Below are 57,671 nucleotides of genomic sequence, written 5' to 3'. Positions count from 1 at the left end.
CGGGCAAAGAGTCTGTAACCTGACCTTAGTCGCAAAGGATGGTCAGCGGCGACCATGTGGGGCGTTCTGCAAAAGTGCTCAAGCCCTGTCGGATCATAAAAGAAGACACCACACCGGGCCAAAAACCTGTGACATAAACATAACTGGTAAAAATGGCCAGCAGCGGCCATGCGGGAAGGTTTGCAAGAATGTTAAAGCCCTGTCATCTCACAAATTCAGAGAGCATAACAGTCGACAAACCTGCGACGTTCCAGTAGTTGGTAAGGATGGTCTGAAACGATCATGCGGAACGGTCTGTCAGAATACTCAAACCCTTGCGGAGCATAAAAGAGTACATCAAAAACGCAAACCTGTTGATGCAGGCCGGGACAATGACTGCCCCCCTTGATCTGACACCTGTCCTTTCATAAGAAAGACACAAAAACACGCTTATTTTCTTGATCTATCCTTGCTCTCTGTATACCAGAAAGCAAGGATAGAATTATTAAACACTCACTCTTTGCGGCACTGCTGCTGCCGATAATTTCGTTATCCGTCTTCTGTCAGGCCGAAGTGTTGACAAGAAGTTTAATAGTCGAGCTTGAACAGAATGCAGGTTCTCCAAAACATTCCTTCTCAATAGATCGTGACCCGGATACATTTTCAGGCGATACATTGTCAGATACATTGTCAGGCCATCCATCAGACATTACTGACACAAACGGCAACTCAGGACCATGCTCACAGTCTGATAACAAACCACACAGGTCCGGTTATTACGAGGCAAAAACAACCATCATCAAGTCTGTCTCATGGCATTTGCTTTACGCCGCGAACCTGCTGCTTGCTTACGAACTGATCCTGACCAACAGAAAAGCTAACCCAGACTTAAATTCTGATTCATGGCTGCCTGTAGAAGTATTGTTTGCTGCCGACTCGCTTTTAAGAAGCTATTGGAACCAGGATTCACTGCCGTTTAATCCGATTGAACAACAGGCAAAGTCTATGTTGACACATGGAAACCACCCGTTTGTGACCATCACGACAATGCTTGACTCTGGACATAACTCACCAGAATACCCACCGCCAGACTCTTCCGCCCAGCATGCTCCGCAAGCTACCACCCAGACTGTAGTTTATTTCACTTATCTCTTGCATTCTGACTCTGGTGACGGTGACGAAGCGCCTGAACAACACTCACACACTTTAGGTTTAAATTGTTTCGTCGATCCCTGTCAGGGCGTTTGTCGATTCCGTGTATCATCCGATAACAGAGAGCCGACTCAATCGTTACCTGGTCATGTGCGAATGCCAGGGAATGCGTCTGTCACTTCTGATGATTTGGTTATAATCAGCGGGCTACTCAATCTGCGTAATCGTAGTCCTCTCGGAGAAACCGGAATTCCCTTTACACTTAGCCATTTCACCCCCCCAATCAGGACTTCAGAAATACTACCAACAGCAACGGCATCAACCCAATTGGATCAAAGCCCACCTTATCTTTCCAGGACAGGCACAAACCGGGCAACAGTCCACAGCGGGCAACAATCCTGTAAGGTGACCCTGATCGGGGAAGATGGCCAACATCGACAATGTGGGAAGACCTGCAAGAATGCTCACGCCCTGTCGGTTCACAAAAGCAGATACCACACCGGGCAAAAAACCTGTACCGTGATAGTGATCAAAGAGGATGGTCAGGAGCAGCTATGCGGGACAGTCTGTAAGCATGGAAAAGCCTTGTCAGAGCACAAAAAACGAGATCACACCGGCCAACAAATCTGTGATGCAACTGTGATGTGGAAAGATGGCCAGCTGCAGCCATGCGGGGCTGTCTGCAAGAATGCGAAAAGCCTGTCGAATCACATAAGAAGGTACCACACCAGACAACAAACCTGTGACATAACAGTGGTCGGAGTAAATGGCCTGCAGCGGCCATGCGGAAGGTTCTGCAAAAATGCACAAGCTCTGTCGGTTCACAAAAGCAGAGTCCACACCGGGCAACGAACCTGCGCCCAGACAGTCATCGAAAAGGATGGCCAGCAGCGGTTATGCGGGGCTCTCTGCAAGAACGCTCAGGCCCTGTCGGATCACAGAAGCAGATACCATAGCAGACAGCGAGCCTGTGACGTAAACCTGATCGGTGACGACGGTCAACAGCAGCCATGCGGGAAGGTTTGCAAGAATACAAAAGCCCTGTCATCTCACAAAAACAGAGAGCACAGCGGGCAAAAAACCTGCAACGTATCCGTGCTAGCGGAGGATGGCCAGCCAAAGCCATGCGGGAAGGTCTGCAAAAATTCTCCAGACCTGTCGAATCACAAAAGAATACATCGAAAACGCAAACCTGATGATGTGAACCAGAAAGATGACCTCAGCCTTCAGTCAGATAAACTGAAATAAGTAGCTACGCTTATATGAGCTTTCAAGAAGTTTTGCCCAGTGCAGCCTTTGATTTTTAACAGAAAAACACACTTATTTTCCTGTTCTATCCTTCCTCTCTGAATACCAGTATGCAAGGATAGAATTATTAAACACTTAATCTATGCTACATCGCTTTTGCTGCTACCGTCATTGTCTGTCACCTGTCGGGCTGAACCTTTGACCAGTCATTTTGTTGTTGAGCTTGCACAGGATGCTGGTTCTCCAAAACAGAACTTTGCTATAAAGCCCGGGTGGCATACATTTTCGGAAGACCCGTCAAACATTACCGACACAGACGGCTATACAGAGCCTGACCTGCCACCCTATGACAAACGACACAGACTTATTACATACGGAGTAAAGACGACCGATACTGAGTCGATTTCGTGGCAATGGCTTTACGCCACAAACCTGATGATTGCTTACGAACTGATCCTGAATACCAGAGACCCTTCCCTGTACTTCCCCCTTTATTCATGGCTATCTGTGGAAATGACTATCGCTGCTGGTTGGTTTTTAAAAAGCTATTGGAACCTCAAATCGCCTCTGTTTAACCCGAACGGACAGATTACGGCATCTATTTTGACACAGGGCGATCACCCATTTGCGATCACCACTATGACGCCTGGCGCTGGACATTACCAACAGCAAGGCCAACCAACAGAAACATCCGACCAGCAAGCCCCAAAAACCACCGCCTATTTTACAAGCTCTTTCATTCAGTCTCTGTATTTTGGCTCTGCCGATGGTTACCGTGATCCTCGACAACACTCACATACTTTGGGTTTAAATTGTTTCATCCATCCCTGTCATGGCGTTTGTAGATTACGACCATCACCCGATAATACACATTCAATGATTGCAGAGGCAGCAATTACTAATCCTTCTGGGCCAATCAGTGATGATGCACCAACGCTCCAGGGTTCGACTGTCACCGCTGATGATTGGGTTATAATCAAAGGGTTACTCAGTCTGGGTGGTCACAGTCTTCCAGAACAAGCCGGTATTTCCTTTACGCCTTTCCATTCCAACCCCTCAATGGGAACGTCAGAAACACAAGAAACAAAAACAGAACCATCCCGACCGGCCTCAGGCACAACTCATCTTTCCCGGATAACCTCAATAAAAGCGACAGACCAGAGTGTGCAACCAACCTGTGAAATGACCCTTGTCGGGGAAGATGACCTGGAAAGGCGATGCGGAAAGGTTTGCAACAGTGCCAGAACCCTGTCGGATCACAGAAGAAAAAACCACACAGGGCCACAAACCTGTGAGGTAAGCGTAGTCGAGGGTCATGGCCAGCTGCGACCATGCGGGAAAGTTTGCAGGAGTGCCAAAGCCCTGTCGGCTCACAAAAGCAGAAACCATACCGAGCAAAAAGCCTGTGATGTGTTAGTGTTCAGGAAGAATGGTCGGCTACAGCCATGCGGAAGGGTCTGCAGAAATGCTGGTGCCCTGTCGGATCACAAAAGCGGACACCACTCCGGGCAAAGAACCTGTGACGTGCAAGTAGTCGGGGAGGATGGACTGTCGCAGCCGTGCAGTAGGATCTGCAAGAGTACTAAAATCCTGTCGGATCACAAAAGAAGATACCACTCCGGGCAACAAGCCTGTGACCTGAAAGTGGTCGGGGAGAATGGTCAACTAAGGGCATGCGGAAAGGTCTGCAATAGTTCACATGCCTTGACGGAACACAAAAGGAGACATCGAAGGCGAAAGCATGTTGATGCGGATCAGGACAATAACTTCACTCATGATCTGACACCCAGCCTTCCACAAAATTAATCAGGAGCAATCTTTAGCTTTAAATATTGGTTCTTTTTCAAAAGATTTTAGACAGAAAAACACGCTTATTCGTGCGGGACGCTCTGCAAGACTGCTATCTGTCGAATCACACAAGAATACATCAAAAGCGAAAACCTGTTGATGTCGACCTTGACGGCGACCTCATCCACTAATCGGTCGGCCACACCGTTGCATGACCTGATCTATCCTTGTCTTTCTGTAGACCGAATACAAGGATAGAATGATTAAACTCTCACTCTTCGCGGCACTGCTATTAATGCTAGTGTCGTTGTCTGTTATCGGTCAGACCGAATCGACAAGTCGTTTTATTGTTGAGCTTGAACAGAATGCAGACGCTCCAATAAAGAACTTTACTATAAATATCCACCGTCGTGCATCACCGTGCAACCCGTCAAATATTGCCGACACAAAAGGCTATTCAGGATCAGATCTGCCACCTGAAAAAAAATGCCGCAAGCCTGACGCTATTCGAGTAAAAAAAAACATCACTGAGATGATTTCATGGCAACTGATTTACGCCACAAATCTGCTGGTTGCTTACGAACTTATCCTGACCACCAAAGGCCCACCTCTGAATTCCAACCCTTACGCATGGCTACCGTTAGAAGTGGTTGTCAGTTGGCTTTTGAAAAGCTACTGGAATCCCGATTCATGGCTGTTTAACCCGATTGAACAACAGGCGAGTCAGGGACTCCCGTTTGCGTCCATCACTATAATGTCTGGTCCTGGACAAAACCAGGAACAATATTCGCCATCAAAATCCTCTTGCCAGCAAGCTCCGCCGACAACCACTCCCCATACAGCCTCTTTCGCGCCCTCGCTCAATACAGACTATGCCGACGGCAACGGAGATCCTCAGCAACCCTCACACAGTTTGGATTTAAATTGTTACGTTTATCCCTGTAATGGCGTTTGTCGATTCCGATCATCATCCGATAGCACCGAGCCCCCTCTGTGGACAATGGATTGCGAAGAAAACTCATGCCCCCACTTGGCCAATGGGCACTGCCTGAGCTGTATAGGTCATCTGGATCCTCTACACATTACAGACTTCCAGAAAAGCTCACCTTTCAAAACACCGAATGATCTTTCAAAGACTGAACCCTCATACAATTACGACCCACAACCCGTTGGCATTGATAGCAACTCTGACGGGGTCGCCATAGACGGGGGCGCCTGTACATCTAACGCCATCGTGCAAGTCAACTATGACGCACCAATACCGGAAGAACGGACTACAACCGATAATAATTCTGCGCTTCACGGCTCACTCGATATGCAGAGCCATCCCGGAGAAGATAAGATTATATTTACACTTGCCCATTCAGAAACACAAACAACAACCACTGAATCATTCAAATGGGATCAGTACCAACCTCATCACATACAGACAGCGGCAATACAACCTGAATACCGCAACAGGCAAAAAACCTGTGATGCGATTGTGGTCGGGAAGGATCACAAAGAGCGGCCATGCGGAATTATCTGCAAGGATACTCAAGCCCTGCGAAATCACAAAAGAAAAAAACACAGCGGACAACAAACCTGTGACCTGATCGTGGTCGGAGAGGATGGCCAACCGCGGCCATGCGGAAGGCTCTTCCAGAATATTCAATCCCTGGCAACACACAAAAGCGGCCAGCACTCAGGACAAAAAACCTGTAAAGTGATCGTGGTTGGGGAGGATGGCCTGCAGCGACCATGCGGAGCGGTCTGGAAGAATGCTAATTCCCTGACGAATCACAAAACCAGAGTCCACAGCGGGCAACGAGTCTGTACCGTAAACGTAATTGGGGAGGATGGCCAGCTGCGTCCATGTGGAGCAGTCTGCAAGAGCACTAAAGCCCGCTCGGATCACAAAAGAACCGTCCACAGCAGTCAACAAACCTGTAACATGACCGTTTTAGGGCAGGATGGCCAGGAGCGGCCATGTGGGATGGTCACGATGAATCTACAAGCCCTGACGACTCATAGAAGTTACTACCACACCGCGAAAAAAATCTGTGACGTGATCCTGATCGGGAAGGATGACCAGCCGCAGCCATGCGGGATGATCTGCACAAATTCTCGAGCCCTGTGGAGTCACAAAAGAAGATACCACACCAGGCAACAAACCTGCGATGTGAACGTGACCGGGGAAGATGGCCTGGCGCGATCATGCGGGATGATCTGCGAAAACCCTCAAGCCCTGTTGATTCACAAAAAAAAACATCGAAAACGCAAGCCTGTTAATGTGGAACAGGACGATGACTCAGCCCACAAAAAAAGAAAACCGTACAACTAATGATCCGGTCTGATATTCTTCCATTCATAAGGTTTTGCCCGGTGCAAGCTTTGGTTTTTAGCAGAAGATTTTTAACAGCCTGTGACGCAATAATAATCAAAGAAGGTAGCCAAGAGCGGGTATGCGGGAATATCTTCAAAAATGCCAGATCCCTGTCAAATCACAAAAGAAAAATCCATGATGGACAACAAATATGTGGCGTGACTGTGGTCGGGGAGAATGGCCAGCAGAGGCCATGCGGGAGAATTAGCAAAAATTCTAACGCTCTGTCAAATCACAAAAGAAGAGCCCATACCAGACAAGGAACCTGCGACGTCAAAGTGATCGAAAAAAATGGCAAACTGCGGTTATGCGGGAAGATTTGCATAAATGCTCAATATCTCTCGATTCACAAAAGCAAAGCCCACAGCGGCCAAAGAACCTGTGACGCGACTCTGATCGGAGAGGATGGCCAACTGCAACCATGCGGGGTGATATGCAAGAATGCCGGAGCTCTGTCATCTCACAAAAGTGGGCATCACAGCGGAAAAAAAACCTGTGACGCGACAGTGGTCGGGAAAGATGGCCAACAAAGGCCATGCGGGAAGATCTGTAAGAACGCTTATGCCTTCTCCAGGCACAAAGGAAGACATCAAAAGCGCAAGCCCGTCAATGTGGACGAGAGTGATGATCTCAGCCTTCAAAAAATAAAGTGAATAAGTAATGATACTTTCATATATCCGTCCTTTCATGAGGTTTTTGCCAGTGTAACCTTTGGCTTTTAGCACAGAAACACGCTTTCTTTATTGATTTAACCTTCCTCTCTGTAAACCAGAATGCAAGGATAGAATTATTAAACGATCACTCTCTGAGGCACCGCTGTTACTTCTACTATTGATATCTGTCGTCTGTCTGGCAGAACCGTGGACAGAAGGTTTTACTGTGGAGTTTGAAAAGAATGCAGGCTACCCAAGCCATAGCTTTTCTATAAAGCACGAACCGAATACATTACCGGGCACCGCATCAGATATTGTCGACACAGACGGCTACGCAGGATCAGATGAAAAACGACATAGACATTACGGTTACAGAGTCAGAACCACTGCCATTGAGTCGATTTCGTGGCAATGGCTTTATGCGACCAATTTAATGGCTGCTTACGAACTGATCCTTATCACCAAAGGCAATCTTTTGATCTCGAATCCTGATTTATGGCTATCGGTGGAAGTGGTCGCTATCGACTGGCTTCTAAAAAAGTATTGGAACCCCGATTCCTCAGCGTTAAACCCGATTGAACAACAGGTAACACCTATGTTGACACAGGGGGATCTGCCTTTTGCGACCATCACTACGATGTTTGGCTCTGGCGACAATCAAAAACTGCACCCGCCATCAAAATCATCCGGCCGTCGAGCCCATGCAGCAATCACCCAATTTACAAGCTCTTTCTGCAACCCACTGTATTCTCGCTCTGGCGACGGTAACGAAGGCCCTCATCACCACTCACACACTTTGAGTTTAAATTGTTTCGTCCATCCTTGTCGTGGCATTTGTAGATTCCGACCCTCACCCGATAACACAGAGCCACCTGAATGGCTGCTGAATACCTTGGAATGTTCAATGGGTCACAAACAGGCAACACCCACGCAAAGCTCATGCCCTCATTTGGCTGATGGACACTGTTTCAGTTGCATAGATCATCTTGATTCTGGTCAACTATTTGAGCTAAAGGTGCATGACAGTTATCGCCATCCAGCTAATAGCAGCAACCCTGCAGACGGGGTCGCCTCAGGCCAAATGAGTCCATGGGCAACTCATACAGCTGACGCTACCGGACCACCCAATCATGATGGATCAATAACCAGGAATAGCTATCTTCCTTTCGCAAGAACGATACATCGTCAAAAATCCCTCTCAGATCATCAACGAATCTGTGGCGTCAAATTGGTCACAGAGGATGGTCAGGAGCGGCCATGCGGGACAGTCTGCAAGAATGCTCAAGCCCTGACGGATCACAAAAGAAGAGACCATAGCGGGCAACAATCCTGTGGTCTGCCAGTAGTTGGGATGGATGGCCTGCAGCGGACATGCGGGAAAATCTGCAAAAATATTCAGGCTCTGATGTCTCACAAAAGAGCTGCCCACACAGGACCACAAATCTGTAACTTACCCGTGACAGAGAAGGATGGTCAGCCACGGCCATGCGGAAAGCTCTGCAAGAATTCTGAAGCCTTGTCGGATCACAAAAGCAGATACCACTCCAGGCAACAAACCTGTTATGTAACCATGACCGGGGAGGATGGTCAGCAACGATTATGCGGAAAAGTCTGCAAGAATGCTCGGGTCCTGTCTTCTCACAAAAGCAGATACCACTCCGGGCAACAAACCTGCGGATTGACACTGGTCGGGGAAGATGGCCAGCAGCGTTCATGTGGCGCAGTCTGCAAGAATGCTCAAGCCCTGTCGCAACACAAAAGAAGAGAACATATCGGGGAACAAACCTGCACTCTGTCAATAATCGGGAAAGACGGACTGCAGCGACCATGCGGGAAAATCTGCAAGAGTCCTCTGAGCCTGGCGTCTCACAGAAGAATCTTCCACACCGGTCAAAAAACCTGTGACGTAAACGTGATCGGAGGAGATGGCCTGCCAGGACCATGCGGGAAAATCTGCAAGAATGCTCAAGCCCTGTCGGATCACAAAAACAGAGTCCACACTAAACAAAAAATCTGTGAAGTAACAATGATTGGGGAGGATGGCCAGCAACGACCATGCTTAAGGGTCTGCATGAATTCTAAAGCCCTGTCTTACCACAAAAGCAGATGCCACTCCGAGCAAAAAATCTGTTACTTAAAAATGACCGGAGAAGATGGCCAACAACAACCATGCGGAAAGATCTGCAAGAATTCCCGAGTCCTGTCAGATCACAAAAACAGATACCACACCGGGCAGCAAACCTGTAAACAGATAGTGGTCACAGAGGATGGCCAGCAGCAACCATGCGGAAAGATCTGCGATAATATACGGGCTTTATCGACTCACAGAAGAATTGCTCACACGGGTCAAAAAAAATGTGACGTAATCGTGGTCGGTAAGGATGGTCAGCCACAGCCATGCGGAAAGATCTGCCGGAATGCCCAGGCTCTCACGGCTCATAAAAGAAGACATCGAAAAAGCAAGCATATTGATTCAGAGCAGAACGATGGCCCCGGTCTTCAAAAAAGCAAAGTGAATAAGTAATGATATGTTCTGATATCCGTCCTCTGTTAAAAGAATAACACGCTTATTTTATTGATCTATCCCGCTCTCTTTAAACCTGACTGTAAGGACAGAATCATTAGACGCTCACTCTCTTCGGTATCAGTGTTACTTCTACTTTTGCTGTCTCTCGACTGTCAGGCAGAACTGTGGACAGAACATTTTACTGCTGAGTTTGAAAAGATTGCAGGCTACTCGAATCATGGTTTTTCTATAAAATGCGAACTGAATTCATTGCCGGACAACCCTTCAGATATTGCCGATACAGACAGCTATACAGGATCAGATGAAAAACGACACAGACCTTATGGTCACAGAGTTAAAACGACCATTAGTGAGTCGATTTCGTGGCAATGGCTTTATTTCACGAACCTGCTGGTTGCTTACCAACTGACCCTGATTATCAAAGACAATCCTCTAAACTCCAGCCCTGATTCATGGCTTCCGGTAGAGGCGGTTGTTGCTGTCGGCTGGCTTTTAAAAAGCTATTGGAACCCCGCTTCCTTCCTCTTCCTGTTTAACCCAATTGAACAACAGGCAGCATCGATATTGAAACAAGAAAATTTTACGTTTGCGATCATCACTGCGATGTTTGGCTCTGGAGACAATCCACAACAGTACCCGCCATCAGAATCATCCGGCCAGCAAGTCCCGGCAGCGAGCCCCCATATTACGGGCTATTTCACCAACCAGCTGTACCCTGGCTCTGGCGACGGCAACCGAGGCCCTCAACAAAACTCCCATACTTTAGGTTTAAATTGTTTCGTCTATCCCTGTCATGGCGCTTGCAGACTCCGAACAACACCGTGTAGCACAGTGCAAGCTGAATGGCTGCTAAATACTATGGAAAGTTCAACAGGTCAGACTGAAGCAACACCCGGGCAAAGCTCATGCCTCCATTTGGCTAGCGGATACTGCTTCAGTTGCATAGATCATTCTAATTCTGGTCAACTATTTGACCTACAGACGCATGAGGTTAATGGTAATCCAGCTAATGGCGACAACCCTTTAGAAAGAGTCGCCATAGAAGAAGTCGTCATACAAGGGACCGCCCCGGGCTCACTGAATGCAATGGCAGCTCACGTAGCTGAAGCTACCGGACCACTCAACTATGTTGAATCATTGCCCGGGTATGGTTTTTTTCCTCCCATAGGAATGCCTCCCTCTGGAACTGCACATTTCCAACACTCCCCGTCAGATAACCAAAAAACCTGTAATGTCAGAGTGATCGCAAGAGATGGCCAGTCATATCCTTGCGGGATAGTCTGCAAAAGTACCCAACATCTCTCAACTCACAAAAACAAGGCCCATACTGAGCAACACATTTGTGACGTCAAAGTGGTCGGAGAGGATGGCCAGCTGAAGCTATGCGGAATGATCTGCGAGAACGTCGCGGCTCTTTGGAATCACAGAGGCAAATACCACAGAGGGCGACAAACCTGTGACATAAAGGAAACCGGCGAGGATGGCCAGAATCGGCGATGCGGGAAGGTTTGCAAGAATGCACAGACCCTGTCGGCTCACAAAAAGAGATGCCACAGCGGGCAAAAAACCTGTGACGTGATAGTGGTCGGGGAAGATGGCCAGCGTCGTCCATGCGGGAAGGTCTGCACGCATATACAAGCACTGTCGTATCATAAAAGAAGGGAACACACCGGGCAACAAACCTGTGACGTAACAGTGATTGCGGAAAATGGCCAGCTGCAGCCATGCGGAAAGATTTATATGAATGCTGATAGCCTTTGGCATCACAAAAGAAACATCCACACTGCGCAACAGAAATGTGATATCAAAGTGGATGGAGAATATGGCCAGCCACGGCCATGCGGGAAAATCTGTAAGAATGTTCAAGCCCTCTCGGAACACAAAAGAAGCGCACACACCCGACAAAGAAACTGTGACGTGCCCGTAGCCGGGAAGAACGGTCGGCTGCAACCATGCGGGCAGCTCTGCAAGAGTGCTAAAAAATTAACCGATCACAAAAGAAGAGCTCACACCGGACAACAAATCTGTGAAGTGACTGTGGCCAGGGAGGACGACCAGCTGCGGCCATGCGGAACGGTGTGCAAGAATGTTCAAGCTCTGATTATCCACAAAAGCAGATACCACAGGAAGGAGAAAACCTTCGACCAGGAGCTTGGTCGCAGAGAATGGCCAACCGGTAGCGGGGCTGCACAAAAGTAGCGAAATCCCAGTGCAACTCAACTTTTAACAGAAATTTTTTAAAAGAATAATGTGCTTATTTTCTTGATCTATCCTTCCTCTTCTGTAACCCAGAATGCAAGGACAGATTTATTAAACACTCATGCTTTGTCGCACTGCTACTATCGGTGCCTATCGTCTGTCAGCCCGAAACGTTGACAAGACGCTTTATTGTTGAGCTTCAACAGGATACAGGTTTTCCAGGACAGAACTTTTCTATAACGTCTGCCCGGCATATATTGCCGGATCGCCGGTCAGAGATTGTCGACACCAATGGCTACCCAGGATCAGATTCTCAGCCTGATGATACACGACATATTTCTTACGGTTACAGAGTTAAAACGACCATTATCGAGACACAAGACACGTCACCACCCCTGACACGGATAGTTCACCTGTTTGCTGCCATCTTTACCATGTTTGGCTCCGAACATCACGCACAACAATATCAGCCATCAGGATCATCGGGGCAGCAAGCCTCACAAACCACTTCCCTCATTACAAACTCTTTCACCCTTCTCCTGAATACTGATTATCGTGACGGTAGCGACTACCCCAAAGGCAATCTGCATACTTTGGGTTTCAATTGTTTCGTCCATCACTGTCATGGCGTTTGTCAATTCCGACCATCATCCAATAGCAGAGGGACTGCTGAACCGCTGCTGAATTCTGAAAAAAATTTATCAGGCGACACAGAATTAATACCCGGACAAAGCTCGTGTCCTCATTTGGCCAGTGGATATTGCTTTAGTTGCCTGGTTCAAACTGATCCTTTAAACACTGCAGATATCCAACAAAACTCGCCTTTTGAAACATTGATTCAGCTCCAATACAATTCTGAGCCATTATTTAAGCCAGAGGTTTATAGCATTGACTGTGTCCCGGCCAAACCTATAGATAGGGTCGCCTCAGACTGGATCGCCTCAGACTCAATAGGTGAAGGAAGAGCTTATGAAATAGATCCTGTTGGAAATACAGATAGTGTCGCTAGCATAGACAAAGAGGATTTCCAGCAGCGACCATGCGGAAAGGTCTACAGGAATGTTCACACCCTGTTGGATAACAGAAGCAGAATCCGCAGCGGGCAAAAAAACTGTCACTTAACAATCATCGGGGAGGATGGGCAGCAGAGGCCATGCGGGGCTGTCTGCAAGAATGCTCGGGCATTTTGGGATCACAAAAGTAAAGCCCACTCCAAACAAAAAATCTGTGACGCGACAATCCTCGAAAAGAATGGTCAACTGCGGCCATGCGGGACTGTCTGCAAGAATATTCGAGCCTTTTGGGATCACAAATACAGAATCCACACAGGGCAAAAAACCTGTGACGTAACCGTGACTGCGGGGGATGGCCAGCCGCGACCATGCGGAGCAGTCTGCAAGAATTCTCAAGTTTTGTCGGGTCACAAAAGGAATGTGCATGGCAGTCCAAAAATCTGTGACGTGACAGTGGTTGGGGTGAATGGCCAACCACAGCAATGCGGAAAGACCTACAAGAGTCTCAGCGCCCTGTCGGATCACAAAAGAAAACATCAAAAACGCAAGCTTGTTGATGTCGAGCGGGACAATGCTCCCGGTCCTTGATCTGACACTCCTTTCATCAAGTTCTGCGCTGTGTGCCTCGGGTCTATGGCAGAGTTTTTTTAATCAAGGTCTCTGATCGAAAAACACACTTATTTTCTTGATCTATCCTTCCTCTCTGTAAGCCAAAATGCAGGGATAGAACTATTAAACACCCACTCTTTATGGCAATTCTCTTGCTGTTACTGTCGTTGAATGTCATCTGTCCAGCCAAACCTCTGACAAGACGTTTTACAGTCGAGTTTGAGCAGGATGCAGACTTTCTAAAACAGAGCTTTTCTGTAAAGCATGACCAGCATATATTGCTGAAAAACCCGCCAAACATTGCCGACACAGACGGCTACGCAGGGCCAGATTGGCCTCCTGATATAATACGACAAAAGCCTTGCAATCAAAGACTAAAAACTTTCCTTATAGAGCCGATTTCGTGGCAATTATTTTACGCCACTCATCTGCTGGTTGCTTACGAACTGATCCTGACGACCAAAGTAGTGCCTTTGGGCTCAGGCTTTTATTCATGGATACCTTTAGAAGCGGCTGTCGCTGTCGGCTGGCTTTTAAAATGTTATTGGAACCCCGATTCCCAGCTGTTTAACACGATTGAACAACAGCAGATGAGTCAGGATTACCCATTTATGGCTATCACTCTGATGTTTGGCTCCGGACGTAACCAACGAGGATACCAGCCATCAAAATCATCCAGCCAGCAAGCCCCAACGACAACTACCCGCCTTAAGCACTCTCTTACCAGACTCCAGAATACTAACGGTGGCGGCGGTAACGGAAATCCTCAAAAAGAGTTACACACTCTGGGTTTACATTGTTTCGTCCGTCCCTGTAATGGCGTTTGTAGATTCCGATCATCATCCGATAGCAAGGAGCCCGCTGAATGGATGCTGGAAACATTGAATGATTCCCCTGCCATCCAACTCCAATGCGCTTCTGATCAACCCTTTCAGCCGCGGGCACAGCAACCTCAGCATCACGGCACGGATGACAACCCGACAAAGTGCTGCAACCATTCACTCACAATGACCACAGGGGCAGCATATACTGGCCACAGCGGGGCACTTAATGTTCATTTACGAATGCCTCGGAATATGTCCGTCACCGATGATGACTTGATCATAATCAACGGGTTGCTCAATTTACGTGGTCATAGTCTTTCAGAAGCAACAAGGATTTCCTTTACGCTCAACCATTTAACATCTCCAGTGGCGACTTCAGAAACACAACAACCAACAAGACTAACCCAGGCAGATCAAAACCCACCCCACCTTTCCCAAACAGGAGCAGCACAAGCCGAAGACTACAGTGGACTGGAAATCTGTGACGCAACCATAGTAGAGGACGACGGCCAGCAGCGACAATGCGGGAGGATCTTCAAGAGTCTTCACTCCCTGACCGGTCACAGAAGAAGAAACCACGGCGGACAAGAAGTTTGTGATGTAACTCTGTTCTCTGAGGATGGCCAGCAGCCATGCGGGACAGTCTGCAGGAATGCTCAAGCCCTGGCGGATCACAAACTAAGAACCCACACCGGGCAACAAACCTGTGGAGAAACCTTGGTCGCAGAAGATGGCCAGCTGCAAACATGCGGGAGGATCTTCAAAAATGCTAAGGCCCTGTTATCTCATAGAAGCAAATATCATACCGGGCAAAAAACCTGTGACATAACCATGGTCAATGCGAATGGTCAGCAGCAACCATGCGGAAGGGTCTACAAGAATAACCAGGCCCTTTGGGTCCACAAAAACAGGGAACACAGCGTGCAAAAAACCTGTAACATGCCGGTACTTGGCAAGGATAACCAGCAGCGGCCATGCGGTAAAGTCTACAATAACGCTCAAGCCTTTTCGTCTCACAAAAGCAGAGTGCACAGCGAGCAAAAAACCTGTGATGTGTCCATGACCGGGGAAGATGGTCGACCAAAGTTGTGCGGGGCAGTTTGCAAGAACAATGGATCGCTGATGACTCACAAAAAAAAAGAACACTCCAGGCAAAAAACCTGTGTAGCGAGAGTGATCAAAGAGGATGGAAAGATACGACGATGCGGAAAGGTCTGTGAGAATGCTCAAGTCCTGTCGGATCACAAGGGAATACATCGAAAGCGCAAGCCTGTTAATCCTGAACAGGACGATGTTTTCAAACCCTGACCTGGCAAACACCATTTCATGAGGTTTACCCGATGCAGACTTTGGTCATTAATAACCGTTTTATGACACAACACCATAACAGAAAAACACGCCTGTTTTCTTGATCTATTCTTCCTCTCTGTAAACCAGAATGCAGGGATAGAGTTATTAAACACTCATTCTTTACGGTACTTCTGTTGCTGCTACAGTCGTTTTCTGTCATCGGTCAGGCCAAAACTTTGACGAGACGTCACGTAGTTGAGTTTGAACAGGATGCAAGTTTTCTAAAACAGAACTTTTCTATAAGGCTTGAACAGCCTACATTGTCGGACGATCTTTCAAACATTGCCGACATAAACGGCTATACAGAACAGGATTGGCTATTCGAAATAAAACGACACAAGCCTTTCTATTTCAGAGTGAAAACTACCCTCACCGGGTCGATTTCGTGGCAATTTCTTTACGCCACTCACCTGCTGGTTGATTGCGAACTGAAACTGAAAACCAGAAGTGCACCTCTGTACTCCAGTCCTTATTCATGGATACCCATTACAGAAGCAGCTATCACTGCCGTTTGGCTTATAAAAAGCTACTGGAACCCAGCCTCAACGCTGTTTAAACCAGTTGTACGACATTCGGCATATATATTAACACAGGTGGATTACCTGTTTGCAACCATCACCATGATGTTTGGCTCCAGACATGACCAACCACAAGACCAGTCATCAAAATCATCCACCCAGACAGCCCCGCAGACAACCAGCCACCGCATACATTCTTTCACCAGCACCCTGAATACTGACTATGGCGACGGTAACAAAGACCCCCTACGGCATTTACACTCTATGGGCTTAAATTGCTACATCTTTCCCTGTTTTGGCGTTTGTCTATTACGACAATCATCCGATAGCAGAGGTTACGCTGAAAGGTCTCTGAATGACGGTGAAAGTTCTCTGAATTACACAGGAGAAACAGCCGAACGAAACGCACTCCATCATTTGGCAAATAGATACAGATTAAGTTACATGAGCCAACTTGATCCTCTACTCCAGGCCCATGGCATGGGTGGCAACCCGGCCAATAACTGCAACCCTGCAGGTGGGGTCGCCTCAAACTCAATGAGTTCAGAACCTGTCGATACCACTGACGCTGTCGGGCAACTCACCTGTGATGTGGCCGTGGTAAAGAAGGATGGACAGCTGCAGCCATGTGGGACGATCTGCAAGAACTCTCGATCACTGTCATCTCATAAAAGCAGCATCCACAGCGGGCAAAGAACTTGTGAGGTGACCGTAGTCGGAAAGAATGGCCAGCTGCGACCATGTGGGAAAGTCTGCAAAAATAAGCGAGCCCTGTGGGACCACAAAGGCAACCTCCATACCGGGCAAAAGACCTGTGCCATGGTAGTGGTCGGAGAGGATAACCAGCCAAGACCCTGCGGGAAAGTCTGCAATAGTGCCAGAAATCTGTTGTATCACAAGAGAAACTCACACTGCGAAAAAAAAATCTGTGACCTGACTGTGGTCGGCAAGAATGGCCAGCTACGGCCATGCGGGAAGATCTGCAAGAATAATCAATATTTGCAGATTCACAAAAAATGCATTCATAGTGGACAACAAACCTGTGACGAAGTTGTGGTCAGCAAAGATGGCAAACCGCAGCCATGCGGTAAAGTCTGCAGGAATGCCAAAACTCTGTTGGTTCACAAAAGAAGCACTCACAGCGGACAACAAACCTGTGACGCAACCGTGATCGGGGAGGATGGTCAACCGCAGCCATGTGGCAAGCTCTGCAAGAGTATACAAGCCCTTTCGGATCACAAAAACAGAAATCACTGCAGGCAAGCAACCTGCAACGTAACCGTGATCGGGGAGAATAACCAGAAGCAACCATGCGGCAAAGTCTGCAAGAATACTCGTGTCCTGTCGTCTCACAAAAGCAGGGTCCACACCGGGCAAAAAACCTGTGGCGAGAGTCTGTTTGGGGAAGGTGGCCTGCCGAAGCCATGTGGAATGGTCTTTCTGAATGCTCAAGCCCTTTCGACACACAAAAGAAAAGAACACAGCGGTCAGAAAATCTGTGACAAAACAGTGATCGGGAAAGATGGCCTGCCGCAGCCATGCGAAAAGATCTGCAAGAATGCTCACGCCCTGTCAAGCCACAAAAGAATACATCGAAAACGTAAGCCTGTTGATATAAACCGGGATGATGACTTCACTCCTCAGGAAGACAGAGCTATTTGCAGCGATTTTTTGACCGGTGATGCCTTGGGTTTTTAACAGAAAATTTTCAAAAGAAAAACACACTTATTTTCTTGATCTATCCTTCCTCTCTGTGTATCTGAACGCAAGGATAGAATTATTAAACACTCACTCTTTTTAGCGAAAATTCGACAGGCCTCGCAGGAGTCACGCCGGGACAAAGCTCATACCCTCTTTCGGCTAACCAATACGGCTATGGTTGCATGGGGTATTTTGAATCTGAAGATGCTCCAGCTTCCCAAGAAAAATCGCTTCTTGAACTATTGAATGGCACAGTAGAATCCCGATCAGGATCTTTAATACACCCCTTACAAGGCAGGCCATTTCGCAGCAACTTTTTGCCCGTTGCAACCTCTGGCTTTCAACAGAAGTTTATTAACAGAAAAAACCCCTTACTTTATTGATCTATCCTTCCTCCCTGTATACCAGAATACAGGGATAGAATTATTAAACACTCACTCTTTTGGGCACCACTGTTGCTACTACTGTCGTTATCCGTCGCCTGTCAGGCTGAACTGATAACAAAACATTTTATTATCGGGCTTGAACAGGATTCAGCTTATACAGGCAAGTGCTTTTCTATAAAGCATAACCTGCATGTACTGCCGGGCAAGCTGTCAGACATTGCCGGAACAAAAGGCTATGCAGAATCAGAATTACCGTCTTATAACAAACGACACAGTTCATTCAGTTACGGGTTAAAAAGGACCAACATAGAGTCAATTTCCTTGCAGTTGCTTTACGCCACTTATCTGCTGGTAGCCTTCGAACTCAACCTGACCACCAGAGAAGCCCCTCCGGGTTCTACCCCTTATTCATGGCTACCGATACAAGCGGTTGTCGCCGCCGGTTGGCTTTTACAAAACTATTGGAGCGACGATTCGCCACTGTTCAGCTCGATTGAGCAACAGGAAGCGAGTCAGAATCACCCTCTTGCGGCCATCACTATGCTGCTTGGCTCTGGACATGACCAATCGCAATACCAGCCATCAAAGTCATCGGGGCAGCAAGCCCCACAACCCATCACAGACACTAAAAACTATTTCACTAATTGCCTGTATTCTGACTCTGGCGGTGGTGACCAGAGCCCTCATCAAGACTCACATAGTTTCGATTTAAATTGTTTCGTCTATCCCTGCAATGGCGTTTGCAGGCTCAGGCCATCACTCGATAGCAGGGTATCCGATGAATCGCCGCTGAATTACAAAAACAGCTTTACAGATCAAGGAGGAGCGACACCCGAACAAAACTCACGCCCTCAATGTACCAATGCTTACTGCCTTGATTGTGTGGGTAATTCTGATTCTGTATACGCTACCAATTGCCAACAAAATCCGCCTGTCGAAACATGGGCTCCCACCCCTGGCATACCACTGCAATGCATTTCTGGCCAACTCCTTCAGCCACAGGCGCACCAGCCAGACTCCCAGGGCATGAGCAGCAACCCGACCGACAGCTGCAACCATGCAAACTCGAGTACAGGGACTACCTATATTGACCATACCGATACACTCAATGATGATGTGTCAATGCATGAGCATTTGCCTATCAACACTGATGATTGGGTGATAGTCAACGCTCTGCTGAATCTGGGCAAGCGCATTCTTCTCGAAAGAAACGAAATTCCATTTACACTTACCCCTCCCCCAATGGGGACTTCAGAAACACAACAAACGACAACAGAATCATACCAATTGGGTCAAAGCCCACCTCGCCATTCCCGGACAGATCAGGCGCAAACTACAGATCACAGCAAACAAAGAACCTGTAACCTGAGCCTAGCTGGGAAAGAAGACCAACAACGGCCATGCGGAGCAATCTGCAAGAATGCCAGAGCCCTCTCGTCTCACAAAAGCAAATACCATACAGGACAAAAAACCTGTCCAGTGACGGTGATTGGTGAGGATGGTCAGCAGCGACCATGCGGATCAGTCTGCAGGAATGCTCGAGCCCTGTCATGTCACAAGAGCAAAATCCACTCCGGGGAACAAGTCTGTGACCTGACCGTGGTCGGGGTGGATGGCCAGCAGCAGCTATGCGGCAGAGTCTGTAAAAACTCTCAAATTTTTTCGGCTCACAAAAGCAGATACCACACCCTAAAAAAGACCTGTCAAGTGACCGTGATTGGTGAGGATGGTCAGCAGCGACCATGCGGATCAGTCTGCAGGAATGCTCGAGCCCTGTCATGTCACAAGAGCAAAATCCACTCCGGTGAACAAGTCTGTGACCTGACCGTGGTCGGGGAGGATGGCCAGCAGCGACCATGCGGATCAGTCTGTAGCAATGCTCGAGCCCTGTCGTCTCACAAGAGCAAAATCCACTCCAGGGAACAAGTCTGTGACCTGACCGTGGTCGGGGAGGATGGCCAGCAGCAGCTATGCGGCAGAGTCTGTAAAAACTCTCAAGTTTTTTCGTCTCACAAAAGCAAATACCACAGCGGGCAACAAACTTGTGATGTGACCGTGTATGGACAGGATGGTCAGCAACGGCCATGCGGGAAGCTCTGCAAACATTCTCGAGCCCTGTCATCTCACAAAAGCAAAAACCACCGCGGGCAACAGATTTGTGACATAACAGTAGTCGAGGAGTATGGTCATCAGCGGCCATGCGGGAAGGTCTGCAAGAGCTCTCAATCCCTTTCAGATCACAAAATCAGACAACACAGCGGGCAACAAGCCTGTGACGTGACCGTGGTCGAGGAAGATGGCCAGCCGCAGCCATGCGGGATAGTCTGCAAGAATGCCAAAGCCCTGTCATATCACAAAAGCAGAAACCACTCTGGGCAGAAAACCTGCGAGGTTTCGGTGGTCAAAGAGGATGGCCAACAGCAACCATGTGGGGCGGTTTGCAAAAGTGCTAAAGCCCTGTCATCTCACAAAATCAAACACCATCTCAAGCAACCAGCCTGTGACGAAACAGTGTTTGGAGAGAATGGCCAGGAGCAACCATGCGGGAAGATCTGCAAAAATCCCAGTGCTCTGTCGGATCATAGAAGAAGACACCATACCGGGCAACAAGTCTGCGACGCAACCGTGGTCGGAGAAGATGGTCAGACGCTGCCATGCGGTCAAGTCTGCAAAAATATCAGATCCCTTTCGGATCACAAAAGCAGAAACCATACCGGACAAAAAACCTGTAGCATAATCATGGTCGGGGGGGATGGTCAGCAGCAAGAATGCGGGAAGACCTGCAAGAATGCCAGTGCCCTGTCGGATCACAAAAAAAGGGACCATGCCAGGCAAAAAACCTGTGCAGAGACCACAGTCGGGAAGGACGGTCAGCCGCGCCCATGCGGGAAGGTCTGCAAGAGTGCTCAAGCCTTGTCGGAGCACAAAAGAGTGCATCGAAAACGCAAGCTTGTTAGTTTGGACCAAGGTGTCCCCTGATCTGGCACCTGTCCCTTCATGAGTTTTTTTCCGGTGCAGCTTTGGTTTTTTAACAGAAGGTTTTTAACAGAAAAACACGCTTACTTTCTTGACCTATCCTTCCTCTCTGTAAACCAGAACACAAGGATAGAATTATTAGACACTCATTCTTTTCGTTACCACTGTTGGTGCTGTCGTTGTTTGTCGTCTGTCAGGCCGAGCCTTTGACAGGACCTTTTATTGTTGAGTTTGAGCAGGATGCAGGTCCTCAAAGCCGGAGCTGTTCTATAAAGCGTGCCCAGCATACATTGTCCGACAATCCGTCAGACACTGCTGACAATCAACACAGACCCCCTGGTTACGGGGTAGATACGACCCCTGTTGAGTCGAGTTCCTGGCAACTATTTTACGCCAATCATCTGCTGTCTGGTTACGAACTGATCCTGACTATCAGAGGCGCCTCTGCGCGCTCCACCCCGTGTTCATGGATACCTGTCGAAGTGGTTATCGCTTTCAGCTGGCTTTTAAAAAGCTATTGCCGTCCCCACTCAACACTGTTTAACCTGATTGAACTAAAAGAGGCACCGCAAGAAGCGAGTCAAAATAACCCGTTTGCGATCATCACTGCGCTGTTTGGCTCCGAGCGTAACCAACAACAACACCCACCATCAGAACCATCCGGCCTGCAGGCCTCACAAGCCACCCCCTCTCTTGCAAGTTCTATAATTCGCCCTCTGTACTCTGCCTCTGGCCGGGGTAACCGGAGCCCTCAGCAATACTTTCATACTTTGGATTTAAATTGTTTTGTCTATCCCTGTCATGGTGTTTGCGGATTCCGACCCTCACCCAACAGCACAGAGCCCAGTGAATGGCCACCGAATTCCGAGGACGGTTCGTCAGATCACGCAGGAGTTAAGCCCGGTCAAAAAACACCTCCCCATTCTGCCAATGGATACAGCCCTGGTTATTCGGATCATTCTGGTTTTGTAAACGCTAAAGATTTCCAAGAAATCCGACCTTTCGAAATACGGATTAATCCCCCTGACATTCATCTCCAGTGTGATTCTGGCCAACCTTCTGAGCAACAGGCTGATCAGCATCAGCTCCATGGTCTTGATGGCAACCTGAATGGCTGCAACCCTGGATGTTCAATGAGTGCTGAAGTGGCAAATACTGCCCCTATGGAGCCAGTCAATGATGATATCCCAATGCGCAGACATTTACCTATCACTGCTGATGATTTGGTTATAGTTAACGGTTTACTCAAGCTACGTGGCCAGAATCTTCTCGGAGAAACCGGGATTTCCTTCACGTCTACCCATTCAGAAACACAACACATAACCACTGAATCATCCCAATCGGCTCAGAGCCAACCTGATCTTTTCCAGACAGAAGCAATACAAGCCACAGACAACAGCGGGCAAAACATCTGTCATGTGACCATGATCGGAAAGAATGACCGAATGCGATCATGCCGGAAGTCCTGCAAAAGTGATCAGGCCCAGACGGATCACAAAAGAACAGACGACACGAGACAACGAATCTGTCAAGAGACTGTGCCCGGGAAATCTGGCCAGCAGCGACCATGTAGAACTGTCTGCAAAAACGCCAACGCTCTGTCATCTCACAAAAACAGATACCACAAGGGACAACAAACCTGCAAAGTGAACGTGATCAATGAGAATGGCCAGCAGCAATCATGCGGGAAGGTTTGCAAGAATAACCGTGCCCTGGGTGATCACAAAAGCAGAGACCACAGCGGGCAGCAAGTCTGTGAGGTAATAGAGCCCGGGCAGGATGGCCAGCAGCAGCCATGCGGAATGATTTGCAAGAATGCCAAAGCCCTGTCATGTCACAAAAGCAGAGGGCATAGCGGGCAAAAAACCTGTGACCGGACTGTAATCGGGGATGATGGCCAGCCTCGGCCATGCGGGAAGCTCTACAAAAATGCTCAGGCCCTGTCGACTCATAAAAGTAGATTCCACTCCGGGCAAAAAATCTGTGACGTAACCGTAGTTGGGGAAGATGGCCAGCTGCGACCATGCGGAATCATCTTTAAGAATGCTCCATCTATGTCGTCTCATAAAAGCAAGGTCCACAGCGGGCAAAAAACCTGTGACGCGATCGTGGTCGGGGAGGACACCAAGCTGCGGCCATGCGGAAAGTTCTTCAAGAATGCCCAAGACCTGTCATCTCACAAAAGAAGAGACCACACAGGGCAACAAGCCTGTGATGAGACCGTGGCCGTGATGTATGATCAGCAGCGGCGATGCGGAAAGATCTGCCTGAATGCTCACGCCTTGTCGGTGCACAAAAGACTTCATCGAAAACGCAAGCGTATGGATACGGACCTGAACGACTAGTCTGGCAAGCTTTCATGAGATTTTTCCAGATGCGACTTTTGCTTTTCAAGAGAGGCTTTTTGCCAGAAAAACACCCTTATTTTCATGTTCTATCCTTTTTCTCTGTAAACCAGAATGCAAGGATAGAATTATCAAACACATAGTCCCGGCTGCACTGCTATTGCTGTCGTTGTCTGTCGTCTGCCAGGCCAGACCCTGGGCAGGACGTTTTATTGTTAAGCCTGAACAGGATGCAGCTTCTCCAAACCATAATTTTTCTATAAAACTTGACCGGCGCAGATTGTCGCTCACCCCCTCAGATATTGGCAACACTGACGGCTGCGCAGAAGCGGGTATGCCACCTGATAACAAACGACAAAAGATTTATAGTTACGAGATACAAAAGACTCTTATTGAGTTGATTTCGTGGCAATGGCTATACGCAACAAAGCTGTTGGTTGCTTATGAACTGATCTTGACCAACAAAGACAAGCCCCTGGGCCCGACCCTTTATCAGGCTGTCACAAAAATACTCATCTGCTCCGGGTTGAGAAAGGGTTACTGGAGTTTTGCGACACCTTCTTATTCCTGGATACCTCTGGAAGCAACTATCGCTGTCGGTTGGCTCTTAAAAAGCCTTTGGAACTCTGATTCACCGCTGTTTAACCCGATTGTACAAAGGGAAGCGAGCCAAAATCGCCCGTTTGCGATCACCATTATTATGTCTGGCCCTGAACATAACCCGGCACAATATCAGCATCAGTCATCAGAATCTTCTGGTGAGCAAGCCCCACAAGTTACCACCCACCCTAAAGGCTCTTTCACGAGTTTCCTACACTCTGGCGAGGGTAAAGGAGATCCTCAGCAACACTCACACACGTTAGGTTTGAATTGTTTCCTCCATCCTTGCCATGGCGTTTGTCAATTTCGACCATCATTCGATAGCAATGAACACGCTGAATGGCCGCCAAATCCCTTAGACCATTCGACAGGTCAAACAGGACAAAACTCACACGCCTGTTTGGCTAATGGTCCCAGCTTGAGCTGCAGAAGTCATGTTGATTCTATAATCGCCAGACATTTAATGAATGCAGGGGCAGCAAATAATGACCCTGCCGGACCAGTCAATTCTAATGTACCAATGTCGGGGCATTTGCCTGTCACCGCTGATGACATTGTTATAATCGATGGGTTACTCAGTATGCGTCGTAAAATACGAGCCAGAGACCAGAGCAGACTACCAACCTGTGACGTGACCCTGGTCATGGAAGATGGCCTGCAGCGGCCATGCGGGCATGTCTGTAAAAATGCTCAAGCCCTGTCATCTCACAAAAGCAAATACCACACCGGCGAAAAGACCTGTGACGCGACCCTGGTCCTTGAAGACGGCCATCAGCAACCATGTGGAAAGGTCTGCAAGAATGCTCAAGTCCTGATGAATCACAAAGGCAGATTCCACACCGGCAAACAAACCTGTGACAAAAAAGTGATCGACAAGGATGGTCAGCAACGACCATGCGGAAGAATCTGCAAGAATGCTCGAGTCCTGTCATCTCACAAAAGCAGATACCATACAGGGCAACAAACCTGTGCAGAGACCATAGTCGGGAAGGATGGACAGCCGCGCCCATGCGGGAAGGTCTGCAAGAGTGCTCAAGCCTTGTCGGATCACAAAAGAGGAGACCACAGCGAGCAAAAAATCTGTAACCTGTCAGTGATCGGAGAAAATGGCCAGCAGCCATGCGGGGCGGTTTGCAAAAGTTCCAAAGCCCTGTCAGATCACAGAAGAAAATACCACACCGGGCAAAGAACCTGTGAAGTGATCGTGATCAGTGAGAATGGCCAGCAGCAATCATGCGGGAAGATCTGCAACAATGCTCTGGAACTTTCGAATCACAAAAGAGTACACCGAAAACGCAAGCCTGTGAATGTGAAACAGGGCGATTAATCCCTTGTCTGGCACCCTTTCATGGTTTTTTCCGAGTGCTACTGTCGCTGACTGTCGTCTGTCAGGCCAAACCGTGGACAGGACGCTTTAATGTCGAGCTTGAACAGGGTGCAGGTTCTCCAAGCGACACTTTCTCTATAAAATTTGACCGGGGCACATTGTCGGGCAACCCTTCAGATATTAGCGTCACCAACGACCACAATGAATCAGGTTTTCTACCTGATAAAAAACGACGAAAACATTGCATTTACACACTGAAGACGCCCCTTATTGATTCTACTTTTTGGCAATTACTTTACAACTTTCATCTTCTGATTGTTTACCAGCTAATCCTGATCAACAAAGACGCCTCTTCAGGCACCACTCAATATTCATGGCTAGCAGCCTGTCGGACTTAAGCGTCCGTAGCGAGGATTGCAAGAAATTGAGGATAAAAATCTCTGTTTCTGAGGAGAATAGCGAGCTATTTGACGAAGAAACAGAGATTTTTAGACCAATTTATTGCAACCGCAGTAGGACAGTCTTAAGTCCGACAGGCTGCTAGCAGCAGAAGCGGTTGCATTTTTCAGTTGGCTTTTAATGAGTTCAGGGACAGCCTTTACAGAAGCTCTTATCGGGTTACTCAGCGATGATGCGTCAATACCCGGGAATGATTGCCTTGTTCCCGAAGGAACACCAGCTAAAGGAGCTACTCACTGCCAACAAACCTTGTCCGGGCAAGAAATAATACACGACAAAAATCTAATAATATGCAATATCACCGTGACCAGAAGGGATCGCCAGAAGCAGCTAAGTGGTGCAGTTTGCAAGAATGTTCAATCTCTGTGTACTCACAAAAACAAACTCCACAGCGGAGAAAAAACCTGTAAGGTGACAGTGTTCACAGAAGAATTCATGGAAAACGCAAGCCTGTTGATGTGGATCTGGACAATAACCTCGATCCTTAATATGTTCGGCAAAGGTCTGACCAATACGCAGCGACTTTTTGCCCGGTGTAGCCTTTGGTTTTAGCAAAGGTTTATGAACAGAATATCTTTGGCAGAAAAGCATGCTGATTCTCTTGATCTATCCTTCCTCTCTGTAAACCAGAAAGCAAGGATAGAATTATCAAACACTCACCTTTTGCGGTAGTGATGTTTTTACTTCTGACGTTGTCTCTCCCCTGTCAGGCTGAACTCCGGACAAGATGTTTTATTGTCGAGCTTGAACAGGATACTGGTTCTCCAGATCAGGGCTTTTACATAAAACAAGACCAGCACACATTGTCAGAAAACCCGTCAGACATTATCTGTACTTCAGACCATTCAGGATTTGATTCGCCCCCTGATGATATACCTCAAAAATCTTGCAGTTATGGAGTTAAAACAACCATCATTAATGTGATTTCGTGGCAATGGCTTTATACCACTCATCTGCTGGCGGTTAACCAACTTATCCTGACCACCAGAGACGCTCCTCTGTTCTCCAATCCTTATTCATGGTTACCTCCAGAAGCAATTATAGTTTTCTGTTGGCTTTTAAAAAGCTACTGGAACCCCAATTCACCGATGTTTAACCCGATTGAACCAAAAGTGGCTCAGCAAGAGGCGAATCAGAATCAACCGTTTGCGACCATCAATGCAATGTTTGGCTACGGAAATAACCAACAACAATGCCAGCCATCAGCATCATCCGGTCAGCAATTCCAGAAAGCCTCCAATCACCTTACAGGCTCTTTCAACAGTCTCGTGAATATTGACTATCGCGGCGGTAACGGAGGCCCTCAAGAACAGTCACACACCCTGGGTTTAAATTGTTTCATCTATCCCTGTCGTGGCGTTTGCAGATTTCGACCATTATCTTTCAGCAGTGAGCCCACTGAATGGACATTGAGTACCGAAGAAAGTTCGAAAGGACAAAGCTCATGCACCCATTTGGTGAATGAATGCCGTTTTAATTGTATAGGTGATTTTGATCTTGCAGGCGCAACATATTTCCAACAAAAACCACCTATCGAAACATGGATTGATCCCACTGCCATTCATCTCCAATATAATTCTGGCCAACCAGTTGAGCTTAAGCCGCATAACGTGTACGACAACGTTATAGACGGGGTTGCCTCAGACGGGGTTGCCTCAGAAGGAATGGCCCCGGACTACAAAAGCGAATATCACAGCGAGCAACCAACCTGCAAAGTTACAGTGGTCCGTGAGGATGGTCAGCAGCGGCCATGCGGGATGGTCTGCAAGAATATTCAAGCCCTGGTGAATCACAAAAGAAGAGCCCACACCGGGCCAAAAGCCTGTTATATGACCCTGGTCGGAGAGGATGGCCGGCGGCAACCATGCGGGCAAGTCTGCAAGAATGCTCTATCGCTATCCGTTCACGAAAGCAAAGTACACTCCGGGCAAAAGACCTGTGACGCAAGAGTCATCGGAGTGAATGGCCAGAAGCACCTCTGCGGGAGGGTCTGTAAGAATGCTGGAGCCCTGTCGGATCACAAAATAAGATACCACAGCGGGCAACAAACCTGTGACGTGAGAATGGTCGGGGAAGATGGTCAGCAGCGGCTATGTGGGAAGATCTGCAAGAGTCTTAAGACCCTGTCAGATCACAAAAGAGCAGCTCACGGCAGGCAACAAATCTGCGACGAAATAATGATCAGGGAGGATGGCCGACTGCAGCCATGCGAGGCGATCTGCAAGGGCTCCAAAGCTCTGTCTGATCACAAAAAAAGATACCATAGCGGACAACAAACCTGTGACACAGCCCTGATTGGGGACGATGGCCAGCAATGGCCATGCGGGAAAGTCTGCAAGAATATTTGTACCCTGACGTATCACAAGAAAACAGCTCACAGCAGGCAATAAACCTGTGACGTAAAAATACTCGCAGAGGATGGTCAGCTGCGTCCATGCAGGGAGGTCTGCCAGCTTTCTATGGACCCCTCGAATCACAGAAGAATACATCGAAAGCACAAGCCTGTTGATGAACGCCGGGAGGATGACTCCACTCCACAAAAAGGTAAATGAATAAGTGGTATGGATATGATACCCATCATTTATGAAGGAGGCACAAAAACACACTTATTTTCTTGATCTATCTTTCCTCTCTGTAGCCAGAAAGCAAGGACAGTATTATTAGATACTTACTCTTTGCGGGACTGCTTTTGCTGCTTCAGTCACTATCTGTCGTCTGGGCCGAACCGTGGACAGGACGTTTTATGATCGAGTATGAACAGGATGCTGGTTCTTCAAACCGGTGCTTTTTCATAAAGCATGACCGTCAGACATTACCAGACAACCCGTCAGATATTGCCGACACAAACGGCTGTTCAGGATCAGCTTCGCCCCACGATGACAAACGCCAAAAACTTTGCCGTTACGAAGTGAAAACGACCACCTTTGAGTCAACTTCGTGGCAATGGCTTCATGTCACAAAGCTACTGCTTGCTTACGAGCTGACCCTGACAACCGACCCCTTCCCTCTAAATTCGAACTTTTCTTCATGGCTATCTGTAAAAGCGATTTTTGCGATCATCGCAGCGATGTTTGGCTCTGGAAGTAACCAGCAAGAATACCAGCCATCGGTATCGTCCAGCCAGAAAGCCCCACAACCCATCACCCGCATGGCTGGTTCATTAACCAACCCTGTGTATTCTGGCTCTGGCGACGGTAAAGGAGATCCTCAACAACACCTGCACACTCTGGGTTTAAATTGTTTCGTCTATCCCTGCATTGGGGTTTGTCAATTCCGATCATCACACGATAGCAGAGCACCCGCCGAATGGCCGCTGAGTTTCATTGAAAGCTCATGCCCTCATTTGACTAATGGATACTGCCTTAGTTGCATAGGTTTTGATCCGGCAAACGAAGCATATTCCGAACAACACTCAGCTCTTGAAACATTGAATGAACTCCCTGAAATTCACCGCCCATTCGATTTTGACCAATTGACTCAGACACAAGAACTCATGACAAATCACAAAAGCAAATGCTACGTTGGGAACCTGGTATGCAACGAGCTGCGGGGCGGGGAGTATGATCAGCCGCAGCTATGCGGAAGGGTTTGCAAAAATACTAAAGCCCTTTCGGTTCACAAAAGCAGATACCATACCGGGCAAAAAATCTGTGACGTGACCCTGATCGGAGCAGATGGCCAGCCACGGCTGTGCGGGAAATTCTGCAAAAATGCTCAAGCCCTGTCGGATCACAAAAGAAGATACCACAGCAGACGTCAAACCTGTGATGTGAATCTGGTCGGGAAAGATGGCCAGCAGTGGCCATGTGGTATGGTCTGCAAGAATGCCCGCTCTCTGGCGGAGCATAAAAGCAAATGCCACAGCGGGCAAAAAACCTGTGACAAAACAGTGGTCAGGAAGGATGGCAAACAGTGGCCATGCGGGAGGGTCTGCAAAAATGCTAATGCCCTGTCGAATCACAAAAACAGAGTGCACACCGGACAACAAACCTGTGATGTGATGGTAGTTGGGGAAGATGGCCAACAACAACCATGCGGTATGATCTGCAAGAATGCTAAAACCCTGTGGGACCACAAAGGAAGACATCGAAAACACAAGCCTGTTAGTCTGGACTCTGACCTCGGCCTTTGATTTACCCAACCTTCCATGCTTTTTTTCCGGCAGCAACCATCGGCTTTAAAGAGAATGTTTTTGACAGAAAAACATGTTTATTTTCTTGATCTATCCTTCCTCTCTGTATATCAGGATCCAGAGACAGAATTATTAAACACTTTCTCTTTGCGGCACCGTTGTTGCTGCTACTGTGGCTGTCTGCCGTCTGTCAGGCCAATCCGTGGAAAGGACGCTTTAGTGTTGAGCTTGAACTGAATGCAAGTTCAAAACAGAGCTTTTCCATAAAGTCTGACCGGCCAACACTGTCGGGAAACCCGCTAGACACTACCGACACAAAAAGCTACCCAGGATCAGCTTTGTCAACCGATGACAAACAACCCAGACATGCTGGTTCGACCATTATTGAGTCGATCTCGTGGCGATGGTTTTACGCCACGAATCTGCTGATGGCTTTTGAGCTGATCCTGACCACTCAAGACGCTCTTCTGAGCTGCGCTCCTTATTCATCGCTACCTTTGGAGGCGATTATAGCTGTCAGCTGGCTTTTAAAAAGCTTTTGGCATCCCGATTCACCGCTGTTTAAATCAATTGAACAACAGGCGGCACTTATGTTGACAGAGGGGGATCACCGATTTGCAACCATCACCACGATGTTTGGCTCTGGACATAACCCACCCCCCTGTCAGGCATCAGAATCATCCGGTCAACCCACCCCTGCGACCAGTAACCAGGCTACAGACTTTTTCACCAGCATCTTTTACTCCGGCTCTGCCGATGGCAACGGAGGCTCTCAACAACACCAACACACGTTAGGTTTAAATTGTTTCGTCTATCCCTGCAATGGCGTTTGTCAATTCCGACCACCATCCGATAGCAGCGATTCAGTTGAAAGGCCGCTGAATTCTCCAAACAGTTCGATAGACAACGCAGTAACACCTCAACAAACATGTCCTCATCTGCCCCATGGACACTGCCTCAGTTGTATGCGCTATCTTGATCCTGCATGCGCCTCAGCCTCCCAGGCATACTCAACTTTGAAAACATTGGATGAGCTTTTTGAAATTCAATTGCCATTCGATTCTGGCCCACTATTTGATCGAGAGTTGAACGACTTTGGTAGCAACCCGGCCAATAACTTCAACTCTATTGACTTACTGAATGCAGGAGCAGCCTATAGATCGGATGCTATAGGAGCACCCAATGATGAAGAGCTGACGTTCAGGAATTTTTCTTTCAACGACTATGAATTTCCGGCCACTAATGGGTCACTTGATCTTCAGAGTTTTGCCGAAAATGCCAGATTTTCCTTGACACTTAACCAATCCCCTCTTCCGACGGGAATTTCAGAAACACAACAAACAACTTATGAATCATTCCAATTGAGTCAAAGCCAGGCTGATCGTCCCCCGACAACCGCAGCATCAGCCCTTTCAGATCGCATAATCGTCACCGGGCAAACTACCTGTAACTTAATAGTGATCGGGGAGGATGGCCAGCAACAACTTTGTGGAAAGAGCTACAAGCGTATTCAAAGTCTGTCGGAACACAAAAGCAGAGAACATAGCGGTGAAAAAACCTGTGATTCAACAGTGATCGGAGAGGATGGTGAGCAACGGCCATGCGGAAAAGTCTGCAAGAATGCTCGAGTCCTGTCATGTCACAAGAGCAGAATCCACCCCAGGCAACAAGTCTGTCACGTGAAGGTGGTCGGGAAGGATGGCCAGCCACAACCGTGCGGAAAGGTCTCAACGAGTGTTGTCGCCCTGTCATCTCACAAAAGCAAAGCTCACAGCATGCAAAAGACCTGTCATGTGACAGTAGTCGGGAATAATGGACAGCTTAAGCCATGCGCAAAGATTTTTAAGAGTGCTCAATCTCTGGCAAGTCATAAATGCCAATATCATTCTGGGCAAAAGACCTGTGATATGATAACAATCGGCGAGGATGGTCAATCGCATCCATGCGGGAAGATCTGTAAGAATGCTCAGTCACTATCGACTCATAAAAGCCAATATCATAGCGGGCAAAGAACCTGTCGCGTGACAATAGTCGGGGAGAATGGACAGCTTCAGCCATGCAAAAAGATTTTTAAGAGTGCTCTAAGTCTATCGACTCACAAAAGCCAATTTCATAACCGGCAATGGATCTGTGATGTGACAATAGTCGGGGAGAATGGCCAGCTGCAACCATGCGGGAAGGTCTACAGGAGACCTCAGTCTCTGTCGACTCACAGAAGAAAAGAGCATACAGGGCAACAAATCTGTGACTCAACCATAGACAGAGGGAACAGCCAGTCGCAACCGGGCGCCAGGGGCTGCAGTAATGCTGAAACCCAGTTGCAACATAAAAGAATAGATCGAAAACGCAAGCATACCGCCGAGGAGCAGGAAGATGACCTCAGCCCTTAAAAAGATTGAGTAAATAAGTAATGATCTGACCTCCGCTCTTTCGTTAGGTGATCTATTCTTCTTGCCAGTGAACTAGATTCCAGGGATAGAATTATTAAACATACTCTCTCTTTGGCACTGCTTTTGCCGCTTCTGTCGTTTTCTGTCGTCTGTCAGGCCAAAACCTGGACAGGACCTTTTACTATTGAGATTGAACAGAATTCGGGTTCTCAAAAACAGAGCTTTTTTATAAAGCGTAGCCGAGGTACACTGCCGCCCTCCTCAGACATTGCCGACACAAACGGTTATACAGGATCAGATTCGCCATCGGATAGAAAGCGACAAAGTCGTGTCTGTTCGTCTATCATTGAGTCGATTTCGCGGCAATGGCTTTACGTCTCGAACCTGCTGGTTGCTTACGAACTCATCCTGACCACTCAAGACGACTCCCATAGCTCCACCCCTTATTCTTGGCTACCTTTGGAAGCGGTTGTCACTGCCTGCTGGCTTTTAAAAAGCTTTTGGAATCATGATTCACAGTTATTTAAACCAATTAGACTACAGTCGACATCTATTTTGACACAGAGAGATCAACTGTTTGCGACCATCACTATGACACTTGGCTCCGGACATAATCCACCCCAAAATCAGCCAGCTGAATCATCAAGGCAGCGTACTCCACAGGCCACCAGCCAGCCTACAGGCTATTTTACTCATCTCCAGTATTCTGAATCTGCCGACGGTAACGAAGATCCACAACAACATTCACACACTCTAGGTTTAAATTGTTTCATCTATCCCTGTCGTGGCGCTTGTGAATTCCGACCATCATCCGATAGCAGTGATCCTGATGAATGGCCGTCGCATTCTATAGAAAACTTGCGAGCTCACATAAAAGCAACACCCGAACAAAACTCATGCCCCCATTTGGCTGACGGGCGCTGCTTTAGTTGCATAGGTCACTTTGATCTTTTGAGCGCTAAAGGTTCCCAACCAAACTCGGCTGTCGGAACATTGGACGATCTTTCTGACATTGAATTTCCGTTCGATTCCAGGCCTCTATTTGATCTGGAGGCGTATAACTTTGATAACGACCCGATCAATAGCTTCAGCTTTTCAGACTTAATGAATGCAGGAGTGGCCTTTACAAAGAATACTAACAGGCTACTCAATGATGAAGTGCTATCCCACAGAAGTTTGTCGTCCAACGCGCTTGAGTTTCCGGTCATTAATCGGTCACCCGATTCACACGGTCTTTCTCAAGAAGCAGGGGGCTCCCTGACATTCACCCAACTGCCTCCTCCAATGGGAAATTCAGAAACACAACCAAACACCACTGAATCGTCACAATTGAGTCAAAGCACAGCTCGTCATTCCCAAACAGGTGTTGCACAAGCTTTTTCAGATCACAAAAGCAGAGTCCACAGCGGGCAAAGAACCTGTAACGTGACTGTGACCGGAGAAGATGGCCAGCCAAGGCCATGCGGGAAGATCTGCAAGCATGCTCGAGCCCTGTCGGATCACAAAAGAAAAACACATGGCGAGCGACAAACCTGTGACGTGATCGTGTTAGGGGCGGATGGCAAGCATCGGCGATGCGATCGAGTCTGCAAAAATGCTCGAGCTCTTTGGAATCACAAAAGAAGAAGCCATAGCGAGCAAAAAATCTGTGACGTGATCCTGATCGATGCTGATGGCCAGCGACGGCCATGCGGTAAAATCTGCAAAAGTGTTCAAGCCCTGTCGGATCACAAAAGAAGAAAACATAGAAAGCAAAAAGCCTGTAACACAAGCCTGGTCCGCAAGGGTAACCTGCAGAGTTCCTGAGACAGACTCTGCAAGAACGCCAAATTTCTGGAGAAAATCAAAAGAGAGCATCTAAAACGCAAACATGTTGATGTCGATCGGGACGATGGCGGTCCTTAGTCTGACACCCGCCCTTTCATGAGATTTTAACCGGTGCAACCTTTGTTTTTTTTTGTAAAAAAACTTTGACAGGAAAGCGCACTTATTTTATTGATCTATCCTTCCTATCTGTAGTCAGAATGCAAGAATAGAATTATTAAACACTCACTCTTTGCGGCACCTTTGTTGCTTCTACTGTCGCTGTCTCTCGCCTGTCAGGCTAAACTGTGGACAGGATGCTTTGCTGTTGAACTTGAAAAGAATTCAGGTTCGGCAAAACAGGGCTTTTCCATAAAGCGTAACCGACTAACACTAGCGGGAAACCCGTCAGACACTGTCGACATAGACGGCTATACCGGAGCAGCTTCACCACCAGATGACAAACGACACAGGCATGGCGATTCGAGCATTATTGAATTAATTTCATGGCAATGGCTTTACGCTGCTGACCTGCTGGTTGCTTTCGAACTGATCTTGACCGTTCAGGACGCTCTTCTTAAGTCAGAGCCTTATTCATGGCCACCTTTAGAAACGACTATTGTTGTCGCTTGGCTTCTAAAAAGCACCCGGAACCCTGATTCACCAATGTTTAACCCGATTGAACAACATGAGTCGAGTCAGGATCAGCCCTTTGCAACCATCACTACGATGTTTGGCTCCGAACGTAACCCACCACAATACCAGCCATCAGAATCACCGGGGCAGCAGACCCCAAAAGCCATCACCCAACCTGCGAGCTATTTTACTGATCCACTGTCCTCTGACTCTGGCGACGGTAACGAAGACCCTCAACAACACTTACACACTTTTGGTGTAAATTGTCTCGTTTATCCCTGTAATGGCGTTTGTCAATTCCGCCCCTCTTCCGATAACAGCGGTCCCGCTGAATGGCCGCTGAATTCCGGAGAAAGTTCCACAGGTCACTCAAAAGCAATATCCAAACAGAGTTCATGCCCTCATTTCGCTAATAGATACTGTCTGACTTGCACCTGTTATTTTGTTCCTGTAAATGCTATAGATACCCAACAAAACTCGACTTTCGTAACATTAGACGATCTTTCTGACATTGAATGCCCATTCGATTCTGGTCGACAGTTTGACTTACAGGCCTATGACATTGATAGCAGCCCGACCCATAGCTTCAACTCTATAGACTTAATGAATGCAGGGCCAGACTCAACAACTAATGTGACCGGGCCACTCAATGATGATGTGCCAATACCCGGCTACTGGCCATCCAACGCTCATCATTCTGCGGTTGTTAGTGGATCTTATCTGCAGAGTCTTCCCGAAGAAGCCGGGTTTTCCTCTATGCTCCCGCACCTGCCACCTCCAGTGGAAACTTCAGAAACACAACAAACCAATGCTGAATCTTCCCCATTGAGTCAACGCCAACCTCATCTTACCTCGACAGACACTGAACAGGCCCCTTCAGATCCAGAAAGCAAAGGCCACACCGGACAAAAAGTCTGTGATGTGAACGTGGTCAAGGAGGATGGCCAGCAGAAACCATGCGCGAAGGTCTTCAAGAATGCCAAAACCTTGTCGAATCACAGAAAAAGAGTCCACTCAGGGAAAAAAACCTGCTCGGCAACAATGCTTGGTGCAAATAACCAGCGGCAGCCATGTGGGCTAGTCTGCAAGAACTATCAGTTCCTTTTAGAACACAAAAGAAGAGAGCACAGCGGGCAGCAAATCTGCTACGTAAAAATAGTCGGAGAAGATGGCCAGCCACAGCAATGCAGGAAGGTCTTCAAGAACCCTAATAGCCTGTCGACTCACAAAAGAAGCACCCACAGCGGGCAACGAACCTGTGAGGTAATAGTGACCGGGAAGGATGGCCAGCCAAGGCAATGCGGATTGGTTTGCAGGAGTGCTCATGCCCTGTCGGCTCACAAAAGCGGTTATCACAGCGGACAAAAAACCTGTGACCTGGACATGGTCGGGGAGGATGGCCAACAAAGACTGTGCGGAATGGTCTGCAAAAATGCGAGAACCCTGTACTATCACAAAGCAAAAGACCACAGCGGGCAACAAACCTGTAACCTAAGCTTGGTGGGAAAGGATGGTCAACGGCAGCCATGCGGCAAAATAAGCAGCAATCTCAGATCTCTAACGGTTCACAAAAGAAGATACCACAGAGGGCAACAAACCTGTGAAATAACCGTAGTTGGGGAGGATGGAGAGCAGCGACCATGCGGAATGGCCTTCGAAAGCAAAGGCGCCCTGTCGGATCACAAAAGAATACATCTAAAACACAAGCCTTTTGATCTGGATTAGTAATGGCTTCAATGCAGTCCTCTCAGTCAGGAGCAACACCCGGACAAGACTCATGCTCCCATTTTGCAAGAATGCTCGCGTCCTGACGGATCACAAAAGAAGTACCCACAGCGGACAACAAATCTGTGACTTAATCTTGTTGAGAGAGGACGGTCAACAGCAGCCATGCGGCAGAGTCTTCAACAATGCCAGAGCCCTGTTTGATCACAGAAGAAGACCCCACATCAGGAAAAAAATCTGTGACGTGCTCCTGGTCAGAGGGGATGAACAACCGAAGTCATTCGGGACTGTCTGTAAGAACTCCAGAGCCCTGTCGTATCACAAAAAAAATATCACTCCCAACAATAAATCCGTGACTTGACTGAAGTTGGGCAGGATGGGGGCAGAGTCCATGGGGGAAAGTCTGCAAGAGTGGTGTTTCCCGTTACAACCTTTGGTTTTTGACAGAGTTTTTCTGACGGAAAGATTTTGACAGATGAACACGTTTATTTTCTTGATCTATTCTTCCTTTCTGAAAAACCATGATGCAAGGATAGGATTATTAATCTCTCACTCCTTGCGGCAACGCTGTTGCTGCTATTGTCGTTGCCCGTCATCAGCCAGACTAGCCCGTGGTCAGGACCTCTCGTTGTCGAGTTTGTACAAGATTCAGGTTCTCCAAATGAGAGCTTTTCTATCGGACAGGTCTGGCATATATTACCAAATGAACCTTCAAATGTTGCCGTCAGAAACCACTATGCAGAACCAGATCTGCCACCCGAAATTAAACGATACAATAACTACAGTTACAGTCTGAAAACAACACTTATTGAGTCGGTTTTCTGGCAGTTGCTTTCTGCCAACGAGCTGCTGGCTGCCTACAAACTGATCCTGACTACTAAAAACACCCCCCTGAGCACCACACCTTATTCATGGATACCCGCAGAGGCGACTATAGCGGCGATCTGGATTATAAAAAACTATTGGCACCCCGATTCACCACTGCTTAACCCGATTGAACTACAGTCGACTTCTATGTTGACACAGTGGGAACAGCCGTTTTCAGCCATGATGACGTTTGGCTCCAGACATGACCTACAAAAATGCCAACCATTAGAATCATCGAGGCAGCATGCCCCGCAAGCCACTAGCCACCCTGCGGGCTATTCGACCACCCCACTGAATAACAAGTATGGCGGCAATAACGGAGGTCCTGACCAACAGCTGCATACTTTGGATTTTAATTGTTTCGTTTATCCCTGCCTCGGTGTTTGTCGATTGCGACTACCATCCGATAGCAGATGGCCCGCTGAATGGATGATGAATTCCAAAGAGAGTGCAGCAGGCCAAACAGGAGCAATACCAGGACAAAGCTCATGCCCTCATTTAGCTGATGGAAACTGTCTTGGTTGCATAGACTATTCATATTCTGAAGACGCTATACATCCCGAACAAAACTCGCTTTTCTACACGTCAAACTATCTCCCTGACATCCAACTCCCATTCGATTCTGCCCCACTATCAGAGCCACTGCTCCACGACATTAGTGGCAAGCCCGACAATAGCAGCAACTATACAAACGAAGTCGCCTTAATCGGGGTCACCTCAGAGTCAATGGTTGCTGGAGCAATCTGTGCAACCAAGACTCCCGCACCACTCCATGATGATATGGCAGGGAATTTGTCTTCCGGCGCTGACGGTTTTGCAATCATTAGCAGGTCACTCGACCCAAATAATCTTCTCGAAGGAGCCACTGCTTCGGTTACTAACTGGTTCACCCCGTCATTGGCTGAACATTGCCAATACAACCTGTTGAATTACAGAGGCAACATCCGCACCGGGCAGGAAATATGTGACTTGACAGTAATCGGTCAGGATAATATGCCACAGCCATGCGGAAAAGTTTTCACGAATGCTAAATATCTGTCATCTCATAAAAACAGAATCCACAGGGGGCAAAAAATCTGTTATCTGACCGTGGTCGGTAAGAATGGCAAGCAGCGAGCATGTGGGATGGTCTTTAGGAATATTAAAGCCCTGTCGTATCACAAAATAAGCCAACACACCGGAGAACAAACCTGTAGCATGACCGTGGTCAGGGAGGATGGTCAGAAACGACCATGCGGTAAGGTCTGCAGGTCTTATAAATCCCTGTTGGATCACGAAAGAAGAGGGCATAGTCGGCAACAAACCTGTAACACGACCGTAACCGGAGAGGATGGCCAGCCGCAGCCATGCGGAAAGGTTTGCAAGAGCGCTAAAGCTCTTTCCGATCATAAAAGAAGAAAACACACCGGGCAAAAAACTTGTGACTTCAGAGTGGTCAGGGAGGATGGCCAGCTGCAGTCATGCGGGAAGATCCTCAGCAATGCCAGGGCCCTGTCGGATCATAAAAGAAGAAATCACAGCGAGCAAAAAACCTGTGAAACAATAGTGATCGCAGAGGATGGTCAGCCCAGGCCGTGCGGGAAGGTCTGCAAGAGTGCCCTGACCCTGCTTGAACACATAAGAGGATGCCACGCCAAGAAAAAGACCTGTAACTTTATAGTGGTCGCCAAGGATGGCCAGCAACGGCCATGTGGAAAAGTCTACAAAAGTGTTCTTTCCCTGGCAATTCACAAATGTTCACATGGAAAACTCAAGTTTGATGGTCTGGAGGATAGCCCCAATCCTTGATCTGAAACACTCTTTAATGAGGTTTTGCCTCCTACAACCTTTGGCTTTTGACAGAGTTTTTTTAACAGAAGAACTTCAGCAGAAAAACACGCTTATTTTCTTGATCTATCCTTCGCTTTTTAAACCAGAAGGCAAGGATAGAATTATTAAACATACACTCTTCGCAGCACAGGTGTTGTTGCTTCTGTTGCGGTCTGTCTTCTGTCCGGCCGAACCGTCGACAGAACGTTTTTCTGTTAAGCTTGAACAGAATTCAGGCTCTCCAATACAGAGCTTTTCCAAGTGTGACTGTCATACATTGCCGGGCAGCCTGTCAGGCACGGACTGCAATACCATCTGTACAGGCTCCTTTTCGCTACCCGAGAATAAACGACAAATATTTCTCAGTTTCGAAATAAAATCGACCATTCCCGAGTCGATTTCGTGGCAATGGCTTTATGCCACCCAGCTGCTGGTTGCCTGTGAACTGATCCTGACTGCCAGAGACACCCTAATGATCTCCAAACCATATTTATGCCTGCCTGTAAAATTGGTTGTCGCTATCGGTTGGCTTTTGAAAAGTGACTGGAATCCCGATTCACCATTGTTTAGTCCTATTGTACGACATTGTTCATTTATTCTGACATGGGAGGATCGTCTGTTTGCGGTCATCACTTCAGCACTTGACTCTGGAAAGAACTCAGCACAATACCAGTCATCAGAATCATCCGGCCAAAACACCAGGGAAAAACTCACCTTCACTAAAGGCTATTTCAGCAACCTCCTGTATCCTGACTCTGACAATGGTGACGAGGGCCCTGAACAACACCAACACACGCTGAATTTAAATTGCTACGTCTATCCCTGTAATAACGTTTGCATATTCCGACCATCATTCGATAGTTGCGAGTTATCTGAACAGCCACTGGATTACAGAGGAAGCTCACCTCATCTGGCTAATGGACACTGCCTGGATTACATAGATCTTTGTCATCCGGAGACTGCTGAAGACTCCCGGGAAGACCCGCTTCCTGAAATACTGAATGATTTTTCTGATATACAACCCCTATTCAATTCACACCCAGTATTTGCTGGCAACTCTGTAGACGGGATCGCATTAAATGGAATCGCTTCTACAACAAATGCTGCCGAACCATTTAATGATGAATTGCCAATGCCCGGGAATTGGCCTTACACCGCTGACCATTTAATGGACATTAATGGCTCAAGCGATCTATATGATCTTCTCAGAGAGTCCGTTTTTTCCTCAACGCCTGATTATTCAGAAATACCTGGATCAACTACTGAATCATCCCAACCGGATGATGACCAACCTCATCTTTCCCCGGTAGGCGCAATAAATGCCAAAAACGACAGAAGACAACCAACCTGTGACGTAACAACAGTGGGAAAAGATGGCCAGTTGCGGCCATGTGGGGCCATCTTCAAGAATGCTCAATCTCTATCGGCTCACAGATACAGTTACCATACCGGGCAAAAAACCTGCACCAAGATTCTGATCGGAAAAGATGGCCAGTCACGGCCATGTGGGCTCGTCCTCAAGAATGCTCAATCTCTGTCGGCTCACAAAAGCAGTTACCATAGCGGGCAAAAAACCTGCAACGAGATTCTGGTCGCGGAGGATGGCCAGTCGCGCCGATGTGGGGCCGTCTGCAAGAATGCTCAAACCCTGTCGAGACACAAACAAAGAGACCACACCGGACAACAAAGCTGTGACATAAGCGTGTTTGGGAAGGATGGCCAGCTGCGACTCTGCGGGAAGGTCTGCAATAATGTCATTGCCCTGAGGGATCACAAAAGAAGAGCCCACGCCAAAGAATATGCCTGTCGGGCAACAGTGGTTGTGAAGAGTGGCCAGTCGCAGCCATGTGCAAGAGTTTGCAAGAGTCTTCAAGCCATGTCGGCTCACAAAACAAAATACCACAGCGGGCAACAAACCTGTGACGTGACCATGGTTGGGGAGGATGGCCAGCAGCAACCATGCGGAAAAGTCTTCAGTAATACCAGAACCCTTATGAGTCACAATCGAAGAGATCACTGTGAACAACAAATCTGTAACCTGACCGTGGTCGGAAAAAATGGCCTGCAGCAGCCATGCGGGAAGGCCTGTAGGAATGCCAAGGCTATGTCATCTCACAAAAGCAAATACCATACCGGGCGAAAAACCTGTGAAGTGACCGTAGTCGGGGAGGATGGTCAGCCGCAGCCATGCGGGAAGATCTGCAACACTGCTCAAGCCCTGAACAATCACAAAAGGGTACATCGAAAGCACAAGCCTGTTGATGTTGACCAGGAGGCTGACAGAGGACAGCGCCCGTAGAGAGGATGCTCAAGTCCGACAGGCTCCTGGCAAATAGCTTCATAGACTTCGGCTTCAGTCCATAATCTGACACCCGCACCTTCTCATAAGGTGATCTATCCTTCATCTCTGTAAACCAGAATGCAAGGATAGGATTATTAAACACTCACTCTTAGCGGCACCACTAATACTGCTATTGTCTTTGTCAGTCGCCTTTAAGGCCGAACCATTGACACGACGTTTTATTGTCGAGCTCGAGCAGGATGCTGATTCTCCAAAACAGAACTTTTCTATAAAATGTGACCGTCCTACATTACCGGACAAAGCTTCAGGCACTGCCGACAACAACGGCTGCACAGGTTCCGATTTACCGCCTGATGGCAAACGACACAGACCTTACGTTTACGGGATAAAAACGCCCCTTGTTACATCGATTTTATTGCCTATGCTTTACGCCACTCACCTTCTGGTTGCTTACGAACTGATCCTGACTACCAAAGATGCCCCTCCGGACTCACTCCCCTATTCATGGTTGCCTTTAGACCTGGTTGTCGTTATCAGTTGGCTTTCAGAAAGTTATTGCAGTCCCGATTCACTGCTGTTTAAAGCCATTGAACGACGGGTGGCCTCCATGTCAACAACGGGGGACCACCCGTTTGCAATCATCACTGCGATGTTTGGCTCCAGACGTGCGTCACCACACCATCAGCCATCAGAATCCTCCGCCCAGCAAGTCCCACATGACACTGCGCAACTTACAGGCTCTTTAATCGGCTCTTTGAATTCTGGCTCCGGAGGCGGTGACCGGGACCCTCAACAAAACGTGCACACTCTGGGCTTGAATTGCTACATTTATCCCTGTCATGGCATTTGTCAATTCCGACTCTCATCCGATGTCAGAGAGCCCGCTAAATGTTTGCCGAACTTCGAAGAAAGTTCGACAAGCCTCACAGCAATATCAGGACAAAGCCCATGCTCTCATTTGGCTGATGGCCACTGCCTTGGTTGCAGAGTTCATTTTGACCCGACAAACCCTTCCAGCTCCCAGCAACTCTCGCCGTCAGGAAAATTGAACAATCTCGCTGCCATTCAACTCCAATCTACTTCTGGCCAATTACTTCAGGCTCATGACATTAATGAAACACCTGCAAATATCTGCAACTACAGAGAGTCAACAGTTGCAGGGACCGCCTGCACCAATGACCCTAAAGGGCCAGTCAATGATGATGTGTCAAAGCCAGTGAATGAAATTAAACATTTCCAACGAGCCCTTTCGGGTCACAAACGCAAACACCGCACCAGGCAACGAACCTGTGACGTGACCGTGGTTGGTAGAGATGGGCAGCAAAAGCCATGCGGAAAGGTCTGCAAAAGGGCTCAGGATCTGCCTGAACACAAATGCAAATATCACGACGGACCAAAAACCTGCAACGTGACCGTAGTTTGGCAAAATGGCCAGCCGCAGTCGTGCGGGAGGACCTGCAAGAATAGCAGCGCCCTGTCAACTCATAAAAGCACATTCCACAGCGGGCAACGAACCTGTGGCGTGCCCGAAGTCAGAGAGGACGGCCAGCTGCAGCCATGCGGGAAAGTCTTCAAGAATGCTCAATCTATGTATTCTCACAAAAAAAGCCATCACAGCGAGCCAAAGACTTGTGTCTTCTCCATGGTCAGGGGAGATGGTCAGCAACGGCCATGCGGGAAAGTCTTTAGGAGTGCTCAGTCTCTGGCAACCCATAAAAGCAGAGTCCACAGAGGGGAACAAACCTGCGAGGTGACGGTGGTCACAGAGGATGGTCGGCTACAGCCATGCGGAAAGATCTGTAAAAACCATCTATGTCTGTCATCTCACAAAGACAGAGTCCACGGTGTTATTCGAACCTGTGATGCGACGGTGATCGGTGAGGACGGTCAACAGCGACCATGCGGAACGGTCTGTAAGAATCCCAAAGTCTTGTCACATCACAAAAGAAACTTCCACTCCGGACAGCAAGTCTGTGACGTGATCGTGGTCGGGGAGGATGGTCAACATCAGCCATGCGGAAGAGTCTGCAAGAGTGCTCCCGCCCTATCAATTCACACAAGAAGAAACCACGGCGAGATAAAATTCTGTGATGCGATCGTGGTCGGGCAAAATGGTCAACAGCGGCCGTGCTGGACGATCTGCAAGAGTGCCCTCGCCCTTTCGGATCACAAAAGGATACATCAAAAACGCAAGCCTGTTGATGTCAAACAGAATGACAAGTTCAGTCCCTGATCTGACACTCGCATTTTCAAGAGTTGATCTATTCTTCCTCTCTGTAAAAGACAATGCAAGGATAGAATGGTTAAGCATATATTCTTTTCAGCAGTGTTGTTGCTGATACTTTCGTTATCTGTCACCTGTCAGGAAGAGCCGTTGACACGACGTTTTTTTGTCGAGCCTGGACAGGATTCAGGCTCTCTAAAAAAGAACTTTTCTATAAAACCTGTCATACCTGCATTGCCGGACAACCCATCAGACATTGCCGACAACGACGGCTGTGCGAGGTCCGGCTCATCGCTTGATAACAAACGTCATAAACAAAACAGTTACGAAACAAAAACGCCCCTTGTTGAGTCGATTTCGTGGCAGTTGCTTCGCGCCACTCACCTGCTGTTTGCTTATGAACTAACCCTGACCACCAGAGATGTTACACTTTACTCTACTCCTTATTCATGGCTACCTGTAGAAGTGGCTATCATTGCCGAGTGGCTTTTGAAAAGCTATTGGAACCCCGGTTTTCCGCTGTTTAGCCCAGTTGAACAAAAAGCAGCATCTGTGGGAGCACACCCGTTTGCTACCATCACTGTGATGTTTGGCTCTGATCATAACCAGCAACAATATCAGTCATCAAAGTCATCCGGGCAGCAAGCCCCAAAGCCTCTCCCTCACCCTAAAGCCTCTTTCATCAGTCAACTGAATAATGACTATGGCGGCAACAGAGGCCCTCAACAACATTCACATACCTTGGAATTAAATTGTTACGTCTCTCCCTGTCATGGCGTTTGTCAATTGCAACCATCATCAGATAGCAGAGAACCCGCTGAATGGTCGCCGAATTCCGTAGCAAGCTCATGTCCCCACTTAGTTATTGGACACTGCTTAAATTGTGTAAGTCATTTTGATTTTTTATACACGGCAGATTCACAAGAAAAATTGTTCCTTGGAGCTTCGAATGATCTTTCTGATGTTCAACTTCCTTTTGATTCTGACCGACTATTTGATGACAACTTTATTGACGGGGTCGCCTTAGACGGGGTCGCCTTAGACGGGGTCGCCCTGGACGGGGTCGCCGATACGACCGGCGCTGCGGGTTCACTCAATGATGATGCACCAGTACTCGCGAGTTTTCCTACTACCACCCATGGTTTTGCGGCCATTAAAAAAGCATCCGATCTACAGCCTCCTATTCAAGAAGACGGTTTTTTTATTACGCTTAAACATTCAGAAACGCAACCAAGATCATCCCAATTGGATCAGAATCTGCCTCGTCTTTCCCGGACGGGGTCAAATCAAGCCACAGCCCACAGCGGACAGAAAGCCTGCAACGCAACAGTCATTGGAAAGGATGGCCAACTCTGGCCATGCGGGAAGGTCTGCAAGAATGCTCAGGCCTTGTCGCTTCACAGAAGAATGCACCACAGCGGGCAAGAAACCTGTAATGCAACAGTGGCCGGAAAGGATAGTCAGCAGCGGCCGTGCGGTAAGATCTGCAAAAATCTTTCATCCCTGTACAATCACAAAAGCAATGCCCACAGCGGACAAAAAACCTGTGCTGCAACAGTGGTTGGTGAGGATGGCCTGCTGCAGCCATGTGGAACAGTATGCAAGAGTACCAAAAGCTTCTCGGATCACAAAAGAAACTTCCACAGTGGTCGAAAAACCTGTGACTTGAAAATAGTCGGGGAAGATGGTCAACCGCGACCATGCGGGACGATCTGCAAAAATTTTTTAACCCTTTCTAATCACAGAAGAGACGTGCACAGCGGACAACAAACCTGTGATGGAATACTGGTCGGGGAGGATGGTCAGCCGCAGCCATGCGGGTTGGTCTGCAAGAATACTCAGATCCTGTCCTATCACAAAAGTTTAATCCACACTGGGCAACAAATCTGTGACGTGACCATAGTCGGGGAAGATGGCCAACAGCAGCCATGCGGGAAGGCCTGTAAGAATGCTCATGCCCTGTCATCTCACAAAAGCAAATACCACACCAGGCCAAAAGCCTTGGGTGAGATAGTGGTCCGGAATAATGACCGGCAGCGGCCACGCGGGAGGGTCCGCCGCCCTGCTGAAACCCTGTCGGACCACAAAAGAAAACATCGAAAACGCAAGCCTGTTGATGCGAACCAGGACGATGACTAAATCAGAATGCAAGATAGAATGATTAAGCACCCATGCTTTATGGCGTCACTTTTGCTGCTGTCGTTACCTGTCGCCTCTGATTGATTCGATGTCGTGGCAATGGTTTTACACCACATACCCGTTGATCGCTTACGAACTGATCCTGACCACTAAAGACACAACAAACACGCTTATGTTCTTGATCTATCCTTCCTCTCTGTATTCAGGAATCCAAGGACAGAATTATTAAAGGCTCACTCTTTGCGGCACCGCTGTTGCTGCTAATTTCGATGTCTTTCGCCTGTCAGGACAAACACTGGACAGGACGCTTTACTGTCGAACCTGAACAAAATTCAGGTTTTCCAAACCAGGGCTTTTCTATGAAGCATAACCTGAACACATTGTCGGGCAAGCCGTATGTCACTACCGACATAAACGACTATTCAGGATCGGATTCACCGCTCTATAGTTCACGACATATATCGTTTATTTATAAATTTAACAGAAGCATCATTGAGTCAATTTCCTGGCATTTGCTTTGCGCTACTCAGCTGCTGGTTGCTAACGAAGTGACCCTGATTGCCAGAGACGACCCACTAAGCTTAGCCCTTTATTCAAAGTTACCTGCCGAAATAATTGTCACAGTCGGCTGGCTTTTAAATAGCTATTGGAGGGCTGATTCACCGCTCTTTAACCGAATACAACAACCTGATCTGATCGCACAACAGGCGAGTCAGAACCACCTGCCTGCGATTACTGTTATGATGTTAAACTCCGGATATAAACCATCAAACTACCAGCCATCACAATCTTCCAGCCAGCGGCCCCCTCAAGCCACCAGCCAATCAGTAAGCTATTTCTCTCATACCTTACATTCTAACTCAGGCAAAGGTAACGGAGACCCTCAACAACACCGTCATACGCTGAGTTTAAATTGTTTCGTCGATCCTTGTCATGGCGTTTGTCAATTCCGATCACTATCCGATAACAGAGGGTCTGATGAAAGTTTGCAGAATTCCCTGGAGACAGGTCAGGCAGAAGCATCTACCAGACAGAGCTCATGCCCTGATGTACCCCATGAATCCTACTTAGGCTGTATCGGCTATCTTGATCCTGTAAACGACAAAGATTCCCGAAAAAACTCACCTGTAGAAACATCCTGTGATCTTTTTGACATTGAACATCCATACGACTCTGGAAATATGTTTGATATAAAGGCCTATGACATTGATAACGACCCAGCCAACTTCAACTTTATAGACCCAATGAGTGCCGAGGCTGGCTTTAAAGATGACACAGGCGGAACACTCAATGATGACGCATCAATGCTCAGGAATGATTACGCTCCCCGGGAATTAACTTCGACTTGTCAGTCAGCCCTGTTGGATCACAGAAGAAAATACCGAAGGCAAAAAGTCTGTGACATGGCCATAGTCGGAAATGATGGCCAAACCCTGTCGGATCAGAAAATAAAAAAAGACTACTCCAGACAAAAAATCTGTGGCTATACCGTGATCAGGGAGGATGGCCTGGAAGGGCCATGCGAAAAGATCTGCAATAATAGTAAAGCCCTGAGGAAGCACAAAAGAAAGCATCGTAAACGCAAGCTTGATGATCTAAGACAAGTCGATAGCTTCAGTCTTTGATCTGACACCCAAAACTCATAAGGGAAGCACAGATACATACTTATTTCTTGATCTATCCTTCCTCTCTGTAAACCAGAATGCAAGGATAGAATTATTCAACACTTACTCTTTACTGCACTGCTTTTGCTACCGTTGTCTTTGGTCTGTCAGGCCGAGCCATGGACAGTGCGTTTTACTGTCAAATTTGAGCAGAGCAAAGGCTCTCAAAAGCAAAACTTTTTTATAGAGAGTGATCGCCGTACTTTGTCGGGCATCCCGTCAGGCAGCACCGAAATAAACGTCCATGAAGGATCATATTTTTCGCCTGATTATAAACGACATAAACACATCGATTACGAAGTAAAAGCCACTATCATTGAATCGATTTCATGGCAATGGCTCTACGCTTCTAGTCTGCTGATTGCTTATAAACTGATCCTGACTATCAAAGACATGCCCTTAAATTCCAATCCTTATTCATGGTTACCTGTAGAAGTGATTGTCGGCTGGCTGTTAAAAAGCTACTGGAAACCCGATTTACTGCTGTTTAACCCGATTGACCAACAAGCAGCATCTATATTGAGACACGGGGGTCAGCCATTTGCGCCCATCACTACAATGTTTGGCTCCGGACATAAATCGTCACAACACCCGTCATCAGAATCATCCGTCCAACAAGCCCCACAAGCCAATAACATACCTACAGGCTATTCAACTCATCTTCTGTATTCTGACTCTGGCGACGGTAATGATGGCCCTGAACAAAACTCACACACTTTAGGTTTAAATTGTTTCGTCCATCCCTGTCATGGCGTTTGTCAATTCCAACCAGCATCCGATAACAGCTGGCCCGTTGAATGGATGCTGAATTCCGAAGAAAATTCGACAAACTACACAGAAGCAGCACCCGGACAAAGCTCACACCCTCATTTACTGGAAGGACACTGCTTAAATTGCATAAGTCAAAGCCAAACCTTTCAGTCTCAGGCTCATCAGCCTGATGATGAGCCAATGTCCCAGGTGGCACCAGCCACTACCGATGATGTGATTATAATCACCGGGTTACTCAATCTACGTAAAAGTAGTTCTCTCGAAGAAACCTCAACTTCCTCTGCACTCACTCATTTGCCCTCTCCATTGGAGACATCAGAAACACAACAAACAACAGAATCATCTCAATTGAGTCAGAGCCCACCTCGCTTTTCCAAGACAGGCACAGCACAGAGCACAGACCACACTCGGCAACGAAGCTGTGACGTGACCATAGACGAGAAGAATGGCCAACAGCAACCCAGCGGGATAATCTTCAAGGGCACTCAAGCCTTGTCAGCTCACAAAAGGTTTAGCCATACAGGACAACATACCTGTGACTTAACTGTGGTCGGGGAGAATAACCAGCAGCGACCATGCGGGATTGTCTGCAAAAATGCTCAAGCCCTCACCGATCACAAAAGAAGATACCACACCGGGCAACAAACCTGTGGCGTAACCGTAGTCGGGCAGGATGGCCAGAAGCGCCCTTGTGGGGCAGTCTGTAAGAATGCTAAAGCCCTGTCGTCTCACAAAAGCGGCATCCACAGGGTGCAACAAATCTGTCGCACAACAGTGATCAGGAATGGCCAGCCGGAGCCATGCGGGGAGCTCTGCAGGACAGCTAAAGCTCTGGCAGGACACAAGCGCAGATACCACAGCGGGAAAAAAACCTGTGACTTTATAGTGTTAGGGGAGGATGGTCAGCAGCGGCCATGCAAAAAGGTTTACAAAAATGCTCAAACTCTGTTGTATCACAAAGGAAAAGAACACGGCAGGAAAAAAACCTGCGATATGATGGTGTTCACAGAGGATGGTCAGCAGCTGCCATGCAGAAAAGCCTTTGGCAATGCTAAAACGCTGTCGTATCACAAAAGAAAAGAACATACAGGACCACAAACCTGTGACGTGACTGTGGTTGGGGAAGCTGGCCAGCAACTGCCGTGCGGGAAGACCTGCAACAATTTTCAAGCCCTCTTGAATCACAAGAAAGCATGCCACACAGAAAAACTTATCTGTAACTTAACTGTGGCCGGGGAGAATGAGCAGCCGCAGCCATGCGGGAAGGTCTGCAAAAATGCTCAGGCCTTGGTGGATCACAAAAGAAGACACCACACCGGGCGGCAAACCTGTAACGAAACCGTCGTCGGTAAGAATCGCCAGCTACGGCCTTGCGGGCGAGTCTGCAAGAACGCCAGAACCCTGTCAGCTCACAAAACCAGGCTTCACAGACAGCAACGGACCTGTCACTTGACAGTGATTGGGGAGGATGGCAAGCAGCGACCATGCGGAAAGGTTTTCAAGGATGCTCAAGCGCTGTCGGATCACAAAAGAATGCATCGAAAACGCAAACCTGCTGACGGGAACCTGGACAATGAACTCAGTCATCAAGAAGGTAAAGTGAGTAAGTAACCATCTGACTCCAATCTTTTCGTGAAGTTTTGCCCTGTAAAGCCTTTAGTTTCTGACAGAAGTTTTTGAATAGAAAAACACGCGAATTGTCTTGATCTATCCTTCCTCTCTGTAAACCAGAACTCAAGGATAGAATTATTAAACACTTACTCATTACTTCGCTGCTTTTTCTGCCACTTACGTTTTCTGTCGTCTGTCAGGCAGAACCGTGGACAAGATGTTTTACTGTCGATCTTGAACAGAGTACAGGATCTCAAAAGCAAAACTTTTTTATACATCCTGAACCCAATATATCGTCGGGCACCCCGTCAGAAATCACCAAAACAAATGTCTATACAAGATCAGACTCACCGCCTGACGATAAACAACATAACGCCTGCAATTACGGGGTAAAAACAACCATTATTGAACCGATTTCATGGCAATGGTTCAACGCCGCGAATCTGGTAATTGCTTACGAACTGATCCTGACCATCAAAGACACGCCCTTAAATTCCAATCCTTACTCGTGGCTACCCGCAGAAGTGATTGTCGGCTGGCTTTTAAAAAGCTCTTGGAAACCTGATTTACAGCTGTATAACCCGATTGAACAGCAGGCGACATCCATGTTGAAACAGAGGAATCAACCATTTGCGACCATCACTACAATGTATGGCTCCGCACATAACCCTCCACAATACCCGTCATCAGAAGCAACTGGCCAGCAAGCCCCACAAGCTACTAACAACCCTACAGGCTATTTCACTCATCGTCTGTATTCTGACTCAGGCAACGGTAATGAAGATCCTGAACAAAACTCACACACTTTAGGTTTAAATTGTTTCATTCATCCCTGCCATGGCGTTTGTCGATTCCGACCAGCGTTCCATAGCAGTGAGCCCGCTGAATGCCCCCTGAATTCCGAAAAAAAATCGACAGACCACATAGAAGCAGCACCCGGACAAAGCTCACGCCCTCATTTTTCAAACAGTCACTGCTTGAGTTGCAAAAGTGATTTTGATTCTTTAAAGGCTACAGATTCGAGACAAATCCCGCCTGTCGATACATTGAATGATCTCTCTCCTAGTCAGTACCAACAGGCTTCCTGCCAACCCTTTCAGCCTGATGAAGCGGGAATGCCTGAGAATTTACCTGCCACCTCTGCTGACATGATTATAATCGACGGGTTACTCAATCTACGTAAGCAGCCTCCTCTCGAAGATGCCAGAAACTCACTGACCATCAACAATTCTTCCACTCCAATAGGGACTTCAGAAATACAACAAACAACAGGATCATCCCAACCGGGTCAGAACCTGCCTCTCTCCCGCACAGCCACGAAGCAGACCTCAGACCGCAGCGGGCAACAAACGTGTGGCTTAACCACCATTGGGCAGGATGGCCAACCGCAGCTTTGTGGTTCAGTCTGCAAGAATGCCAGAGCCCTGTCGTCTCACAAAAGTGGCATCCACAGGGTGCAACAAACCTGTCACTTAACAGTGCTCGGGGAGGATGGTCAGCAGCGATCATGCGGGAAGATCTGCACAAACGCCCAAGCCCTGTCAGCTCACAAAAGAAAAAGCCACACCGGAGAACAATTCTGTGACGTAACCATGGTCGGGCAGGATGGCCAGCTGCAGCCTTGCGGAGAAGTTTGCGAGAATGCTCAAGCCCTGTCATCTCACAAAAGCAACATCCACTGCGGACAAAAAACCTGTGACGTCATCGTGGACGGGCAGGATGGCCAGCCGCAACCTTGCGGAAAAGTTTGCAAGCATGCTAAAAACCTGTCGGATCACAAAAGGAAAGACCACAGCGGGCAACAAACCTGTGACGTTACCCTGGTCGGGCCGGATGGCCAACTGCGACCGTGCGGGGTAGTTTGCAAGAATGCTAAAAACCTGTCGTGTCACAAAAGTGGCATCCACAGGGTGCAACAAACCTGTCACTTCACAGAAGTCGGGGAGGATGGTCAGCAGCAGCCATGCGGGAAGGTCTGCAGAAATGCTCGAGCCCTGATGTATCACAAAAGAAAAGAACACACGGGGCAACATGCCTGTCACTTGACCGTGGTCGGGAAGGATGGCCAACAGCGACCATGCGGAAAGCTCTGTAAGACTGCTAAAGCGCTGTCGGATCACAAAAGAATACATCGAAAACGCAGACCTGCTAACAGGGACCCGGACAACGACCTCAGCAAGGCGGCAAAGTGAGTAAGTAACCGTCTGACTGCAACCCTTTCGTGAGGCTTGCCCTGTACAGCTATAGCCTCCTGGTTTCTGGCAGAAGTTTTTTAATAGAAAAACACGCTGATTTTCTTGATCTATCCTTCCTCTCTGTAAACCAGAACGCAAGGATAGAATTATTCAACACTCACTCTTTTCTGCACTGCTTTGCCTGCTAGTGCCATTGTCTGTCCTCTGTCAGGCAGAACCCTCGACAGGGCATCTAAAAATCGACCATGAGCAGGGTGCAGGATCTCAACAGAAAAACTTTTTCATGAAAAGTGGCCGCCGTAGGTTTTCGGAAAACCCGTCAGACATTAGCGAAACAAAGGCCTACTCAGGATCAGATTTTCCACCTGATGATAATCGACATAATCCCTGCGTTTACGGGGTAACAATCACTACCATTGAGTCGTTTTCATGGCAATGGCTCTATGCCACGAATCTGGCGCTTGCTTACGAACTGATCCCTACCATCAAAGACAAGCCCTTAAGTTACAATCCTTATTTATGGTTACCTTTAAAAGTGATTGTTGGCTGGCTTCTAGGAAGCTATTGGACCCCTGATTCACCATTGTTTAAACTGATTGAACTACAGTCGGCATCTATGCTGAGGCAGGGGGATAAGCCGTTTGTGACCATCACTACAATGTTTGGCTCCGGACATAACCCTCCACAATACCCGTCATCAGAACCATCCGGCCAACAAGCCCCAAAAGCCACGACCCATCCTTCAGGCTATTCCACCCATCCAGTGTACTCTGATTCTGGCAATGGTAACGAAGACCCTGAACAAGATTCACACACTTTAGGTTTAAATTGTTTCGTTCATCCCTGTCGTGGCTTTTGTCGATTGCGAACATCAACCGATAGCACAGAACCTAATGAATGGCCGCTGAATTCCAGAGAAAATTCGACAGCCCCCACAAAAACAGCACCCGGGCAAAGCTCACACCCTCATTTGACGGATGGACACTGCTTGAGCTGCGTAAGTGGTTTTGCTTCATGGCAACCCTTTCAGCCTGAGACTCATCAACCTGATGACGCAGGAATGCCCGGAAATCTGTCTGCCACTGCTGATGACTTGATCATAATCAACGGGTTACTCAATCTACGCAGGCACCGCCCCCCCGGAGAAACCATCACTTCTTTTACGATTAAGCATTTGCCCTCTCCAATGGCGACTTCGGAAACACAACAAACAAGAGGATCATCCCAACTGAGCCGAACTCGCCTTTCCCAAACAGGCACAAAACAAGCCAGAGATCACAGCAAGCAACGAACCTGTGACGTGACCATAGTCGGGGAGAATGGCCAACAGCGTCCGTGCGGGAAGGCTAGCATGAATGCTCATTCCCTGTCGTCTCACAAAAGCAGATACCACAGCGGGCAAAAAGCCTGTGACATGATGGTGATCGGGGAGGACGATCAGGATCGACCATGCGGGAAGATCTGTATGAACACTCAAGCCCTGATAGCACACAAAAGAAAAAGCCACAACGTACTAAGAACCTGTAACAAAATCGTCTTCGGGCAGGATGGCCAACAACGGCCATGCGGGACAATCTGTAACGAAGCTCAAGCCCTGGCGGATCACAAAAAAAGATACCACAGCAGACGACAAACCTGTGACTTAAACGTCGTCGGGCAGGATGGCCAGCTGAAGCCCTGCGGAGTAATCTGCAAGAATGCTGCAACCCTGTCGGCTCACAAAAGCACTATGCATATGGGGCAACGAGCCTGTCAACTCACAGTGGTCGGAGAGGATGGTCAGCAGCGACCATGCGGGAAAGTCTGTAAAAATGCTCGAGCTCTGAAGTATCACAGAAGAAAAGAACACACAGGGCAACAAACCTGTAGCATGACCGTGGTCGCAGAAAGTGGCCAGCAACAGCCATGCGGGAAGATCTGCAAGAGCGTTCAAGCTCTCTCAACTCACAAAAGAATAGCCCACACTGGACAACAAACCTGTGACCTGACCGTGGTCGGGAATAATGGCCAGCAGTGGCGATGCGGTACGGTTCTCAACAATGCTCAAGCACTCTGCGATCACAAACGAAGACACCACAGCGGGCAAAAAATCTGTGAAGTAACCTTGGTCGGGCAGGATGGCCAGCTTCGACCTTGCGGATCAGTCTGCAAGAATGCCAGAGCCCTGTCGTCTCACAAAAGCAGTATGCACAGGACACAAAAGACCTGTCACTTAACAGTGATCGAGGATGGACAGCCGCAGCTATGCGGGAAGCTCTTCAAGACTGCCAGAGCTCTTTCAGAACACAGAAGAAGATATCACGGCAGGCAACAAACCTGCGACAAAACCGTGGTCGGCGAGCATGGTCAGCAGCGGCCATGCGAAAAGCTCTCTAAGAATGCTGAAGCTCTGGCGAAACACAAAAGAAGAAACCACACAGGGCAACAAACCTGCGACAAAACCGTGGTCGGCGAGCATGGTCAGCAGCAGCCATGCGGAAAGCTCTTTAAGAATTCTAAAGCTCTGGCGAATCACAAAAGAATACATCGAAAACGCAAACCTGCTGATGAGGATCTGCACGATGACCCCAGTCTCCAAGAAGGTAAAGTGAGTAAGTAACCATCTGACCCCAACCCTTTCATGAAGATTTGTCCAGTTCAGCCTCTAGTTTCTGACAGAAGGTTTTTGATAGAAAAACACGCTAGTTGTCTTGATCTATCCTTCCTCTCTGTAAACCAGAATGCAAGGATAGAATTATTAGACACTTACTCTTTACTGTACTGCTGTTTCTGCTGCTGCCATTGTCTGTGCCATCTCAGGCCGAACCTTGGACAGGTCGTTTTACTGTGGACCTTGAGCAGAGTACAGGGTTTAAAAAGCAAAACTTCTTTATAAAGAATGACCGTCGTACATTTTCGGGCAACCCGTCAGAAATTATCGAAAAAAACGGCTATGCAGGACAAGACTTTCTGCATAATCATAAACCCTGCAATTATGGGGTAAAAACACCCCTCATTGAGTCGATTTCATGGCAAAGACTCTACGCCACGAATCTGTTGATTGCTTATGAACTGATCCTGACCATCAAAGACACGCCCTTAAATTCCAATGATTATTCATGGTTACCTTTAGAAGTGATTGTCAGCTGGGTTTTAATAAACTACTGGAGCCCCGATTCACCCGTGTTTAAACCGATTGAACTACAATCGGCATCTCTTTTGACACAGGAGGATCAGCCATTTGCGATCATCACCACAATGTTCGGCTTCGGACATAACTCACCACAATACCCATCACCAGAATCAACAGGCCAACAAGCCCCACAAGCCACTAACAACCCCACAGGCTATTTCACTCATCTTCTGTGTTCTGACTCTGGCAATGGTAACGAAGACCCCAAACAAGACTCACACACTTTAGGTTTAAACTGTTTCGTCAACTCTTGTCACGGCGTTTGTCAATTACGACCAGCATCGGATAGCAGCGGGCCCTCTGAATCGACGCTGAATTCTGAAAAAAATTCGACAGACAACACAGAAGCATCAGCCGGTTGCATCAGTGATTTTGATTCTGTAACCGCTAGAGATTCTCAGCCCCGAACTCATCAGCCAGGCGATATGCAATTGCCCGGGAATGTGTCTGCCACCTCTGATGATTTGATTATAATCAGCGGGCTACTCAATCTGGGTAAGAGTCAAAGCCCACCTCATCTTTTCCGGACAGACAAAGTACAAAGCAAAAACAGCAGTGGGCAACGAATCTGTGACGTAACTGTCGTCGGCCAGGATGGTCAGCCTCAGCCCTGCGGGACAGTTTGCAAGAGTGCTAAAACCCTTTCGTCTCACAAAAGTGGCCTCCACAGAGGGCAACAAACCTGTCATTTAAAAGTGGTCGCGGAGGATGGTCAGCATCGGCCATGTTGGACGGTCTGGAAAAATGCTCGAGCCTTAGATTATCACAAGAGAAAAGAACACACAGGACAACAAACCTGCGACGTATCAGTGATCCGGCAGGATGGTCAGCAGAGGCCATGCGGGACGGTCTGCAACAATGCCCAAGCCCTGAACGATCACAAAAGAAGGCACCACAGCAGGCAACAAACCTGTGACGTAGCTGTCTTCGGCCAGGATGGCCAGCCGCAGCCCTGTGGGGCAGTTAGCAAGAGTGCTAAAGCCCTGACGGATCACAAAAGAAGACAACACGGCAGGCAACGAATCTGCAACATAACAGTAGTCGGGGCAAATGGTCAGCGGCGACCATGCGGGAAGGTCTTCAAAGATGCTTCAGCTCTGTCGCATCACAAAAGAAAAGAACACACAGGCCAACAAACCTGTAACTTAACCGTGGTCGGGTTGAATGGTCAGCCGCGGCTATGTGCAAAGCTCTGCAAGAACGCTAAAGCACTGTCAGATCACAAAAGAATACATCGTAAACACAAACCTGCTGATCGGGGCCTGGACGATGGCCTCGGTCATAAAGAAGGTAAAGTGAGTAAGTAACGACCCGTCTCCTGCCTTTCATCAGGTTTTACGTTTTGCAGCCTTTTATTTGTGACACTCCCCGCCTTGTCGAGGATGTCGTAAAAGCCAAAATTCAAATCCAGTAAAGCCCTTCCCTTAGCAAAGTATGATGCTTTGCTGGGTTTCTTTCCCGACTGACCCATTTTCTATTGGATAACCGGTAGTATTTCCCAGCTTATCGGCTCTAAAACTTTACCTTAAAGAGGCGATGCAATAAGAGATAAACTACTGAAGTCTGGCAACTCAGGCTGTAAGCATTACACCGTACATAGTTGGGATTTAAGTGGCAGGGATGGCCAGATAAATGCAGGATGCACAACAATCAACTGAAAGAAAATTCAGGCATGGTCTATCAGTAACACTCTTTGTCTGGTTCATGATTCTCTCGCTGGGACCTATTACGGTGATTGGTTTCAACGAATACCGCCAGGGTAAGCAAACAATAGTTCAGACTCGTTATGAGCAGTTGAGTACCGTCAACCAGTTATTGAGTCAGCAAATTAATGATTATTTTGACTCAGTAGTGACCAACCTGTTTATCAAGGCCGGGGTGGCCCGGGATTTTCTGTCGCACCTGATCAAAAGTCACAGCGATCTCAGGAAATCAACGGAAACGTTCATTAATTCTGACGGTTACAACCAGATTCTGGACCAGTACTCCAGTGAGTTTGTGGACTTTTTACGTTACTACGATTACTCCGACCTGATTTTGGGGGATACGGAAGGTAATATTCTCTTCACCGTGAATGCCTACGACGATCTGGGCAAGAACATTTTTAATGGAACTCTTGCCAACACCTCATTTGCAAAAGCTGCACGCGAGAGTCTTGAAGATTTGGTACCTAAGTACGCTGATGTGACTGCGTATCCACCCATTGGAGACC

31 protein-coding genes (2 of these 31 only partly in view) are annotated in these 57,671 nt (G+C 47.9%); all 31 read left to right on the top strand.

What is annotated here, in order from left to right; all coding sequences use genetic code 11:
* Nucleotides 1-388 carry the final stretch of a hypothetical protein gene (locus ACOJUO_RS12665; protein WP_422139993.1) on the top strand. 1,268 nt of this gene lie to the left of the window's left edge, so the window shows 388 of its 1,656 coding nt (coding positions 1,269-1,656); its start codon lies off the left edge, out of view; its stop codon occupies nucleotides 386-388.
* 167 nt (nucleotides 389-555) lie between these two features.
* Nucleotides 556-2,379 carry a hypothetical protein gene (locus ACOJUO_RS12660; protein WP_422139992.1) on the top strand — a complete coding sequence of 608 codons (1,824 nt, stop codon included), beginning with the start codon at nucleotides 556-558 and terminating at the stop codon, nucleotides 2,377-2,379.
* 198 nt (nucleotides 2,380-2,577) lie between these two features.
* Nucleotides 2,578-4,185 (top strand): hypothetical protein, encoded by a 1,608-nt coding sequence (locus ACOJUO_RS12655; RefSeq protein ID WP_422137024.1) that lies wholly within the window; start codon nucleotides 2,578-2,580, stop codon nucleotides 4,183-4,185.
* Between the two features lie 241 nt (nucleotides 4,186-4,426).
* Nucleotides 4,427-6,490, top strand: coding sequence for a hypothetical protein (locus ACOJUO_RS12650; protein ID WP_422139991.1), 2,064 nt, complete (start codon nucleotides 4,427-4,429; stop codon nucleotides 6,488-6,490).
* Between the two features lie 41 nt (nucleotides 6,491-6,531).
* On the top strand, nucleotides 6,532-7,185 hold the full coding sequence (locus ACOJUO_RS12645) for a hypothetical protein (protein ID WP_422139990.1): 654 nt from the start codon (nucleotides 6,532-6,534) through the stop codon (nucleotides 7,183-7,185).
* 226 nt (nucleotides 7,186-7,411) lie between these two features.
* Complete coding sequence (locus ACOJUO_RS12640; protein ID WP_422139989.1) at nucleotides 7,412-9,709, top strand: hypothetical protein; 2,298 nt, start codon at nucleotides 7,412-7,414, stop codon at nucleotides 9,707-9,709.
* 123 nt (nucleotides 9,710-9,832) lie between these two features.
* A complete protein-coding gene (locus ACOJUO_RS12635) occupies nucleotides 9,833-11,911 on the top strand; it encodes a hypothetical protein (RefSeq protein WP_422139988.1) in 2,079 nt (692 codons plus the stop codon).
* 146 nt (nucleotides 11,912-12,057) lie between these two features.
* On the top strand, nucleotides 12,058-13,512 hold the full coding sequence (locus tag ACOJUO_RS12630) for a hypothetical protein (RefSeq protein ID WP_422139987.1): 1,455 nt from the start codon (nucleotides 12,058-12,060) through the stop codon (nucleotides 13,510-13,512).
* A gap of 161 nt (nucleotides 13,513-13,673) precedes the next feature.
* Nucleotides 13,674-15,665: a hypothetical protein gene (locus ACOJUO_RS12625; protein WP_422139986.1), complete on the top strand. Its 1,992-nt coding sequence runs from the start codon at nucleotides 13,674-13,676 to the stop codon at nucleotides 15,663-15,665.
* Between the two features lie 218 nt (nucleotides 15,666-15,883).
* A complete protein-coding gene (locus tag ACOJUO_RS12620; protein ID WP_422139985.1) occupies nucleotides 15,884-17,923 on the top strand; it encodes a hypothetical protein in 2,040 nt (679 codons plus the stop codon).
* 458 nt (nucleotides 17,924-18,381) lie between these two features.
* Nucleotides 18,382-21,291: a hypothetical protein gene (locus ACOJUO_RS12615; protein ID WP_422139984.1), complete on the top strand. Its 2,910-nt coding sequence runs from the start codon at nucleotides 18,382-18,384 to the stop codon at nucleotides 21,289-21,291.
* A gap of 176 nt (nucleotides 21,292-21,467) precedes the next feature.
* Nucleotides 21,468-23,633, top strand: coding sequence for a hypothetical protein (locus ACOJUO_RS12610; RefSeq protein WP_422139983.1), 2,166 nt, complete (start codon nucleotides 21,468-21,470; stop codon nucleotides 23,631-23,633).
* A gap of 169 nt (nucleotides 23,634-23,802) precedes the next feature.
* The gene (locus ACOJUO_RS12605) at nucleotides 23,803-25,560 is read left to right on the top strand and encodes a hypothetical protein (protein WP_422139982.1); all 1,758 of its coding nucleotides are present in this window, start codon (nucleotides 23,803-23,805) and stop codon (nucleotides 25,558-25,560) included.
* Between the two features lie 35 nt (nucleotides 25,561-25,595).
* The gene (locus tag ACOJUO_RS12600; RefSeq protein ID WP_422139981.1) at nucleotides 25,596-25,958 is read left to right on the top strand and encodes a hypothetical protein; all 363 of its coding nucleotides are present in this window, start codon (nucleotides 25,596-25,598) and stop codon (nucleotides 25,956-25,958) included.
* Between the two features lie 181 nt (nucleotides 25,959-26,139).
* Nucleotides 26,140-26,571: a hypothetical protein gene (locus ACOJUO_RS12595; RefSeq protein WP_422139980.1), complete on the top strand. Its 432-nt coding sequence runs from the start codon at nucleotides 26,140-26,142 to the stop codon at nucleotides 26,569-26,571.
* Between the two features lie 122 nt (nucleotides 26,572-26,693).
* Nucleotides 26,694-28,409, top strand: a complete 1,716-nt coding sequence (locus tag ACOJUO_RS12590; protein ID WP_422139979.1) for a hypothetical protein — start codon at nucleotides 26,694-26,696, stop codon at nucleotides 28,407-28,409.
* Between the two features lie 353 nt (nucleotides 28,410-28,762).
* Nucleotides 28,763-30,151 (top strand): hypothetical protein, encoded by a 1,389-nt coding sequence (locus tag ACOJUO_RS12585; protein ID WP_422139978.1) that lies wholly within the window; start codon nucleotides 28,763-28,765, stop codon nucleotides 30,149-30,151.
* Between the two features lie 158 nt (nucleotides 30,152-30,309).
* On the top strand, nucleotides 30,310-32,541 hold the full coding sequence (locus ACOJUO_RS12580; protein WP_422139977.1) for a C2H2-type zinc finger protein: 2,232 nt from the start codon (nucleotides 30,310-30,312) through the stop codon (nucleotides 32,539-32,541).
* 111 nt (nucleotides 32,542-32,652) lie between these two features.
* Nucleotides 32,653-34,347: a hypothetical protein gene (locus ACOJUO_RS12575; protein WP_422137009.1), complete on the top strand. Its 1,695-nt coding sequence runs from the start codon at nucleotides 32,653-32,655 to the stop codon at nucleotides 34,345-34,347.
* Nucleotides 34,348-34,608: 261 nt separating this feature from the next.
* A complete protein-coding gene (locus tag ACOJUO_RS12570) occupies nucleotides 34,609-36,705 on the top strand; it encodes a hypothetical protein (protein WP_422139976.1) in 2,097 nt (698 codons plus the stop codon).
* A 52-nt stretch (nucleotides 36,706-36,757) separates the two neighbouring features.
* Nucleotides 36,758-37,066: a hypothetical protein gene (locus ACOJUO_RS12565; protein ID WP_422139975.1), complete on the top strand. Its 309-nt coding sequence runs from the start codon at nucleotides 36,758-36,760 to the stop codon at nucleotides 37,064-37,066.
* Nucleotides 37,067-37,275: 209 nt separating this feature from the next.
* Nucleotides 37,276-39,360, top strand: coding sequence for a hypothetical protein (locus tag ACOJUO_RS12560; RefSeq protein ID WP_422139974.1), 2,085 nt, complete (start codon nucleotides 37,276-37,278; stop codon nucleotides 39,358-39,360).
* Between the two features lie 187 nt (nucleotides 39,361-39,547).
* Entirely contained in the window at nucleotides 39,548-41,680 is a 2,133-nt protein-coding gene (locus ACOJUO_RS12555) for a hypothetical protein (RefSeq protein WP_422139973.1), read from the top strand.
* A gap of 208 nt (nucleotides 41,681-41,888) precedes the next feature.
* Nucleotides 41,889-43,916: a hypothetical protein gene (locus ACOJUO_RS12550; protein WP_422139972.1), complete on the top strand. Its 2,028-nt coding sequence runs from the start codon at nucleotides 41,889-41,891 to the stop codon at nucleotides 43,914-43,916.
* Between the two features lie 141 nt (nucleotides 43,917-44,057).
* Nucleotides 44,058-46,046, top strand: coding sequence for a hypothetical protein (locus tag ACOJUO_RS12545; RefSeq protein WP_422139971.1), 1,989 nt, complete (start codon nucleotides 44,058-44,060; stop codon nucleotides 46,044-46,046).
* Nucleotides 46,047-46,315: 269 nt separating this feature from the next.
* Entirely contained in the window at nucleotides 46,316-47,671 is a 1,356-nt protein-coding gene (locus tag ACOJUO_RS12540; protein WP_422139970.1) for a hypothetical protein, read from the top strand.
* 132 nt (nucleotides 47,672-47,803) lie between these two features.
* Complete coding sequence (locus ACOJUO_RS12535) at nucleotides 47,804-50,092, top strand: hypothetical protein (protein ID WP_422139969.1); 2,289 nt, start codon at nucleotides 47,804-47,806, stop codon at nucleotides 50,090-50,092.
* Nucleotides 50,093-50,697: 605 nt separating this feature from the next.
* Nucleotides 50,698-52,284, top strand: coding sequence for a hypothetical protein (locus ACOJUO_RS12530; protein WP_422139968.1), 1,587 nt, complete (start codon nucleotides 50,698-50,700; stop codon nucleotides 52,282-52,284).
* Nucleotides 52,285-52,570: 286 nt separating this feature from the next.
* Nucleotides 52,571-54,886, top strand: coding sequence for a hypothetical protein (locus ACOJUO_RS12525; protein ID WP_422139967.1), 2,316 nt, complete (start codon nucleotides 52,571-52,573; stop codon nucleotides 54,884-54,886).
* 227 nt (nucleotides 54,887-55,113) lie between these two features.
* Entirely contained in the window at nucleotides 55,114-56,766 is a 1,653-nt protein-coding gene (locus tag ACOJUO_RS12520) for a hypothetical protein (protein ID WP_422136998.1), read from the top strand.
* A 325-nt stretch (nucleotides 56,767-57,091) separates the two neighbouring features.
* Nucleotides 57,092-57,671 carry the 5' end (the start) of a response regulator gene (locus tag ACOJUO_RS12515; protein ID WP_422139966.1) on the top strand. It continues 3,578 nt past the right edge of the window, so only the first 580 of its 4,158 coding nucleotides appear in the window; it begins with the start codon at nucleotides 57,092-57,094; its stop codon lies beyond the right edge, outside the window.

It is taken from the genome of Endozoicomonas sp. ALC020 (assembly GCF_049275935.1).
GTDB lineage: Bacteria > Pseudomonadota > Gammaproteobacteria > Pseudomonadales > Endozoicomonadaceae > Endozoicomonas_A.
Note: the sequence above shows the minus strand (reverse complement) of the source record. Positions and strands in the feature narration are given on the sequence as shown.

Coding starts and splice junctions, on each gene's coding strand:
- ACOJUO_RS12650 (WP_422139991.1), top strand. CDS start 4,427: ATGATTAAACTCTCACTCTTCGCGGCACTGCTATTAATGCTAGTGTCG.
- ACOJUO_RS12625 (WP_422139986.1), top strand. CDS start 13,674: ATGGCAATTCTCTTGCTGTTACTGTCGTTGAATGTCATCTGTCCAGCC.
- ACOJUO_RS12595 (WP_422139980.1), top strand. CDS start 26,140: ATGAGTTCAGGGACAGCCTTTACAGAAGCTCTTATCGGGTTACTCAGC.
- ACOJUO_RS12590 (WP_422139979.1), top strand. CDS start 26,694: ATGTTTTTACTTCTGACGTTGTCTCTCCCCTGTCAGGCTGAACTCCGG.
- ACOJUO_RS12585 (WP_422139978.1), top strand. CDS start 28,763: ATGATCGAGTATGAACAGGATGCTGGTTCTTCAAACCGGTGCTTTTTC.
- ACOJUO_RS12565 (WP_422139975.1), top strand. CDS start 36,758: ATGCTCCCATTTTGCAAGAATGCTCGCGTCCTGACGGATCACAAAAGA.
- ACOJUO_RS12540 (WP_422139970.1), top strand. CDS start 46,316: ATGTCTTTCGCCTGTCAGGACAAACACTGGACAGGACGCTTTACTGTC.
- ACOJUO_RS12530 (WP_422139968.1), top strand. CDS start 50,698: ATGTTGAAACAGAGGAATCAACCATTTGCGACCATCACTACAATGTAT.
- ACOJUO_RS12525 (WP_422139967.1), top strand. CDS start 52,571: ATGAAAAGTGGCCGCCGTAGGTTTTCGGAAAACCCGTCAGACATTAGC.